The sequence below is a fragment of the Paenibacillus eucommiae genome (assembly GCF_017874215.1).
Lineage (GTDB): Bacteria > Bacillota > Bacilli > Paenibacillales > NBRC-103111 > Paenibacillus_AI > Paenibacillus_AI eucommiae.
Genome location: NZ_JAGGLB010000004.1, coordinates 173014 through 230684 on the forward strand (window position 1 = coordinate 173014; position 57671 = coordinate 230684).

The 57671-nt window shown below is 46.8% G+C and carries 57 protein-coding genes, 4 tRNA genes, 3 pseudogenes and 1 other annotated feature (1 of these 65 running past the window's edge); of the genes and pseudogenes, 18 read left to right on the top strand and 46 right to left on the bottom strand.

What is annotated here, in order from left to right; translation table 11 throughout:
* The 19 genes from J2Z66_RS08635 to J2Z66_RS08725 all read right to left on the bottom strand — a co-directional run.
* Window positions 1-423, bottom strand: the beginning of a protein-coding gene (locus J2Z66_RS08635) for a LamG domain-containing protein (RefSeq protein ID WP_209970989.1). It extends 1995 nt beyond the left edge of the window; 423 of the gene's 2418 nt are visible here — the first part of the coding sequence; the start codon lies at window positions 421-423; its stop codon lies off the left edge, out of view.
* Complete coding sequence (locus tag J2Z66_RS08640; protein ID WP_209970990.1) at window positions 398-643, bottom strand: hypothetical protein; 246 nt, start codon at window positions 641-643, stop codon at window positions 398-400. Before J2Z66_RS08640 ends, J2Z66_RS08635 begins: the two co-directional genes overlap by 26 nt.
* Window positions 640-1104, bottom strand: coding sequence for a hypothetical protein (locus J2Z66_RS08645; RefSeq protein ID WP_209970991.1), 465 nt, complete (start codon window positions 1102-1104; stop codon window positions 640-642). The genes J2Z66_RS08640 and J2Z66_RS08645 overlap by 4 nt, the downstream gene beginning before the upstream one ends.
* Window positions 1105-1108: 4 nt before the next feature.
* The gene (locus J2Z66_RS42505) at window positions 1109-2065 is read right to left on the bottom strand and encodes a putative phage tail protein (RefSeq protein WP_312894455.1); all 957 of its coding nucleotides are present in this window, start codon (window positions 2063-2065) and stop codon (window positions 1109-1111) included.
* 3 nt (window positions 2066-2068) lie between these two features.
* A complete protein-coding gene (locus J2Z66_RS08655; protein ID WP_209970992.1) occupies window positions 2069-3106 on the bottom strand; it encodes a baseplate J/gp47 family protein in 1038 nt (345 codons plus the stop codon).
* Window positions 3107-3508, bottom strand: a complete 402-nt coding sequence (locus J2Z66_RS08660; RefSeq protein ID WP_209970993.1) for a DUF2634 domain-containing protein — start codon at window positions 3506-3508, stop codon at window positions 3107-3109.
* Window positions 3505-3807, bottom strand: a complete 303-nt coding sequence (locus tag J2Z66_RS08665) for a DUF2577 domain-containing protein (protein WP_209970994.1) — start codon at window positions 3805-3807, stop codon at window positions 3505-3507. Before J2Z66_RS08665 ends, J2Z66_RS08660 begins: the two co-directional genes overlap by 4 nt.
* Window positions 3804-4790, bottom strand: a complete 987-nt coding sequence (locus J2Z66_RS08670; RefSeq protein WP_209970995.1) for an XkdQ/YqbQ family protein — start codon at window positions 4788-4790, stop codon at window positions 3804-3806. Before J2Z66_RS08670 ends, J2Z66_RS08665 begins: the two co-directional genes overlap by 4 nt.
* A gap of 13 nt (window positions 4791-4803) precedes the next feature.
* A complete protein-coding gene (locus J2Z66_RS08675) occupies window positions 4804-5577 on the bottom strand; it encodes a LysM peptidoglycan-binding domain-containing protein (protein ID WP_209970996.1) in 774 nt (257 codons plus the stop codon).
* A complete protein-coding gene (locus tag J2Z66_RS08680; protein ID WP_209970997.1) occupies window positions 5577-7796 on the bottom strand; it encodes a phage tail tape measure protein in 2220 nt (739 codons plus the stop codon). Before J2Z66_RS08680 ends, J2Z66_RS08675 begins: the two co-directional genes overlap by 1 nt.
* 255 nt (window positions 7797-8051) lie before the next feature.
* Complete coding sequence (locus tag J2Z66_RS08685) at window positions 8052-8474, bottom strand: phage tail assembly chaperone (protein WP_209970998.1); 423 nt, start codon at window positions 8472-8474, stop codon at window positions 8052-8054.
* A 30-nt stretch (window positions 8475-8504) separates the two neighbouring features.
* On the bottom strand, window positions 8505-8963 hold the full coding sequence (locus tag J2Z66_RS08690; RefSeq protein ID WP_209970999.1) for a phage tail tube protein: 459 nt from the start codon (window positions 8961-8963) through the stop codon (window positions 8505-8507).
* Window position 8964: 1 nt separating this feature from the next.
* Window positions 8965-10281: a phage tail sheath family protein gene (locus J2Z66_RS08695; protein WP_209971000.1), complete on the bottom strand. Its 1317-nt coding sequence runs from the start codon at window positions 10279-10281 to the stop codon at window positions 8965-8967.
* Entirely contained in the window at window positions 10282-10473 is a 192-nt protein-coding gene (locus tag J2Z66_RS08700) for a hypothetical protein (RefSeq protein ID WP_209971001.1), read from the bottom strand.
* Window positions 10466-10900: a phage tail terminator family protein gene (locus tag J2Z66_RS08705; RefSeq protein ID WP_376774371.1), complete on the bottom strand. Its 435-nt coding sequence runs from the start codon at window positions 10898-10900 to the stop codon at window positions 10466-10468. Before J2Z66_RS08705 ends, J2Z66_RS08700 begins: the two co-directional genes overlap by 8 nt.
* Before the next feature lie 13 nt (window positions 10901-10913).
* Window positions 10914-11309 (bottom strand): HK97 gp10 family phage protein, encoded by a 396-nt coding sequence (locus J2Z66_RS08710; protein WP_209971003.1) that lies wholly within the window; start codon window positions 11307-11309, stop codon window positions 10914-10916.
* Window positions 11310-11386: 77 nt separating this feature from the next.
* A complete protein-coding gene (locus tag J2Z66_RS08715) occupies window positions 11387-11863 on the bottom strand; it encodes a sigma-70 family RNA polymerase sigma factor (RefSeq protein WP_209971004.1) in 477 nt (158 codons plus the stop codon).
* Window positions 11864-11912: 49 nt separating this feature from the next.
* Window positions 11913-12071: a hypothetical protein gene (locus J2Z66_RS08720; RefSeq protein ID WP_209971005.1), complete on the bottom strand. Its 159-nt coding sequence runs from the start codon at window positions 12069-12071 to the stop codon at window positions 11913-11915.
* A gap of 163 nt (window positions 12072-12234) precedes the next feature.
* Window positions 12235-12471, bottom strand: a complete 237-nt coding sequence (locus J2Z66_RS08725; protein WP_209971006.1) for a hypothetical protein — start codon at window positions 12469-12471, stop codon at window positions 12235-12237.
* A 160-nt stretch (window positions 12472-12631) separates the two neighbouring features.
* Between J2Z66_RS08725 and J2Z66_RS42510 the strand changes: the two are divergent.
* The 3 genes and pseudogenes from J2Z66_RS42510 to J2Z66_RS08735 all read left to right on the top strand — a co-directional run.
* A pseudogene (locus J2Z66_RS42510) lies at window positions 12632-12799 on the top strand (helix-turn-helix domain-containing protein); the annotation flags it as partial.
* A 372-nt stretch (window positions 12800-13171) separates the two neighbouring features.
* Window positions 13172-13276 (top strand): annotated as a pseudogene (locus J2Z66_RS42515) (helix-turn-helix domain-containing protein); the annotation flags it as partial.
* Between the two features lies 1 nt (window position 13277).
* Window positions 13278-13745, top strand: coding sequence for an ImmA/IrrE family metallo-endopeptidase (locus tag J2Z66_RS08735; RefSeq protein WP_209971008.1), 468 nt, complete (start codon window positions 13278-13280; stop codon window positions 13743-13745).
* Window positions 13746-14532: 787 nt separating this feature from the next.
* On the opposite strand, the gene tyrS is transcribed toward J2Z66_RS08735, so the two are convergent.
* The 18 genes from tyrS to J2Z66_RS08820 all read right to left on the bottom strand — a co-directional run bounded on the left by tyrS (window position 14533) and on the right by J2Z66_RS08820 (window position 36494).
* Window positions 14533-15792, bottom strand: coding sequence for a tyrosine--tRNA ligase (gene tyrS, locus J2Z66_RS08740; RefSeq protein ID WP_209971009.1), 1260 nt, complete (start codon window positions 15790-15792; stop codon window positions 14533-14535).
* A gap of 86 nt (window positions 15793-15878) precedes the next feature.
* Window positions 15879-16109 (bottom strand) — a binding site (T-box leader).
* Window positions 16110-16322: 213 nt separating this feature from the next.
* Window positions 16323-18557, bottom strand: a complete 2235-nt coding sequence (locus J2Z66_RS08745) for a glycosyl hydrolase family 95 catalytic domain-containing protein (protein WP_209971010.1) — start codon at window positions 18555-18557, stop codon at window positions 16323-16325.
* 213 nt (window positions 18558-18770) lie between these two features.
* A complete protein-coding gene (locus J2Z66_RS08750) occupies window positions 18771-20069 on the bottom strand; it encodes a neutral/alkaline non-lysosomal ceramidase N-terminal domain-containing protein (protein ID WP_209971011.1) in 1299 nt (432 codons plus the stop codon).
* A complete protein-coding gene (locus J2Z66_RS44015; RefSeq protein WP_376774370.1) occupies window positions 20042-20254 on the bottom strand; it encodes a Gfo/Idh/MocA family oxidoreductase in 213 nt (70 codons plus the stop codon). The genes J2Z66_RS08750 and J2Z66_RS44015 overlap by 28 nt, the downstream gene beginning before the upstream one ends.
* Before the next feature lie 33 nt (window positions 20255-20287).
* Window positions 20288-20611 (bottom strand): hypothetical protein, encoded by a 324-nt coding sequence (locus J2Z66_RS08755; protein ID WP_209971012.1) that lies wholly within the window; start codon window positions 20609-20611, stop codon window positions 20288-20290.
* A complete protein-coding gene (locus J2Z66_RS08760) occupies window positions 20568-21779 on the bottom strand; it encodes a DegT/DnrJ/EryC1/StrS family aminotransferase (protein ID WP_209971013.1) in 1212 nt (403 codons plus the stop codon). The genes J2Z66_RS08755 and J2Z66_RS08760 overlap by 44 nt, the downstream gene beginning before the upstream one ends.
* Before the next feature lie 7 nt (window positions 21780-21786).
* On the bottom strand, window positions 21787-22806 hold the full coding sequence (locus J2Z66_RS08765) for a Gfo/Idh/MocA family protein (RefSeq protein ID WP_209971014.1): 1020 nt from the start codon (window positions 22804-22806) through the stop codon (window positions 21787-21789).
* A 15-nt stretch (window positions 22807-22821) separates the two neighbouring features.
* Complete coding sequence (locus tag J2Z66_RS08770; protein WP_209971015.1) at window positions 22822-23196, bottom strand: RidA family protein; 375 nt, start codon at window positions 23194-23196, stop codon at window positions 22822-22824.
* Window positions 23189-23992, bottom strand: coding sequence for a creatininase family protein (locus tag J2Z66_RS08775; RefSeq protein ID WP_209971016.1), 804 nt, complete (start codon window positions 23990-23992; stop codon window positions 23189-23191). Before J2Z66_RS08775 ends, J2Z66_RS08770 begins: the two co-directional genes overlap by 8 nt.
* A gap of 25 nt (window positions 23993-24017) precedes the next feature.
* Window positions 24018-25127, bottom strand: coding sequence for a mandelate racemase/muconate lactonizing enzyme family protein (locus tag J2Z66_RS08780; protein ID WP_209971017.1), 1110 nt, complete (start codon window positions 25125-25127; stop codon window positions 24018-24020).
* Between the two features lie 43 nt (window positions 25128-25170).
* Window positions 25171-26010 carry an amidohydrolase family protein gene (locus tag J2Z66_RS08785; RefSeq protein WP_312894457.1) on the bottom strand — a complete coding sequence of 280 codons (840 nt, stop codon included), beginning with the start codon at window positions 26008-26010 and terminating at the stop codon, window positions 25171-25173.
* Between the two features lie 95 nt (window positions 26011-26105).
* Window positions 26106-29345 carry a heparinase II/III family protein gene (locus J2Z66_RS08790; RefSeq protein WP_209971018.1) on the bottom strand — a complete coding sequence of 1080 codons (3240 nt, stop codon included), beginning with the start codon at window positions 29343-29345 and terminating at the stop codon, window positions 26106-26108.
* 218 nt (window positions 29346-29563) lie between these two features.
* Window positions 29564-29710: a hypothetical protein gene (locus J2Z66_RS08795; protein WP_209971019.1), complete on the bottom strand. Its 147-nt coding sequence runs from the start codon at window positions 29708-29710 to the stop codon at window positions 29564-29566.
* A 7-nt stretch (window positions 29711-29717) separates the two neighbouring features.
* Complete coding sequence (locus J2Z66_RS08800; protein ID WP_209971020.1) at window positions 29718-31586, bottom strand: polysaccharide deacetylase family protein; 1869 nt, start codon at window positions 31584-31586, stop codon at window positions 29718-29720.
* A gap of 62 nt (window positions 31587-31648) precedes the next feature.
* Window positions 31649-32800, bottom strand: a complete 1152-nt coding sequence (locus tag J2Z66_RS08805; protein WP_209971021.1) for a Gfo/Idh/MocA family protein — start codon at window positions 32798-32800, stop codon at window positions 31649-31651.
* Between the two features lie 37 nt (window positions 32801-32837).
* Window positions 32838-33722 (bottom strand): carbohydrate ABC transporter permease, encoded by an 885-nt coding sequence (locus J2Z66_RS08810; RefSeq protein ID WP_209971022.1) that lies wholly within the window; start codon window positions 33720-33722, stop codon window positions 32838-32840.
* A gap of 18 nt (window positions 33723-33740) precedes the next feature.
* A complete protein-coding gene (locus J2Z66_RS08815; RefSeq protein WP_209971023.1) occupies window positions 33741-34661 on the bottom strand; it encodes an ABC transporter permease in 921 nt (306 codons plus the stop codon).
* A 111-nt stretch (window positions 34662-34772) separates the two neighbouring features.
* Window positions 34773-36494, bottom strand: coding sequence for a type 2 periplasmic-binding domain-containing protein (locus tag J2Z66_RS08820; RefSeq protein WP_209971024.1), 1722 nt, complete (start codon window positions 36492-36494; stop codon window positions 34773-34775).
* A 188-nt stretch (window positions 36495-36682) separates the two neighbouring features.
* Between J2Z66_RS08820 and J2Z66_RS08825 the strand changes: the two genes are divergently transcribed.
* Window positions 36683-37648: a cache domain-containing protein gene (locus J2Z66_RS08825; RefSeq protein WP_209971025.1), complete on the top strand. Its 966-nt coding sequence runs from the start codon at window positions 36683-36685 to the stop codon at window positions 37646-37648.
* Window positions 37649-37665: 17 nt separating this feature from the next.
* Window positions 37666-38442, top strand: a complete 777-nt coding sequence (locus tag J2Z66_RS08830; protein ID WP_209971026.1) for a M55 family metallopeptidase — start codon at window positions 37666-37668, stop codon at window positions 38440-38442.
* 24 nt (window positions 38443-38466) lie between these two features.
* Here J2Z66_RS08830 and J2Z66_RS08835 read toward each other — a convergent pair whose 3' ends face one another.
* Together J2Z66_RS08835 and J2Z66_RS08840 are read right to left on the bottom strand one after the other, a co-directional pair.
* Entirely contained in the window at window positions 38467-40197 is a 1731-nt protein-coding gene (locus J2Z66_RS08835) for a sensor histidine kinase (protein WP_209971027.1), read from the bottom strand.
* A gap of 15 nt (window positions 40198-40212) precedes the next feature.
* Window positions 40213-41016, bottom strand: a complete 804-nt coding sequence (locus J2Z66_RS08840) for a response regulator transcription factor (RefSeq protein WP_209971028.1) — start codon at window positions 41014-41016, stop codon at window positions 40213-40215.
* 227 nt (window positions 41017-41243) lie between these two features.
* Between J2Z66_RS08840 and J2Z66_RS43385 the strand changes: the two genes are divergently transcribed.
* The 4 genes and pseudogenes from J2Z66_RS43385 (at window position 41244) to J2Z66_RS08850 (ending at window position 43027) form a co-directional block, all read left to right on the top strand.
* Window positions 41244-41378 (top strand): hypothetical protein, encoded by a 135-nt coding sequence (locus J2Z66_RS43385; RefSeq protein ID WP_281068814.1) that lies wholly within the window; start codon window positions 41244-41246, stop codon window positions 41376-41378.
* Window positions 41360-41512: pseudogene (locus tag J2Z66_RS44280) on the top strand (IS4 family transposase); the annotation flags it as partial. The gene J2Z66_RS43385 and the pseudogene J2Z66_RS44280, both read left to right, overlap by 19 nt.
* A gap of 208 nt (window positions 41513-41720) precedes the next feature.
* Window positions 41721-42290 carry a hypothetical protein gene (locus tag J2Z66_RS08845; protein WP_209971029.1) on the top strand — a complete coding sequence of 190 codons (570 nt, stop codon included), beginning with the start codon at window positions 41721-41723 and terminating at the stop codon, window positions 42288-42290.
* Window positions 42221-43027 (top strand): hypothetical protein, encoded by an 807-nt coding sequence (locus J2Z66_RS08850; RefSeq protein WP_512699952.1) that lies wholly within the window; start codon window positions 42221-42223, stop codon window positions 43025-43027. Before J2Z66_RS08845 ends, J2Z66_RS08850 begins: the two co-directional genes overlap by 70 nt.
* 215 nt (window positions 43028-43242) lie before the next feature.
* Here the strand turns inward: J2Z66_RS08850 and J2Z66_RS08855 are convergent, their stop codons facing one another.
* The 5 genes from J2Z66_RS08855 to J2Z66_RS08875 all read right to left on the bottom strand — a co-directional run bounded on the left by J2Z66_RS08855 (window position 43243) and on the right by J2Z66_RS08875 (window position 44452).
* Entirely contained in the window at window positions 43243-43752 is a 510-nt protein-coding gene (locus J2Z66_RS08855) for an SRPBCC family protein (protein ID WP_209971031.1), read from the bottom strand.
* A gap of 298 nt (window positions 43753-44050) precedes the next feature.
* Window positions 44051-44130: transfer RNA gene (locus J2Z66_RS08860), tRNA-Leu, on the bottom strand.
* 19 nt (window positions 44131-44149) lie between these two features.
* Window positions 44150-44225, bottom strand: a tRNA-Lys gene (locus J2Z66_RS08865).
* 41 nt (window positions 44226-44266) lie between these two features.
* Window positions 44267-44343, bottom strand: a tRNA-Asp gene (locus J2Z66_RS08870).
* Window positions 44344-44375: 32 nt separating this feature from the next.
* Window positions 44376-44452: transfer RNA gene (locus tag J2Z66_RS08875), tRNA-Met, on the bottom strand.
* A gap of 192 nt (window positions 44453-44644) precedes the next feature.
* On the opposite strand from J2Z66_RS08875, the gene J2Z66_RS08880 reads away from it, so the two are divergent.
* From J2Z66_RS08880 to J2Z66_RS08910, 7 genes are all read left to right on the top strand, one after another.
* Window positions 44645-44989 carry a hypothetical protein gene (locus J2Z66_RS08880; RefSeq protein WP_209971032.1) on the top strand — a complete coding sequence of 115 codons (345 nt, stop codon included), beginning with the start codon at window positions 44645-44647 and terminating at the stop codon, window positions 44987-44989.
* Between the two features lie 124 nt (window positions 44990-45113).
* Window positions 45114-46700 carry a response regulator gene (locus J2Z66_RS08885; RefSeq protein ID WP_209971033.1) on the top strand — a complete coding sequence of 529 codons (1587 nt, stop codon included), beginning with the start codon at window positions 45114-45116 and terminating at the stop codon, window positions 46698-46700.
* A 15-nt stretch (window positions 46701-46715) separates the two neighbouring features.
* Entirely contained in the window at window positions 46716-49532 is a 2817-nt protein-coding gene (locus J2Z66_RS08890) for a cache domain-containing sensor histidine kinase (RefSeq protein ID WP_209971034.1), read from the top strand.
* Between the two features lie 122 nt (window positions 49533-49654).
* Entirely contained in the window at window positions 49655-51151 is a 1497-nt protein-coding gene (locus tag J2Z66_RS08895; protein ID WP_209971035.1) for an ABC transporter substrate-binding protein, read from the top strand.
* A gap of 104 nt (window positions 51152-51255) precedes the next feature.
* Window positions 51256-52869, top strand: coding sequence for a LamG-like jellyroll fold domain-containing protein (locus J2Z66_RS08900; protein WP_209971036.1), 1614 nt, complete (start codon window positions 51256-51258; stop codon window positions 52867-52869).
* Window positions 52870-52899: 30 nt separating this feature from the next.
* Entirely contained in the window at window positions 52900-53802 is a 903-nt protein-coding gene (locus J2Z66_RS08905) for a carbohydrate ABC transporter permease (protein WP_209971037.1), read from the top strand.
* A 31-nt stretch (window positions 53803-53833) separates the two neighbouring features.
* On the top strand, window positions 53834-54679 hold the full coding sequence (locus J2Z66_RS08910) for a carbohydrate ABC transporter permease (protein ID WP_209971038.1): 846 nt from the start codon (window positions 53834-53836) through the stop codon (window positions 54677-54679).
* 101 nt (window positions 54680-54780) lie between these two features.
* Here the strand turns inward: J2Z66_RS08910 and J2Z66_RS08915 are convergent, their stop codons facing one another.
* Window positions 54781-55572: a YwmB family TATA-box binding protein gene (locus J2Z66_RS08915; RefSeq protein WP_209971039.1), complete on the bottom strand. Its 792-nt coding sequence runs from the start codon at window positions 55570-55572 to the stop codon at window positions 54781-54783.
* Between the two features lie 121 nt (window positions 55573-55693).
* Window positions 55694-56086 (bottom strand): VOC family protein, encoded by a 393-nt coding sequence (locus J2Z66_RS08920; protein ID WP_209971040.1) that lies wholly within the window; start codon window positions 56084-56086, stop codon window positions 55694-55696.
* Window positions 56087-56284: 198 nt separating this feature from the next.
* On the opposite strand from J2Z66_RS08920, the gene J2Z66_RS08925 reads away from it, so the two are divergent.
* On the top strand, window positions 56285-57181 hold the full coding sequence (locus J2Z66_RS08925; RefSeq protein ID WP_312894458.1) for an SDR family oxidoreductase: 897 nt from the start codon (window positions 56285-56287) through the stop codon (window positions 57179-57181).
* A 26-nt stretch (window positions 57182-57207) separates the two neighbouring features.
* A complete protein-coding gene (locus J2Z66_RS08930) occupies window positions 57208-57486 on the top strand; it encodes a hypothetical protein (protein ID WP_209971041.1) in 279 nt (92 codons plus the stop codon).
* Window positions 57487-57671: the final 185 nt, after the last annotated feature.

The window sequence follows — 57671 nt, forward strand, 5'->3', positions numbered from 1 at the left end:
ATTAGAGTTTACTGCCATAGCCTTAGTTCCTATGTTCTTAACCTTAACGCTAGCGCTGTACACTTCGCCTGCCGCTGGCGCTGAGTCTATTACTCCGCGATAAAACTTTACTATACTAGTTCCGCCCGTAACCTGTACTCTTGAGGCTCGTGTAGTACCCCATTCAGGCATCTCTATATCTGTCGTTACGGTGGAGGTAGACCCTGCGTTCCTCGACCACCCAGCAAACTCCTGCACGCTGGGTGGAATTAGGTTATTCGTACCCTCTTCAATATAAACACCATTACCAAACTTGCCCTGCTCAAAACGGGGCCTGTTTACCTTGCTGATTCGACCCTTCGAATCATAAGCCGTACTCGCGCGTTGAAAGTTGTAATCGTAGCTAACGTTACAGGAATTACTCGGCTTCAATTGGATCATCATCCGCTACCTCCCACGGAAATACTAAATCCCCAATGAGCCGCGGATAGTTACGCCGCAGGTCAGGCAAGAACACCTTCTCGGCATACTCATAAGCCTCAGTTTCTGTCTCGCAGCCTACGGATGTCTCACCTTCCAAGAGCAAGGTTTCGCCCTCCATCACTTTTACAACAGCATCAAAAAGGTACTCGTCAACTTGGGTCACTATGATAGTGTAAGTCATGCCAATTCCACCACCTTCACGGATGCGCTTGATGTTGAAATGCAAAAGATAGGCGTCGCAACTTTAACATCAAAAGCAATCGCCACACTGTCCTGTGGCATAATCGGGAATCCGTTTGCCACAGTTACACCTGCAGCTCCCCAATACACAATCACGCTGGATTCGTTGTATACTGCCATGGAATAGCGCCCGGCCTTCCTGCTCGCACCAGCGAATACTTCGGCTGCTGTCGTCGATACCGTCTTTGATCCAGTAACTGGTGCCTGCGTGACGCTGGTGCCTGTTACAACAACAGGAACCCCATTACCAGCGTTGGTTTGGTCAAAGGTAGAATCGTCCGTTCTCTTTATAACAATCTCAACGGGTACAGCCTTCATGCCGTTGGTTGCTTCATTCACAATCGCTTTAACCGCGTTAGCATCACCATTAATCGCGGAAGAAATTGTTTGTTTGATTGACATACTCTTACACTCCCCCTCCGTACGTTTCTATTTGGCCAAAGGTTATTCCGACAGTTTCAATGTCCCCGAATGTGTTAAAAATTTCACTCAACATGCCAAAGGTGACATAGCTAAATAAGTACTCAACGGCCAGATGAGCCGGCACTATATCACGTATGGCTTTTTTTATATCTGCCAGATTTTCTGGAATCCCAAGTGTGCTAACAAATCGAATACCGACAGTGTAAATCTTGCGCGGGGAAAATGGATCGACAAAAGTACCACGCCCAATCTGAGGGTTTGAAAACCGTGTTGGCCCTGTGAAGCCCGGCGCATTTTTAATGCTAATCCGGATTTTATCAACGTTCCCGGTATTGAAAGTCCCGACAGTACCATTAAAAGGAATGAACACCACATTCCCGGCAACGTTGGTCACGCTGAAAGCTATCTCGCGCAGCAGCCCTATACCCATAACCGAGTTTTGTGGCGCGATCAGGTTAAAATAGTAGTCGATGTTTTTGCCAACCGTAACATCCACATACGCAATCCGGTCGGTACCGTTTACCGCATTGATTGTTGCCGTATAAGGCTCAATAACCGTTATGCCAGAAGCCACCACCCATTGAGAAAGCGGCGGTAGCAGGTTTTTGGTATATTCGATAACTTCTACCTCACCATTAGCATACGATTCGGCCACGCTTTTTATCAGTGCCTTGTTGACAGTTCCAACCCCACGCAAGCGTGATCTGATAACGGACCGCCGCTGATCGATAGGCTTGTTAATGTCTATAGCCAGCCCTAATTCAGACTCCCATTTGGCAAGCCCCCACGTAGCAGTAGAGATACTCATCTGCTCCAATAGAGAATTAGAGTCATACCAGAGGTCTCCCAGCTCTTCCCCCTGAGTAGACAAGAGCTCTTTAAACTCAACAATCTCATGATAATAGGCTGGGAGGTATGGCATTAAATCAACTGAGCTCACACCTTACACCCCCAGTACTAATGTGCCTGTCATCGGCACGTAGTCATCTTGTATCGCCACATTCACAGTGCCGCCATTAACGGTGAGACTACTATAGTCAATAACACCGGTAGTACCCAACAGTAGAGTCCCAATGCGTGCATAACTTACGTATGTCAGCTCAAACGCCGTCGCCTTCATGTAGTCATCTACAGCCTGCTTGAAAGCCGCTTGTACATTTGGCAATGTGTAGCCTGTTGCAAGCGTTACTGTAGCGTTAATATTAATCGGGAAGCCTTCCGCAGATACAACCGTCACGTCAGCCCCTATGGGGCTTACCTCAGCGATGTAATCCACAACTTCAGCGAGAAGTGCAGGCGTTGCCGGATGCCGCTCAATATCTACAATAGTGACCTTTACTGTTCCTGGTCCATCCCAAAGTGGAATTACCTTCGCCGCTCCTACCCCTGGAACCTCCAGGGCCCATTGCCGATAATGTGCGGCATTTCCGCTGGTGGAAGGCTCACGCACTTTCGTAAGGTAACGCTCACGTAATGCTTCATCCGTCTCCGTATCGGTCCCGGGGATGCGGATATCCGCAATCTCAGCTCGACTTAAGCCAGGGATATAATCTATGGGAAGCAGCGCTCCAAAGTGCAGATTTCCTACTGTGCCCGAAGTCTCGGCTACCAAAGCGAAATTGCCCGGAGATATCCGGCTGACGGCGGCATAATTCACGCCCGATATGCCATATCGGCTCCCGATCGGCACGTCTAGCGGTGTATCATTGACTCCATAAAAGACGCCCAGCCGCTGGGCCGGAGAAGCGGCCTTGCGCGTTAGTCCCCGATCCGCTGCCCGGAGATCCAAGTATATGCCGCTTGTCGTTTCCCCAAAACTAAGGCTAAGTATAGTACTTAGCTCGAAATACATTTGCGTCAGCTCCACAGCCGCAGGGGCCAGAGCATCGAAGATAACGCTGCCTTCGCGCTTATCTACAGTGTCCGGTATGCGCTCCAGCATACGCTGTAGAATGGTATCAAACGTTTGATTTTCATACAATCAACTCACCTCTTCCGTCACTTGAAAATTTCCATATTCGGAATTAACGATGAATGAAGCTAATGCTTCATCCCCGTTAATCCTAATCTGCATATCCTGTACATCCGTTATCCGGTCATCCTGGATCAGAGCGTCACGTATTTTTCGGCCCAGTTCCATTTGAACATAGGCTGGGCTGGTGCCGGGAGCGGTGCTGAGCTGGCTGCCATAATCCGTGCTGTAGATGATATGCGCATAACGTTCTGTCTGAAGGATTTTATACACAGCCTGCTTCACCGCTTCCAGACCGTCTATCATTCCGCCAACACGCTTCGTTAGAGGATTGATTCTGTAAGTGCGGCTGGACTGCTGTGCCAATTCGAGATCCTGCGCATCACCTGAGATGCCTCCTTGCGGTATCATGTGCTCACCATCCGATCTAAAATAATATAATCAAGCCCGCCTTGCATACGCAGCAGCAGCACCTTGTCCCCTACTTCCAGGCCACGACGAATGGTGTGTTCAATACCGCCAATCACCAGCTTAAGCTCGGTCAATTGCTCGGTAACGATTAAGAAATCCTCCGGAAGTGTAAAACGCTGTTCAACGCTCACCTCCAAAGGATGGATCTTGCTCACTGTGCCAGTTTGAATCCATACGGGCTTGCCGGCCTCCACTACTCCCAGACTGGCTTGCTTAATAATATTGGCAAAACTGCTCATACTGACACATCTCCTATCCGGATATCCATGAGCTCAAGGGACATGGTATGCTCTGCTCCGTCAAATTTATGGCTGCAGCTATTCACCAAGAAATATTGAGAGATACTAAGCTCCGCAATATTAATGGAAACGTAGCGTCCGGCTCTGACCCGGACATCCCCGATCGCTTCAAGCTGAAAGCTTCTTCGCTCCCTGTTTTTCAGCTTCATCAGATTGGTTAGCGTCGAATCGATTTGAGCCTCATTCATTTTTTCGTCGACATCCTGAAAGAACTGCAGCAGCCCCCACTTGGCTATATTGGCATTGTCTTGCGAAATATAGATTTCCCGGACTCCCTTTTCCTTGTTTTTCTTGACGAGCTTTATCCTGTTAGAGGATTCTTCAATCGACCGCTTTTGACTGTAATCATACACAAGACTTCGGTCTCCAAGCGATAGATCCAATGTTAGGTTCTGGATATTCTGCAGGGAAAGCTCACCGAAATCATCGAAAAGCATGTACATTTGCGTTGTAGCAATTAACGTATGATTAATCGCTGTGCAAATGATATCCAGCAGCTTGCTGTTGTCCTCGGCCATTCTGGGTATTTTGTATTTAGTATCCTCCAACACACCGACTTTCAAGTTAAAACTTTCCGCTATCCGGCGGACAACTTCCGTTGCCGTAATATCGATGCCGATAAAATAATCATTGGCAAGCAAATACTTCAGCTGGTCGAAAGCCGTGATACTGACATCCTCATCGCGACCGCTATCAATACTGAAGATGTAACCAAAAAATAGTTTAGCACCATCTTTAGTGACACGGATGACATCGCCCGGAGCATATTTAAAAGCCTGATATTCGTAAAGACCTCCCTTGATTAAGGTAAAACTGAAGGTCGAGGGCTCACCGTTCCGGATTGTCTTATAATCCGCACTAGAAACAATACCGGATATATCCCACAACCTGCCATCGCGGTTATCGATCTCAATTTTCAGCATATGCACACACCCCCTAATTCTTTGGCAGCTTTAATACTAGGCCTGATTTCAGGCTGCTGGCCAGTGCTTCTGCTTGACTGATTCCATTAAGCTTGCGGATATCCTCTGCCCGGGAGCTGTCCTGATTATAAAACTTCATGGCAATCTGGGGCAGCGTATCCCCTGGCTGCGTGATATATTTGTCCGGCACCACTTTCTCATTCAGACGGGCAGATGGCTGTTGAACTACTACTTTTTCACCGTCTGGCTGCGTCTTAACAACAGCTTTGCGCGCCGAATAAAATACGTACTCTTTGAGCTGAAGTGTGTATTCGATATCTCCTGGGCTGCCGGCCACTTCCTTCCAGTCGAAGGATTCGATAGATGCCGGAAAATTAAGATCCCCTGTAATTGTCACATTCCGCTCCTGCTGCGATAAGGTTTGGGAGCCGATAAAAATAAAGCGTATAGGCCGTTTAGACGCCATCCAGCTTCGGATGAAACGGATATACCTCATGGGCTCAAATATTTCATGTTTTACTTCTATATAGGAATTTGATAATGAGGTGAGGGCTGGAAAAATACCGCTAAATGATACCTCTCTCAGGCTTGGATTTTTGATCACGTTAATTTCTCCGGCTCTGGTTTCTTCCGTACCTCCCCCTTGCCCGAGAATCTCGTAGGTCTTCCCGTTCCCGCTTTCTTTTACCTCAATTTCTTCAGGCAGGATCGGGATCCGAAAGCCCTCATATTCATTGTCATAGCTTAGATAGATTTCATAACCGTTATACTTCTGCTCTTCAGCCATTAGGCATACACCCCTTGTGCCGAATTGGTTATTTCTTGCGTCATAACTTCCTTGATTCTAGTAACAATCGTATCGACATCCGTTGGCGTATTGATGTTCCCTGTGGTCAGTTGGACGGTGGGCGTTAAGGTAACGAAGTTTTGAACATTCTTCATTTCGGTCAACTCCCTCATGACCTTCAAGTCCTCGCTGTTAATATCCACCGAATCGTTAATGCTGCCAACTTCACCTACTCTGTCGATGTTTGGAATATTCCCCTTAACGCCCGCCGTAGCCGCACCAATGGCGTCAGTTGCAGCCGTACCAGCGGCACCAGCAGTACTCGCAGCACCAGCTCCTGCACTCCACATATTTGAATCAGACTCTAACTCTTTACCTTTTGCTTTAGGTAGTTTTTGATTTAATCCATTTACTAAACCTGCGCCTTTTCCGAATCCGTAGTCAAACTCATTTTTCAGATTTTTAGTGTCCATACGATCGATAGAAAAAACGTCCTTGACACTAGTCGGCTTTTCCAATTGATCCATTATATCCTTGACTTTGTCACTCATTGAGTGGATATTATCTGTATTAAACATATCTACATGCCCCATATCTAGACCAATCAAATCATATATCTTTTGACTTAGCCAGTTAAAGCCTTTGAGTATGCCGTTTATTGCATCTAGTACCATTTTCATGAATCCGCCTGCAAATGCCTCTCCACTTCGCAACATATTATACACTTGACCACCAAAGGTCATGGCAAGATCATAGAACAATTTTTTGATGGCATACGTAGGATCAATAAATAGATTGATTAAAAACTCTGCAAAGCTAGCGAAAACATTCCAAATATATGCGATTTGATTCCATAGAACGCCTATCAGCACCATGAACATTCCTGCAATAAAGCCGATTACTTCAGAAAAAGTTACACCACATTCATAGAGGATGAAGACTAAAATCCCTATTGCGGCTGCAACAAGCAAGATCGGCCAGTTGATAGCAAGCCAAGCGGCTGCGGCGCTCCATAGAGGCGGCACCATTGCCCAAAGTTGCGGGATAACTATGAGAGCAATTAACGCTGCAATACCTGCAAGAATTGAACCGGCAATTGGCCAATATGTTTGCACAACATTTGAAAACCACAGAACTCCATTTACCAAACCTACAAACAGATTCGCCACCAATCTTAAACCAATACTTAAGTTGTCGAAAAACGGCTGAAACTTACCTGCTTTAAACGCAGTATTTAACATGGTAATCAGAGGTGTTAAGGCTTGTAAAGCTGCACTTCCCGCATCCGCCATAGCAGAACTAAAGTTATTCTGCAGCATATCCATTTGCTTTGCCGGTGTCGCCATCATAGTATCAAATGCAGCCTGACCCATGTTCTGCTTTTCAAGTAGTGTATCGAAGGCTTGGATAAAACCTTCCATGTCTCCAGACGTACCTAATTCTTCGATATTAAGTCCGCTAATATCGGCTTTTGAAATGCCGAAGCTATCGGCGAGCGAGCCGGCATCTCCCGACATTGCTTCCCTAAGAGCAGAGGCCGCACCTTCGATTCCATTTCCTTCTGTATCAAAGGCATTCATTCTGGACACAAAACTATTGAGTTTGGTTAACTGATCTGTATTTTGGGTCTTGGAAAAAAAAGACATGGTTGATTTCAATGTTTCATTTACATCTTGCCCGGCTGCAAGCGCATCTTGTTTAAATTTATCAAACATTGCTGTGCCTATTTGGGCATCGCCAGTACGTGCTATAAACATATCCAACATTTTTTGTTGCTCCATCGCTCCGCCGATCGTTGCGCCGAGCAGCTTTTGAGCGTTGGCGATAGTTAAATATTCAGAAGCAATCGACTTCAGATTACTCAAAAAGCTTCCCGTTTCCTCTGCCCCTGACCCTCCCCCAGGTAGAGGCTGCAGATCCAAATTCACTGTCATTGTACCAAGTTGCTCCTGTAGACTTGTGACGGCTTGCAAAGCTGGAGAAACGTTCAAATCTAATTCCACAACAGTACTGGATCTGGTCATGGTTATGATTTTATCGTGTATTTGCTGAAGGTCCTGTGAAGCAGCCGATACGTCGATACGGAAGGTCATTGTGGAGTTTAGCTCCTGTTTTAGCTTTGCGGCAGCTTGCGTTGCTTTTTCCATCGCATTATTAACATGCGTCAATGTACTTGTAAAACTATCAAAAAGCTGCAAAGTGGTACTCACTGTGGCCATAATTCTTCTCCTTTCTTGAATAAATAAAAAGCGTCCGTTCAAGGACGCTATTTCAGGAAAGCTTTATTTAATCTTAATGAAATAATTATTTCTTCCGCGCCCTTTGCGATTTCTTCTCTTCCTCGACCCGGATACTAATCATGGCAAAGATGACGGCCCTCTCGCGCTGGGACATTCGCATAAGCTCATGCGGAAGAATGTTTAATTCGTGGAGGGCATAGTAAGCATAATTGGCCTCACCATCGCCCTCCTTGATTAGTTTTTTGCCTCTTCGACCAGTTCGTTCATTTCCCGGTCAAAGCCGTTCAATTCCTGAACCTTCTGGACAAGCGTGCTGTACTCACCGGGAAGCAGCATCTTCCGCAGCAAGGACTCAGCCCCAAGAACGCCATATGACTTCTGCAGCTCGGCATCCTTCAAGTTGGGGTAGACGACGCTGGCCACAGCAAGTTTGGCCATGTATTCCTCAGCGCTGGTTTCCGGAATTTGCTGGCCGTTTTTACCTTTTATCCGTTTGGTGGCAGCTTTCCGGCATTCCTCATTTTCCGCCTCGTTCATGCTGCGCAGCTTCCAGGCAAGCGGCTTCCCCTCTTTGCCCTTGAAGCGTTCAGAAATAATAATGTCCTCGGTCATATCCAGTTCTACATTCTGTGCATAAAACGCCTGCAAATCACTCATGATTGAAGTTCCTCCTCGTATTGTAGCTGCTTATTGCAGTGCGTTGAAACTATCCTTAATTTCGACGCCCTCAAAAGTAAAGTCGATATCCTCGTCCAAAGCATCGCTTTCTGTATCCAATTTGGCAATAATTACACTGTCCAGATTCACTCCTGTCAGGATAATTCTCTGGGTTCCCGTGCTTGAGGTTGGATCTTCATTCACAATCGTAATGTCGAAATACGTGTCCTTCCCTTTGCTGATATAATCTGTCATCATTTTACGGAATTTGGACGTAGTGTAGTAGATCGTCATGCTTCCTGACCCACTCCATCCTGTAGCCTTGTGCTGGGTTCCCCGACGGCCAAGCGTTTTGATCTCGGCCTTTTCTTTTTCAATGGTGGCTTCCAGTGTCTTCACATAGAACATTTCTTCAACTACTCCATTAATGGTCGTATAAGCTCTGCCTTCCTGACCGGAAATGGTGTCTTTAGCCTGCAAATAAGCCATATTACCTCACCGTCACTTTCATATAGATTTTTTCAATGGAATCCACGGGCTGAACATAGGCCTCCACATAGATGCTATCCACGCTATTGCCTGGCAATACAGTCACATCCGTTTGAGAATTGAAATTTTGAATGGCATTGATGTCCTGGAGCGTATTCAGATATTTGACGCATTCCCCCCAGAATAAAGTCCGGCCATCCGCATTGTTATTTACTTTGCCGATATAGAAGGACTCGAAGATTCGCTTGAAGTCATTCGCGATGCCATCCAGCACCCGGACGACCCGGTTCTTGCTGAATACCTTGCTGTGGCTTGGAGAGGAAGTGACCAAGGTATTAATATCCTGCTCAATGACTACGCGGTCCTGGCTGGGTACAAAAACAAACTCGCCAGCAAGCAGTGCAGTCTCGATCTGAGAGCTAGTATATCTTGTACCTGTATCAACGGCCCCGTCATAAGCCTGATAGGTCAGCGATTCGTTCATTTGTGCTGCTGCCGTTGCGGCTGCCACCCAAGCAGTGGCTTGAGCTGCGGTTAGTACCGTACCGTCTGCCAGCTTAACGCCGTTCTTCACGCTAATTACACCTTCGTAGTCCGCTGTGAGGTAATTCTCGAGAACAGCCTGCACTTTGCGGCCCTCGTTCTCCCGAAGCCTCCGCACAAAAGCGGCATAAACTGCTTTAAGAGGCGCATCTGTCGAAGGCAAGGCCACGGTTTGAAAGTCGTTAAGCTCCAGAGCTGCAAGATAGTCCGTGTGGTCCTGGTTGGTAACCGTCCCGTCTGCCCCGCCAATAAGAGGAGCGCTGGCTGTAGCGGTTAAGCTTCCCGTACCTGACCAGACAACCCATTTGTTAGCAGTAAGCCCGGCAATATTGGATACGGTCTGGGTGTCCACAACGGCCCCGGCAAGCAGTGTTTTCACATCAAATTTGAGCGCGTCGTCGATATTCGCCTGAATCACAACCGAGAGGTTGTTCCCGCGTACACCGCCATACTGCGCTGTAACTGTCAGACCACTTGCTGTTACCGCTGCTTTCGTTCCTGTATTAAGACGGTACAGCAAGACTGTCCTTGCACGCTTCAGTGCCTCTCTAACAAGCAGCAGTTGTGAGGTTGACAGGTCGTAACCCAGCACCTCTTTAACATCCTGTCCGGCATTGATCTTGATCATTTGCTTGGACGGTCCCCAAGGCAGAGCCTGAGCAAGGGATGTAATCCCTCTTTCTCCAGCTGCCCCCAAAGGCGCTCCCTCACTCACAATATTGATATATACGCCCGGTCTTACCTTATTCTGCATTGTCCATGTACCTCCGGCCATTTACAGCACCACCTTTCCATTAAAATCGTCTACGATTTGATTGACTTGCTCGTGGGTGTACGACTCATCATCCTTAAGTAAGGCACTGATTACATCCCTATGGGACGCATACTCCTGAGCATCTTTAAACTGCTGTTTTGTAAAAGCTGGAGCAGCAGCCTTCCCATTTCCCTTTTTATCCTTATTAGACATGTTTAATTTGTCCCTCCTGTACCATCTGGTTCATTTTAGTTTCGTCCGGCCCCGCCTTGATCAAATGAATGCCGAAGCTGATGAAGAAATGAAGCACATCGTTAACAACTTCATGTCTCATGGTCAGCGCCTCGCATAACCCGGTTCCGCTGCCTGTACCTGCCTCGATATTCTCCAGTCCTTCATAAAGCCGGTCAGCCATGCTGCTGCATTCTGCCTTCTTTGCCGGGCCGGCTGGATAATACTGAACATCGAAGAGCAATGATCGCAGGTAACGTCTCTCTGCTTCTCTGGTCTGCTCACTGCTGAGCAAACTCACGAAAAATGCAGGCCCTGTAAACCCCTGTTCTGAACTCTCCTCATATACCGGTATACTTGGCTCAATCTCATCCAGCCGCTGGATCATGCCGTTTTTCACATCGTTCATTTGCAAGCTGATCCTACCTCCCTAAATAACGCTCCAGAAACCGCATCATTTTTCGCTGGATGATTCCGGCTATTTCTCCTTCAAGCTCTGCTGTCGTTAAGGTTAATATCAACGCGCCATCTTCCCCTGCGACAGAATTGAGTACCTCAACCTGATATTCATTGCCGCTGCGCCGAATGTTTCCTATCTTCCATCCCCGCCTTAGCTCCTCCGCTTCTGCAGGAGTGCGGGCAACAGCCTTGGCAAGCAATCGGGAAGCCAGCTCCATCAAGCATTGTTCGAAAAAAAGCGGCACATCCGCCTGCATCCTTTTCAACTGCTGCTCCAGCTGGTGCATTTCCTTGAACTTAAAATCGCCAAATTGACTCATGCCTGATCCGGCTGCTTCTGCATTGGTTTCACCTCCCAAGAGGATTCGTCCACCCAAAGGCTGGCTCTCAATTAAGTCCTCTTACTATATAGGCCAAAATGTACGTCAGTCGTACGTCAAAAGTTTTTGGATTTTATTTTCTCTTTGGCCCGATCCACATATTGCTGCGCACTCCGCTTGGTGATTTGCAGCTCTGCTGCCACCTCAGCAAGGCTCCATCCGTTGGCCATATGGAGGATGTAGCACTGCCTTTCGCGTGTTGAAAGCTCCAGAAGAGCATCTACGATCATTTTCTTTTGTTCATTACTTAATACAGTTTCCGGAGTGTGTAAGTCTAACGATGGGAACAGGTCCATGTCCATAAGTGCTGACTTGCGATAAGCATCTCTGCTTTCAGCGCCTCTCCGGCTGCCGGGCCTTCTCCCTTTTTTCAGCCATTCGATCGTATAGCTCATGTCAGATATCATGCCGCCCACAATCGATGATTCATCTTTTTCGTCCGGTTCGGATTGATCTAATTTTTTTCTGTATTCTTCCAATAGGCTTTTCTCAGCCCCATATTCTTGAACAAGCCGCTCAACCCAAGTAGTCATCCTGTTTTCACCTCATTTTGTTTGAATTTATTGTAAGTCCAGCAGATCCCTAATCTTTAACTGTTCCTTTAGTCAATACTTGGTTCTCCTCTTTTAATTGGTGTATTAGCTGCTGCTGCGAACCAATTAGCTTAATCAAGCCATATCTGGAAAGTGTCTCAAGTACCGCCGGATCCATAGCTTCTTTCCGAAAATGATTAGCTTGCAAAATATATCCCTCCTTCTTCACGCGCTTGAAGATTCATGGTATAATGCCAAAAAGAAAATTTTTTGAACACCCGATCAGTTGCCCCGCCAGGCAGCTGATTTTGCTTTTTCCAAGGACTCGTGATCTCGTAATCTTGCATTCACGCTTACTGGTTTAGCTGCCGTCATACATCCTCCAAGTAAAAATAATCTTCAAATAATCCCTCAAAAGCGCCCAATACGCCTGCAATAAATTGCACGCCTGGTGAGTTATGTCTCGCATCACTGCAGGGGAGCTTCACTCTCCAAACTTGTGATGGAGACACGCCAATAACTTCGGCTAACGCGGCGTCTGTGGGGATATCCCTGTCGATTTGTGCTTTTGTAAGATTTCTTACTTTTAGACGAATTACTTTTCTCAAGTGATCACCTCCTCCAGATTTGATTCGCCGACGAATATTAATTATGCGCCACCGAATAATCAAACTATACACAAAAATATGCGCCTTCGCAATATAGGAAAAATAAGTAATTGCGCAGGCGCAATTACTGGTGTATACTTGAAATGATTCTATTTGTGAGGTGGTTATTTTGTCAGGCAATAATCAAGGCTTTGGTGATTTTCTAAAATACACAAGAGTACGATATGGCTACAAAACCCAGAAGAAACTTGCTGAGATATCCGGCGTTTCGCAGACTACACTGTCGCGGATCGAAGCAGGTATTCAGAAACCCTTACCAGAAACACTGAAGCTGCTGGCCCCGCACCTGAGGCCTTATACGTACGGAGAACTCATGGACAAGGCTGGGTATTTCGAAGGCACATCATCTGGGCTTACTCGCGAGGTCGCTGCGGTTATTGATAATAACGAGGAATTAAATAAGGAATTGGACAGATATATAGACAGCATGACGATTGGTGGTATGCTTAAACCGGAAGCCATCCATTCACTTGAACTCGAATTGTCACCGATATTACATGCAGAAAACATCGAGTTTGCCTATGCGGAGTCAGAATTGAGGCATCTGCTTGTAGAATTAGACAGCATTGATCTAAAGAATTCTGTACTGCAAGCTTTTATTAGAGCTGACAAGATACTAAAAAACGGATTTATTGAACCTCAAACAATCGCCGCGCACCACGAGAGCGAAGAATGGACAGAGGAAGAATTGGAGGAGATAGAACGGTTTAAAGAGTTTGTAAGGTCCAAGCGGAAGGGGAAATGATATGGCATCCTACGAAGAGCTGCTCGATGAAGCAGACAAGCTTGCCATCCAGGTCTATGAAAAGCCTATGCAAACCAGGAACAAAGGTTTGTATATGGATGGCGTAATATGGATTAATGACACATTGTCAGGTATAGAAAAAGCCTGTATTCTTGCTGAAGAACTCGGCCACTACCATACCAGTGAAGGGGATATACTGGACCAGTCCAAGTTAACAAACCGCAAACAAGAATTGCGGGCCAGGCAATGGGGATACAGCATGCTTCTCCCACTTTCAGCCATTGTACAAGCCCACCATGCCAAGGCAAAAGGCAGGCACGAAATTGCCGAACATCTAAATGTGACAGAGGATTTTTTACAAGCAGCGATTGATAGGTACACTGAAAAATACGGACTGTTCGTCCTTGCGGATGATCAGCATTATGTTTACTTTGATCCTTTGAGAGTAGTCGAAATATTCGATATATAAACTTGCGCTTTCCTGCCGCGGGGCAGTTTATCATACCCCGAAAACGAACATACGTTTGTTTATAGGGCTAGAATGGAAAAGATGTAAAAAAGAAATGATGTTAACAGGAACAAGTGGTTTCTCGTCGGGAGATGAATGGGTGTGCTCCAGAAGTGAAGGGCATGCTTCCGCCATCATACGATATCGTCCAATGCTGTCAAATGATATCTTCGACAAGCTGGGAATAAGGCAAGGAGACAAGCCTGAAACAGGCAAAAAACCCCACGACCAGGCTCGGCCGCGGGGTTCTGCTATCAATCAATCATTTATTCAATGATACGAGAATCACGGACTCGTATCGTAGATAACGGCTTCCTTCAGCAATACCGATGGAAATGGTTCACCCAGTGAAGAGGAGATGAACCCTCCAGATGATCTCCACATCGGCGCGTTGATATAAGGGCCCTGCACGCTTCCACTGGAATTGCTCTCATTTACGGAGACGATGCGCGAAGGGAGATCAGTTCATTATCTCCCTAACTGAGGAGACTTTCTAGCGGGAGCTGGCGCTGTGGATGAAGATCTGAGAAGGGTCTGCTGCTTTAACGATGTTTTTCATCGCTAAAAGCACCAGTTCATCTCCACATCCTTACTTTACAATGAAAAACATCGTTAAATCCCGCTTATCCACCCAGAAAAAGGGCATACGGCCTCTTTTAACGATGAAAATCATCATTAACGTGGCAGATTGACCAGGAAACACTTACTTTAACAATGAAAAACATCGCTAAGTGCCATCCTACTGCCTCTAAGACAGCTTGACCAGGCTGTAATTTTTCTTCCCTTTACGGATAATAATAAATTTCCCTCCGATGGCATGGCTTGCGGATACGATAAAGTCCAAATCTGCAATCCGCTCGCCATTCATCGATATGGCGCCTTTGGATACATCCTCACGGGACTGGCGCTTGGAAGGCTCGATGCCTACCTCAACCAGCCAATCCACAATATTTTTATCCTCGATAGCCGCTTCGTAAGTCGGCATTTCTTTAAAGCCCTGCTCAATTTCTTCAACAGACAGCGACTTAATATCGCCGCTAAATAAAGCCGCCGTAATCCGTTTGGCCTGCTGCAGCATATCTTCGCCATGGACGAATCTGGTCATCTCTTCCGCTAGCGTAATTTGCGCCTCGCGCTTATGCGGTTCTGCCTGCACCTTCTCGGCAAGAGCATCAATTTGCTCTTTCGTCAGGAATGTGAAATATTTCAAATATTTCACAACATCACGGTCATCTGTATTTGCCCAGAATTGATAAAACTCATAAGGAGTAGTCTTCGCTGGATCAAGCCAGACCGCACCACCTGCCGTCTTGCCGAACTTCGTGCCATCAGCCTTCAACATAAGAGGAATCGTCAGACCAAAGGCTTGCGCTTCTGATCCTTCTTTTTTGCGAATAAGATCAAGTCCGCTAGTAATATTGCCCCACTGATCAGATCCGCCAATTTGCAGTTGGACATCCTCATTCTGATACAGATGCAGGTAATCCAGCGACTGTAAAATCTGATACGAGAACTCCGTGAAGGAAATACCACTGTCCAAGCGGCTTGATACAACGTCTTTGGCCAGCATGGAGTTGATGCTGAAGTTCTTTCCGTAATCGCGTAAAAACTCGATCACATTGATTTTGTGCGTCCAATCATAGTTGTTTACCATGCGGATCTGATTATCGCCTTCCGTTACGAACAGCTTCAGCATTTGGTTCGTCAAAGAAACCACATTATCCTGAATTTGCTCCAGTGTTTGCAAGGAGCGCTCTGTTTGACGTCCGCTTGGATCGCCAATCGTTCCAGTCGCACCCCCAATAAGAATAACAGGACGATGACCCGCCAGCTGGAATCGCTTCAGCATAATAAATGGGATCAAATGCCCGATATGCATGCTGTCTCCTGTAGGGTCAACTCCGCAATACAAAGAAATGGCTTTTTTATTCGTCAGCTCGCGCAGTCCATCCGCATCGGTTTGTTGGTTGATGGCATCGCGCCACTCCAGCTCGTCAATAATATTCAAGGTTAACACTCCTTCTTCTCTCTTAGTTATCAAGTCTCTATTGGCTGAGCCAAAACAAAAAATCGCCCCCAGGTCTCGAACAGAGACAAAGGGACGATTGAATAACCGTGTTACCACCCAAATTGTACCGGCCTGCACGTCCTAGAAGACGCCATGCCCGGTACCACTTATCGGCAAGCTATCGTTTGCCATTCCGCCCGGCATTACCCGGGATACTCCAGAGTGTAATTCACTAGCCTTGTATGTACCGAGTTGCATCACCCTCGGCTTTCTGGGACAGGGACAAAGCTGCTACTGCGCTCTTTCTTCGTATGCTGCATATTTGATTACAGACAGTATATTGAAATTACATTTGAATGTCAATAAGACACCCTCACAATAATGCACCAAAATCCCCATTACCGGTCGCCATTCCTTGTGTTGGATCGTTAGGTGGAGAGTGATACACAATGTCATATTGAGACATCCAATCATGCATATCGAAATTTCATTCATTTTTTAAAGGGTTATAGGAGCTTTTCATTATATAATCAACCGCTTATGCTTACAGTCTCCCCGCGTTGCATCTTCACCATGAATACTTGACCTACAGTGCAGTCAATACCTTGTATTTGTTGATCTTTACACACATGTAATGTTTGAACTTTAAAATTATTTTTCAAATAAAACTCACCATCTTGTTCTGCATACAGCTTGATCTGGGCCAGTTCCCCTTGAACCATAGAAGCCGATACCAAAGCACCCATCCCACCGCGAAAATCCCGAAAAGACACCTCTTGTTCACGCCAATCGTCAGGTATTGCTGGAAATACATCGATAACACCGCTATGATTTTGCATCAGCATCTCCTGCAGCGCATTGGCCGCAGCCATGTTGGACTCTAACGTGAAAGCACGTCTGTGACCATAAGACAAGCCTCTACGTTTGAAGTCCTCATTCAAATGAAAACCATTAGGGGAACAAAGATTTTCCCAGAACAGCTTTAGATGATAATAGGAAGCTTCTCCATTTCTCTGCTTCGCATAGATGGATGCCATCCAGCCATATGTAAAACCAAGCCAGAGACCTTTCCCGAGCTTTTCCAAATCCCCCACTGTTGCGTCTATAATCTTTTTGGATAGCTCGGTGCTATCATAATCGATCAGGTGTAACGGATAGAAAGCCATTAAATGTGATAAATGCCGATGACTTTCCTCTAAGGATTCATCTGGACTTAGCATTAAAATATGCTGCTCATTTACTGCAAAGTCCGGTAAGCGATCCAGGACATCTCTCCACTGCCTGACTTCATCCTCATAGCCAAGCTTCTCAGCCATTTCGGCTAGTGTTTTAAATGTATATGTTAATAAAGCCAAGTCATTGTTGCTGTTTGGAGTTAGCCATGATCTTAACGTATTATTATGTATCTCTGGTGAACTCGATAAGGGCAAAATCAGCTTGCCGTCATCACCTGGTTTTAACCAACGCATCACACAGTAAGCGCTCTCTTTAAAATAAATATAGGCCTTCTCTTTTAAAAATTGCACATCCCCTGTAGTTTTCCAATAGTGATCGAACGCTTGACACAGCCATAGCTGATTTACCAAATTAGTTGCATACATGGGCCAACCACCCAAGGATGTTCCATCAAATGCCATCACAGATGGCAGACAAATACCAGGAGCGTCGAAAAATTCTTTCGCGAATTTCCTGGCCGCAGGAATACGATCCCATAAAAAATCTATGAAGCTTTCCCCCTCCTCAAGATGGTTAGCAGTCATATAATGCCAATAGCTCATTTGTGTATTCAAATCATGGTGGTAATCCCCTTTCCAAGGCGGCAATTTCCCTTCATCAGCAGTCCATACTCCTTGTAACGGCATCGGTGGAGCCCCCTTACGAGAACAAGAACCAAATAAATAGTTGGTTATGTACCAGTTTTTTTCGAAGATTTTATCCGGTAAGTTGATTTCACTTTTATGCCAATACTGCTGCCACCAGGCCAAATGGTCCTGCATGGAGCTTTCATAGCCTTTCTCGACGGCAGCCTTAACCTTTTGCTTCGCCACTTCAAGCCAGTTTATATCATCCTTATTACTAGAAATTATATACGCGGCTTCCATCTCTGATTGAGTTTGTTTAACCGCAACGACTATACCGTATTCTAATTCTGTACAGGTCTTTTGAACATACCAATAAACAGAATCGTCTTGCCCCATTACACCCGGGGGGTATCCAAGTGAAGATAAATCAGGTTCCCATTTATTATCATTAAGCGATGTTTTCTCAATCCCTCGAAAATCCGGAGAAACAATAGCAATTTCGGGCATTGAATAACTCCCATTCACACGAATCCGGCCAATTCCATCCATAGCATGTAAATAAGTGCTAACTGTAGCCGAACTACTCCCGAAGCTAAGATTAACCTCAGCAGTTGCACTTAACAGATTTAAACGGTTTAGAACCCTGTCTGCTTGCTTCCCAAAATTTAATTCAATGCGGCCGCAGGGAATCTTGGTAGGCGTAGGACGATTGTAAAAATCATCGAATCTCAAGTTCATCGCTTCCACGTTCTTTTCATGAACAAGACGAATTAATTCTTTATATGTATAATCAATCTTCTCAACTTCGGGAGCTGCTCGTAAATCCCACAGATCTCCTCTGTCTAAACTAAACCGGAGCGGACTCCCATTCCCCCACAGCAAACAACCGGATAATCCATTTCCAAGGGGCAGAGCTTCATCCCAAACGCCTATTGCTTTGCTTGATGTAATCTCATACTTCATTCCAGTTCACCTCATTCTTTTATTCACAATTCAAATATACTATGTAATATATCAAAAAATATACAGCAAGACAATAGCTTTTAACGATCCCTCATGCCTATGAGATAGTCAAAAACTCGGTGTAAGCCAATGATAGATTCAACAGTACAAAGAAGCCTCCCGACAGAGGCTCCTCATACTTGTTAGATGATGCGGCCAGCCTGTAATCACTGGTTAAGTGATCCCCCCCTGCTCTTTGACCGGATTGTTCCACCGGTTTTCAAGTTGTTGAAATTCCTCTCGAAGCATCTGTTCGATTGAAGGATCGAATGGAGCCGGCAAGCCAAAGTAATAAGTTGAGCCGATCGGTTCGTATCCGCCTTCGGCCAATTGTCTGGCTGTTGGAATATAGCCAATCATTCCATTGCTGTAGCCTAGCGGAAGAGCCTGATGTCCAGAAATCGACTTGAGATACAGGCCGTATTCAACAACGACTTCAGCATTCATCGCATACAATCTAATGCCTTTCGCCAACGTTAATGTCGTCACTTCAAAAGGGATGCTCGCCTTCACCTCACTCAGCGGATCAAGCAGCTTCCGACTCCATTCGCCAATCACATCCGGCTCCTCCTGCAAGGTTTCCAGATCCTCGCGATCCGGCGGCGCTTGCATCGAAAGCTCGATGATTACTCGTTCGGACCCAAGGCTGACGGGGGATACACTACGCATGGGAGCAGCCAATACTCTACGGATGTCATGCGCCAGTTGTAGGCCAAACTTGACGACTTGCGTTTCATCACCGCCCCCCCCGCCCACGTAAGGATTAATATCTCCGCAAGTTCCTTGCAAATAGACGCATACTGCACCATCCCCAATCGATTGCTCCAGCTTCTCCATGGCTACACCGGTGAATTCAGAGGAAACCATATTCGCCGCAGTAATGACCGGGTGACACGCATAATGGACCAAGATCCCCTTGACTCGGCCATGTAAGCCCGTGTATCGAATCACGCTCAACTCTCGATCAACCGGACCTTCAGGATAGGTATGAATTTGGTTGACCTCATATCGACGCCGATTCATCGCAATCCCGCATTCTCCCGATCCGCGCTCTATAAGCACCGGCTCCATCTGAGTAATTGCCGCATCAATGCCTTCCAATATTCGGGATTCCAGTTCCTCAAGATAAACAGGATCATGCTTTCCTAAGAATAAGGAGAAGCTATCCGAGGTTTGCGGACCTGAATGCGTGTGGGTAGCATGCAAAATAATGGTGTCCGCAGGCCAATGCTCGCGAATCTTTTGATGCAGTCGATCAATCATCTGGTTGCCCCACCACAGCAGGTCCGCGCTGATCACAACAGCCGATGTCGCCTCTTGTTCGCTCTCCATGTGTTGAAAACAGAAAATTCTGGCAAATAAAGAATGAGAAACCCCCGTGTGGGCTCCCTGACCCTGTCTCAACTCAAATCCCGCAAGCGGGACAGGGTGACTAGGTGTAATATTCACTTTGGCCGTTCCGAGCAGCAGCATATTAGCTCATTCACTCCAACTATAGGCATTTTTTGTTTCGAGGACTCATAAGCCGCAATCGCAACAGCTGCGGCTTTCATACCGTCCTCACCGGACATGGGTGATGCCCTGCCGGACCTTAATGTCTGGACAAATTCAACTATTATCCCTTCGACCACGTGATCTCCCCAATAGCTCCATTTCATTCGCGAGCTTTTGTTGCGGATCAGCTTGTTCTTTTACGCGAAGACATCAATGCTGATCATGCCGTTATTTCCGATAATTTCGATCGTTAAATCGTCCCCAGCCGGAAAGGCTCCTCCTCTTGACCAACTGGTGTCAAGAACCGCGGTCTGTCCGCCACGATACGCCACGTGAACTATCCCTGCGTCTTCAACCGCCATCTTCGACGGTCGCGCAAAAAAACCGGCCAGTTCGACATGGTTCATTTTCGCGATGCATTCCGCATGCAGCCTCCCCATCGTGCCACAGCCAAGAACAGCAGCTTTCATAGGTCGGTTAGCTGCCATAATAACGGATGACCTTATCGAGCGACTCTGCAATATCAACCATCGCCTGTTTCTCTGACAGCAGTACATTGTGACTGAGCCAGAGCACTTCCTCTGCGCATAACTGTTCACAGACAGGACATTCGTAGACCCGTTCCTCGCCCAACCATTGTTTCGTTGCTTTCAGTACGGTATTGGTACGATTTAATGGAACATAGCCGTAGGATACCGGAATTCCCTCTGCCACCACACTGCGAATAAATTGCTCTTTATCTATCTTTTTGGCTAGATCGGGAGCTAACTTGAACATATACAAATGATTAGCGTGTCGCGTGATCCGTGGATCGCGCGTTAACAGTCTGATGCCTTCGATTCCGCCCAGCAATCGGTCAAGCTCCAGCACACTGGCTTCGCGCTGTTGCATCTGTGCTTCAAGCCGCGTCATCTGCGCGAGCAGAATGGCCGCCTGCAAGTCCGTCATGCGGTAATTTTGGCCCAATACCTCATGCTGGTACCATGCCCCCTCCGGGACGCGCCCCACATTGCAGATTGACCAAGTGTTGACCCATAATGAATGGTTGTTCGTAATTACAATGCCGCCTTCGCCTGCATTCAAATTTTTGCTCGACTGGAAGCTGAACGTACCCAAGTCTCCAATAGCGCCTACGCCTACACCTTCCCACTTGGCGCCAACTGCTTGCGCCGCATCTTCAATCAAGACAAGACCGTGCTTTCTGCTGATTTCCAACAATTGTGTCAGGTTGGCCGGAGCTCCGGCTATATGCACCGCAATGATTGCTTTCGTTTTCGGCGTAATCGAAAGCTCTACCTGGTCAGGATCGATCAGAAGCGTATCTGATTCAATATCCGCAAATACGGGAATCGCGCCGAAGGCAAGCACAGCCGTCGCCGTCGCAACAAACGTGTAAGGCGGAATGATGACCTCGTCTCCGTACTGTACTCCCGCCGCTTGGAGCGCGGCTGTGAGAGCCACGGTACCATTGACACAGCTTACCCCATACTTCGCATCCTGCAGCTGAGCAAACTCGCGTTCGAACTGCGGTATAAAGGGCTCCTCCCCTGTCCAAGTTTTACCCACGCCTCCCCATTTTCCCGATTGAAGCGCGCGCAACACGATTTGTTGCTCCAGCTCATCGAAGACTGGCCAACGTGCGAATTCCCTCGTTCGTACCGGACTTCCCCCATTGATCGCTAATTCCATTTGTCGATTATTCCTTCCCCTTGTGAATATTTAAATGTATAGACGTTTCAATTACCTTGGTCAGACGCAAACTGGAAATCCCCTCATCCGAACCGGGAACAAAGGGCTGCCCCAGACGGATGCTGGCAATAAACTTGTTGAATTGCTCCCTGAAGCAGGACATCGCCCAATCTTCTTCCAACGTAACGGTTTCAGTTATGGCGTCGGTCCTAAGCTGCACATATTGTTCGAAGCGGTCGAAGATCGCGATTCCCTTAGGCCCTATCACTTCAAATTCTCCCTTGGGAAACTTGGGTAGGAACCAGCCGATCTCCACTTTGGCCATATCCCCATTCTCAAACTCGATGATGGACGTATCATAATTGCTCGAAGGGAATTCATGCCTCGTCTTCAATCCGAATGACTCAACTCGCTGAACAGGAGATTCCGACAGGAAACTCAAGAAATCCGCTACGTGTGCGCCGTCATGAATGGATGGAGATCCACGCTGCATCGTGCGATAAATACGTTCATAATGTTCGGGATTGCCGGCTGGATCCCATACTTCATCAAAAATGCCCAAACGGTAAACGAGCGGCGAACCCAGCCTGCCCTCACGAATCCAGCTTCTTAAAGTCTCGAGCAGCAGTCCGTGCCGATAGGTGAAACCGACCTGTACCCGATATCCGGTTTCCAATTCTGTCTCCTTGACCTGCATAGCCGTCGCTACATCCATCGCCATCGGTTTTTCACAGAGCACGTGCTTTCCTGCTCGAAGGCAATCCATCGCAATGTACGGCGTATGCCAAGGAGGTGTAGCGACCACAATAGCATCAAGCTCTGTACGCTGAAGCATCTGTTTGTAGTCCGACAATACATGCGGCACCTGATACGCTTTCGCCAACCGTTCAGCCCTATCGATATCCGAATCGCATAGGGCGACCAAATCAACGCCCGAAAAAGCATGAATTGTCGGAATATGCCGTTGCTCTGCAATGTCGCCGCAGCCAATAACACCCACCTGAATCGCAGCATGATTATCATTCATACGCTCTTGTCTACCTCATTCCTTTACAGCTGTACATTCAATCTCAACCAGAAACTGATTCAGTTGACAGCCCACAACAGTTCTAGCCGGGAATGTCCCTTCGAAATACTGCCCGTAAACCTCATTAAATGGCTTCCAATGGCCGATATCACTTAAAAATACCGTACATCGAACTAGGTCAGCCATTTTAAAATCGTTATCTTCCAGAAAATTACGAATATTCTGCATCGTTTGATGAGTCTGATCAACGATATTATCGCCCACCAGCTGTTGGTGAATATCAAACGGGCCAAATCCCGACATGAAAAGCATATTTCCTTTAAGCACGGCAATTGAATAATTACCGAAAGTGGGATGAACCCGAGAACCATTCATCTGTTGGTTACGCATTGTTAGCTTCCCCCTTATTGTTCAACAGAGCTTCAGAGAATTGTACGAGTCTGGCTGTAATCGCTCGAAAAAAAAGCTCACCCTTCGCTTTACTTGCGAGAGACGGCTTCCCGAATACACCGGACTCCGTCAATTCCTCGAAATTAAAAAAGCGGGATATCGTGTTTCCACTCAACATATCGAGATGAACCATCGTTCCTTCCGGCTGTTGTCCATCGTCCTGAATCAACGAAGCACGGACGCGGGATTCATTCAAATAGAAGTAAAGCGAAGTTTCCAACTCACAGGCATGACCTAGCCCCCCGAATCCCGATTCCCGAATGGCTCCAATCTCTTCCTGCGCCATATGCCAGTAGTCCGTTGAATACACATTGGCATAGCAATGCTCGTTCTTAAGCTCTTGAAGCACGATGGACAACGGCGCACGATTCCCGCCATGGCCATTCAGAATCCACAGATTTCGCGCTCCATTACCGATATAGGAATTGCAAATCGACCGGATCATGGCAATGTATACTTGATGATACGCCGATAACGTTCCACCAAAGGAAAGATGGTGGGGAGAATGGCCCAGCCACATTGCAGGTGTGAGCATCATCCGCAGCGGATTCGCCTTCTCCACTTCTTCAGCCAATCGATTGACAATGAAGGTGTCCGTATCGACGGGGAGATGGGGCCCATGCTGTTCCGTCGCACCGACAGGAATCAACACAATCGTTCGGCTCCAATCTACTTTCGCAATTTCCTGCCAAGTCAGATTTTGAAGGATCATCGTCTCTGCACCTTCTTCTGTCAAATTAGTCCCTAATCCTATATGCCTTCTATTGATCTACCCTCATCCGAGCTAATTGAGCGAAATCGATTGTGACCCCAAGCCCGGGTCGATCCGGTACAATCAAGCTTCCAGCCGAAATGACCAACTCCTCGTTAACAACATCCTCCCGATATACCGTAAATCCCCTGATGTCAGACGCATGTGAGGACAGATTCAGCATCGCAGCCCCGACATGCGCAGACGCAGCAGCGCCTATTTTGCCTTCAGGCATTGAACCAATCGTACAATCCATCTCATACAAGGAAGCCAGCTCAAATATTTTTTTGGAAGCGGCTATCCCGCCTGCTTCTGAGATATAAACATGCAGCATATCCGCTGCCTGCATTTCAAGATGCTTCCTCGCGTCCCTAACATCCCAAATGCCTTCGTCGATCAATAGTATCGCATCTATGTTCGTTCTAAGCCAAGCCAGATCGGAGAGCCGTTCGCTGTGCAAAGGCTGCTCGACGATGCTGACGCCAAGCGTCGTCATTCGATCGATAATCCGCTTGGCTTTCTTCACATCCTGCCAGGCCATGTTGACATCTACCCGGATACGAACTGAATCCGGTATCGCTCTTCTGATGCTGTGAAGGGCAGCCCAATCTTTGTCCTCATCCAATCCGATCTTCAACTTCAACTCCTGAAATCCTTCGGACACCTTCCCGACCGCAGATGCGGTCATATGTTCGACCGTGCCCATAGAGATCCCGCCGGTTAAAGCGATTTGCCCACGCACTTTACCGCCCAGCAGCTCATAGACCGGAACGCCCAGCGATTTCCCCAACAGGTCCCATAAAGCCATTTCGACACCGGCTTTAGCCAGCAAATGGCGTTTGGAAAAACTGCAGAACGAGTCTAGCAGTGAAGTGACCAGCGAGAGATCCGACACGCGCATGCCCACCAGCTTCTCCGCCCATAGGTCATTGACTTCCTTGCACAAGGCGTGCGCCCCGCCGAACCAGGCCAAGGCAATTTCACCTACACCATATTCTCCCGAGTCGCCGCGTATGACCACAATGCCATGGTTGGAGGATGCATACACCCCCCATGCATCGCTCACCGGTTCGTGAAAGGGGAGATTAACTGGAATGGCTTCAACAGAGACAATTTTCATTCTAAAACCCACTTTCGGATAACTCTAATTATGGCCGCATTCCTCACACAAGTCCGAGAAGCTCAGGTGTGTTCTTATGCAGGATCTTGTCGATCACTTGGTCCGATATTCTTGGCAGATTCGTCCCTTCTACGAGTCGATTCAGATTGCGTAAGGAATCGGCCGTTTGCCGAGCGTCGAAAAACGGAAAATCCGATCCGAACAACAGCTTGTCTTCGATCCCATACTCGACGGCTTCCACCAGGGCATTGTACATCTGCCAAGGGCGGGTGCCCAACGCCGAAATATCGGTGTACAAGTTCGGATGCTTGCGTACTGTGCTGATCGCTTCTCCAACCCATGGATGTCCCATATGGGCAATAATCATCTTCAGATCCGGAAAGGAACGGGCCACCGGGTCCAGATCGGCAGGTCTGGATTTCTCTAATGGCCCTTCCCTTACGAACGAAGTACCCTGATGCCACATAATGGGCAACTTCAATTCCTGGGCTTTCGCATATAGCGGATAGCACATACGATCAAGAGGGTGAAAATTCTGATAAATCGGCGCCAGCTTCAATCCTTTGAGCTGAAGCCCTTTGATTGCTGCTTCCAATAGACGGTCGGAACCGGGACGGTTCGGATCCACACTGGCAAAGCCGAACAAGCGCGTCCTGTCCTCCGCAACGTATTGGGCTACAAATTCATTAGGCACGTTAAACCCGATATAAGGGGCATCCAACGCTAAAACAACCGCTCCCGAACATTGTTTCATCGCCTGACGGTGATCGTCCGGCGTGCTTTTTAATACAAATCCGGCACCCCAAGCCTTTTGGGCATCTGCCAGAAACGAGCCTGAAAGGTGATGCGGTTCAGCCAAATGTGTATGACAATCGAATACCACAACTATCATCTCCATTATTATTTGATATCACTGTTCTCACCTGCTTATAGAACACCATACTTTGCAAATACATCTTTCAATAGTTTCCCAGTCTATCATTCCCTTCCCTCTGCCATCGTTTCATTAATCATTCGAATGATGGATTTTCCACTTTCATGCGGTTCCACTCGATACTGGTATGTGCCATCGATTAGCTCCCGATCTGCCATCCGCCAACCCTTCTGTCCCCGAACCTCTACGATCTCATCCCCCTCGGGTGACACAATCACAGCAATAGGTGAGCTTAGTTCATATTCACCGTAAGCATTCTCGTACAGATGAACTGATACTGGAATCCTGAATTGATCGCCCGCCTTCACATCGAAGATGGTTAGGGCATCACCGCATTCAAATCCACTTATTCGATCTACTTCCAATGCTGCGTAATTATCCCTGACGGCAGTAATAACTGCCGAGACTCCTTCTTGGTTCATCACTCTCTTACCGGTGAAATATTGATTAGGGCCCTGTCGGAGCACATTTCGGGAATACGGAAGATTTACCCCATTAGGCAGTATGTTCTCAAAGGGTTCTGCAATGATTTTGCCGCAGGCAAGTGTGATATCCCCTGGATCTAAATCAATCATCATGTACTCACCCTCCAAGCTGGCCTTCTCAATTCGATAGGATGAATGATGAGAGTAGTCCTCGTGATCGATCAAACCATAACATTCGTTGATTACTGCTTCCGAGATCCATGGGCCTCCTTCTACCTTTAATTGGGCTCGCTTCTCATCAACAGCAACTACCCGGCCTGTAAGTTCAGCATAAGTTGTCCGCAATTCAAATCGTTTATATTTCAACAGCTTGCCTTTAACCATATGTGCAACCTGCATTCTCCCAATCGGGTCCAGTCGCATAAAGGCAAATTCAGCATCAGATGAGATTTGGCTTCCCTCTTGCAGGCCGAAAGCGGTAATAACTTCTCCTGTCAGCGTACTCAACAAGTAATCGCTAGAAATTCCATTTAATGAATGCTTTGACATCACTGCAAAAGCTGCAGATTCTGAATCAACGCTCTCCATGTCATCCCGCTTCAGAGGAATAACCTGTGCGAATTGTCGATTTTCTCCTGTTTCGATAACTGCAACGAATGGACTCGACGTTGATCCTGTATCTCTGGCCAGAACATATTTCACACCCATTACGCTTGGGCCCTCCGCAACGATTACTTTCCTCCGCTCAGCAGGCAGCATGGTCAGCTTCAAACTCCCAGGACTGGACCACCTAGCACTCCATACCCCTTCAGGTTCAGCCGAGCATGGCGTGCTCAGAAATCCATATCCCGCACCCGGGGCGACAAACTCGAAGGACTGATTTGTAAAATCACTGACTCTACCATCACCCAAAATATGATTTCCCCATTCATGCAATTGGCTTAGGACCGAGCCCGGTGCTGGCTCTGACAATTGCAGCCCCTCCGTATCGAATGACTTACCTCTGGCATGAAAGGAATAATCCCTCGTTTGTCCCCCATTCACACGAAACAGATCCACCATGTAGGGATCACAATCGGCTCCCTCTATCCATGCTATCAATCGACGGTATTCCTTCACTCCTTCCTTGCTGTACGCTGAAGCATCCGAGGCATCCACGACACTCAGTATGGGAGATGCCGCATAGAAATGAAGACTGCCGCCTGCAGAATCAACAGATAACTGACTGGATTCATTCACGGCTACCGTTAAGTGAGAGACCGTCTGAAACTGCCATCCACCTCGATAATGCGCCATATTGTAGCCCGGATCAAAGGAAAGCTCCCGTCCATCGTCATAGATATGAATACCGAGCTCATCCAGTTGGCCGTGATTTAGTGTTGCCCCGAAACGCATAACAGCGCCGCGCTTGTTATTGTCAGAACGTAGAATGGCCAGCCCTTTCCCCCCAAGCAGTTCAGAATGGATATGACGGGAGGGGGAGTGTGCAGACTGTTCCAGGAATGGCTCCCTCCAATTAAATAAGGTCCATGCAGTATGATCCAGCTGCGGGCTTGCTGCGACTTCTACCATTTTGTCATATAGAAGTTGTGTCCATTCCTTCCGTTTGCTACCATCCCGTGTACGCACTATAAAGTGCTGAATCCATTCCAGCTCCACCGGATCCAAGCTGACAGAAACGTCCTGCTTCTCGTCAGTAAGGCTGTCACCATAGGAGGGAATTCGGCCAGCTATGCAATTTTTGTCGCTTATTTCAATATAAAAGCGGGCGAAACGCGGATGATCGTATAGATTAACCCCTTCAGGCCATTTCGGTGTTCTCATCAGAAACAGCAGTTCGGCTAAGTTCACATATAGCCCCCGGGTCCAACGACTATACAAAGCAGAGGTTTCAAAATAATTGCCATCCCGGTCAATATTGTTTGCGATCATATGCTCAAGTGAGGTTAATCCTTCAACTGTCCTTGCCGCATAACGTTCTATTCCGAGAAGTGAACCTACAGCCAACAATCCCAGGTTGTAATCTGCAGTACCGTTGTGCAACTGGTCCACATAGCCGGGCAGTTGCGCTTCTCTCTCGCAATAGTCGGCGCCATTGAGCAATAAATTGTATATGATGTTATGCTTTAAGGTCATAGACGGATTTGTAGGTGAACGTTCATCAAGTACATTGCACTCCCATATCAAATCTATTGCATTCACATACCAGATCAAGGTTCGAGCCACTTGATAGAAGGGCCGCTCCAATCGGCCCCCTTCCACCCCCCTTTTACTGCCTGGGTAATCCAAAGGACCTTCTATAGCCAACGGATATATTGTAGCAAGGGAATCCAGAATAACGGCCGCTTTGTGAGCGTAACGAGCATCACCGCTTAGAGCATAGGCGTATGCAAGCGGCTCCAAAGCTTGGCTCAGTGCATCCACAACAAAGCCATTCCAGCGAGCGACAAAATAATAACAATTCCCATGACCATCTTCCCAGCCTGTGCCATCATCCGGATATTGGGCATTCGGATAGATTTGCCCCCCCTCGGATCTGACCAATCCCGGCGCTTCCCAACCGATCGGATGAATCCGAGTGCCGTCCGGTCCAACCGGGTCTGTCACCCCATACATGTAATACGAATGGGGTTTCGGTACAAGGCTGCGAAGATCCTCATCATCCATGGCCATCCATTGCAAAGCATCCGCTTCGTCAATCAATCGCTTGGCGCTGAGTTTCTTCCAGTCTTGTCTATTTGAATCGATGTCCAATCGAGTCTGCGCTATACAATCCTTAGAGTAAAAAACTCGAGGATGTTCGAGTGTCCAATCCACTTTAATCGATTCAGGGGGATGCCATGCATGGGTTTCTGACATCGTGCTATTCACCTCCACGAATTCCTTCATTGCACATCCCGTTCGAGATTACTCGGGCTTCCTTTCATAATATTGTGCAACCTTACGAATCCCGCAGATCTTTATTATAGGTAACTCCGGTTATATCGAAGGGGAAATTGCTGTTCAAGTAGGCATTCCTCTGCTGGAATAAAGACTGCATATACCAGCGTAACCAGGAGCTACATTCTGGTCGCTGGTCACTGGTCACTGGTAGATGCAGATAATACATCCTTCGGATTAATCAAACCCGCTTTAGGAACAACTCTCCCCAATCTTCGATACACCCAGGGATTTGCCATGAGATAACGCAGCTTTACTAATATCGCTAACTTTGCCATTCTCATAAACGATTCACTCCGCCTTCTGGTAATCCAGTTCTGATGTAAGGATGACGATTTGATGCAGGCCATGAGGAACAATAAAATAAAGCCAATTTCGGCCAAACTCCCATTTGATGCGAAAGGTGGTTTCTTGGTCACTGCATAACACATTGGAAACTTCCAGCTCTGGTATTGCGATTTTGATGATCATCCCCGACTCGTTCTGGCAATCTGTCGTCAATCGAATATCAGATGCGGGTTTCTGATCCTCTCCGATCGACGTATTCTCACCTTCCTCCTCCAATTCCACATGGACGCTGGAGGCTGTTCGTACGTTCCACCATTGGCACAACTGATCATTCCCCATATGCATAATGGAGGCCTGCATATAATCGATATACCGGACGATTTCTTCTATTGCTTTACGGCAATGCGGAAATTTCACAATATAGACAGGATGATAGAAAAAATTCATTGTCATGTGGTATTTGACAGCCATATTGATCGGCAGATGAACATCTTCCGGAGCAGCTGTTGTTTTATCCTGAGGGCTCTGGGCAATACTGCCTCGATGACCTAGCTCATAACAAATAATCGGCTGCTCAATGAAATCAAGCTTCTTGTTTCCGTGCTCATAATCCTCATAGAAATAATACGGGAAGGAGGTTCCATATCCGAATGTAAAATGGGGGTTATTAAACCCTGGATGATCTCCGGGCAGCCCCGCACCAAAGAATGAATTATCAGCCTTGCTTCCTTGCTGAGTCAACCATCGGGCAGGCTCCGTCCATCCTTGCCAGTTCGTTGCATGCATCAAGGTGCTTATCGGACGATAACCGAAACTTTGCTCAAACAAATCCAATTGCGTCTTGATTTTTTCCTCCGTAATTGAGAATTCATCTTTTTCATCCCGCATATAGAACCAAAGGGAAACCTCATGCCCATTGCGCTGAATATGATTCAGCTCTTCGAGTGACAGGGGATGCCCCTTGCCGGTCGCAGGATGATAGCTGGCTATATTGATATGATAAGGCAGCCCCTTTTCCTTCATGAAATCCGATGCTTGCAGCGATAATTGTGCTGGGCCATAATATTCGTCTCCCGTCCAATAGAGCAAAGCATCCGGGATCTGATCGAGATTCGGAGGAATCTGATAAATGAAAGGTTGAGGGTATACTGACATCATATTTTGCAGTAAATATGCAAGAATATCCGCAAAGGGTACCTTGCGCGAATTGTTGCCTACAACTGACATAAGCGAGGTCTTGGAAGCTGCGTTTCCACTGCCTTGCTCGATCGGCCTGCCTTGGTGAAGCAACCACACTGTCTTGGCCAAATCGAATGCAAAGTACCCGGCATACCCGCTTCCATAAGAGTGCCAGGTTACAGCAGACTCGGACATTTCTCCACCCGCAGGATCATATAATCGCCCCAACTCAACAGCTGTATCCAGCTGAGTTAGACGAATATCCGATAGTATAAGCAGCTTTTGTTCACTAAATAGAATGGGGTGAATGTCTTGCGTAATGGGGTGCTCACGTAATTCGAAATATCCGGAAATCGCATAATGATCTGGCTTCTGCGTAATTTGACCTGATGACTTGATCCCGAAAATATGATCCAACCCCTGGAAATTAAACCCGATAAGCACCCCGCCATTTCGAACCCATAAATCCAACTGTGACGCAATCTTATCGCTAATCCTCGCCCCCGACTGTGTGCCAATGATCAAGGTTCGTATTCCTGCTAATGCTCGTGGTTTCTCCAGATCATCCAGCGACAGCACATTAGCCCTCGCCCCTAACATTTCACAAATTTCAGCAAGGTAAACTTCCCAACAATTTTGTTTCTGTTGATTTAACTCCGTCCTCACCTGATTATCCATCACATACGCAAGCATTCTAAACGACACTCCTTAATAACGCAACTTGGCTTATCATTCGTAACTCGGAAATGATGGAATCATTTCCGAAAGTTTGGAACAGTCTTTAAAGTTCCGCCTTCATCGGACGATTCAGCAGCCAGGATTGCAGGGGCAGCTGTTTCAACCGCATCATAAACATCCATCGTCACAGCAGAATCCTCAAGGATCGCACGTACAAAGGTTTCGACTGGCCAACCGTCCACACCGCCATGTCCGCTGGTCTTAATGAACTCGCTGGCCTCTTCCGGTCGCAAGCTCCATCTCATCTCCGTCCAATCCTCATCACCCTTGTTCCACAATCTAGGAAGATCTGTCTTGGAACGGCTCCATTCCACCGACCGTTCTGTTCCTTTCACCTGATACCAATGACAAGCTGTATCTTTCCGAGGGCCATGCGGGGTACTGAAGCCTACCCCCACACGGATAATTGAATCCTGACTTGTACGCATCTGTGCCAACTCGATATCCCGCACCGGCCAATTCGGATGGGTGTATCCTTGAGGTCGCGTACCGAAGCAAGATACGTGTGTTACTCGATCATTCATAATTTTTAATAATGGACTAAGTGTATGAGGCAAATAGAAGATGGGATGACTGAATGTAATGTCGCGCCATGTGCTTTCAATCTGGGCATCGACTCCCGCTTGATCAGGCTGCGAATACATTTTGCCGGTTCGCAGATCTGTGTATCGACGCCAATTCTCCTCATAATGATAATATTCACCTTCAGCGAGCAATATTTTCCCGAACTCTCCTGCTCGCGCCATTCTTTCCCATTCCTGTACGAATGAAGCATACCGAAGCTGCTCGCATAATTGATACTTGACCCCTGTCTTCTCAACCGTACGTACCAGCTTCCAACATTGTTCAATCGTATAAGCTGCCGGTACCTCGGTAGTGACATGAATGCCCTGCTCCATGGCATAACAAGCGATATCCACTTGTAATGTTGGCGGTGCCGCAATCAGTACGGCATCAACCAGTCCGGAGTCAATTAACAGCTCGAATGAAGTAAAGCGAGCAACACCCGGGATCCCAAGCTGCCCGGCAACCTCTTCCGCAACGTGTTCAAACCTATCGCACAGGGCGGTAACCTCACATTTCGGATACGAATGGTAAAGGCTTGCCAAATATGCTCCTCTTCGACCCGTTCCGATAATTCCAAGCCTTACTTTTCTTTGGGATTCCAACTTCTTTCCTCCTCTATTGAGCCTCTATTTGCCATTGTTAACCCTTAATAGATCCAATCAGTAAGCCTTTTATGAAATACTTTTGCAAGAGTGGATAGACGAATAGAATGGGTATAATCGTAATCATAGTCATTGCCATCTTCAGTGTCTGAGGTGTGATCATCGCCATCGCGGCATCTGTCTGGATATCCGGCAAACTGGAGGACGAGACCGACTGCAATGCGTTGTACAGCACATACTGCAAAGGAAATAATTCCGGATTCATCGAATTAAACAGCTGTGTATCGAAGAAAGCATTCCACTGGCTTACACTGGCAAATAAGGTTACCGCAGCAATAACGGGTAAGCTGAGCGGAAACATAATTTTCACGAAAAGCTGGAAATCATTGGCCCCATCTATAACCGCTGATTCTTCCAATTCTCTAGGCAAAGCCTCCATAAATGTTTTAATTAGAATCATATTAAACACAGCTGCTGCGGATGGAATAATATAAACGAGAAACGTTCCAGTCAAATGCAATTCCTTAATCAAGACATATCCGGGAATAATACCGCCTGAGAAATACATCGTAAACACAAAATATTTGCGAATAAATTTGCCCCACATTAAATCTTGCCTGGAGATGACGTAACCAGCCGTGGTCGTGACTGCTATCATCAATGCAGGACCTAATACTGTACGGGCAATTGAGATCACAAGCCCTCTCAAGATGTCCGGGTCACCGAATGCTACCTTGTAAGCTTCAAAGTTAACGCCTCTAGGCCACAAAAGCGGGTTCCCGCTTACATAAGCAATATTGCTGATGGAGTAATTGAATATATAAAGAAACGGGTAGATCATAGCACACAAGATGATGATCATTAATATATTGTTAATCGCATCAAAAGCCCAATCTCCAAATGTGCGTTTATACCGTTGCATAATCAGCCCCACTCCCCCTTAAAATATGCTGCTCCCTGTTGCCCTCTTGGAGATTTGGTTAACCGACAGGAGAATGACCAAGCTCACAAAGGTTTTAATAATACTTACAGCTGTCGAGTACGGAAAGTCCAATAGTTTCATGCCAAATTTGTATATATACATATCGAGAACTTCCATTTTTTCCCAATTACTACCATTGGTAAATAGAAAGAACTGTTCGATATTTGAATTTATGATCCAACCGCTATTGAGAATAAGCAGCACAATTAATGTAGGAACCAGATGCGGTACAGTCACATACCAAATCTTGGCTATCCGCTTTGCCCCATCTATTTCGGCGGCTTCATATAATTCCGGCGGAATCCCGGCTATTGCCGCAATAAACAAAATACTGTTGTACCCTAACGACTTCCAGACATCCATAACTACAATCAAGGTCCATGAGTAAGCTTTGTCTCCAAGTAAATTAATGCCTTCCTGTATGAAACCCCAGCTGAGCAGCAGTTCATTCACAACTCCCGTAGTTACACCGAACAAGGAATTAACAATAGAATAAATGATGACCCACGATATGAAAAAAGGGAAAAACGTAATGGTTTGAATAATTCTCATAAAAAATCTGCTGCGAATCTCATTAATCAAAATGGCAAAGCAACACCCTGAGAACAAACAGAGGGTTAGACTCATGATATTCATGACTAAGGTATTTCGAATTAAATAAATATAATCATTGCTTTCGAGAAAAAAGCGTTTAAAATGCATCAATCCTATCCAATCCGCTTTCCATAAGCTTTGTCCAACTTGGTAGTCACGGAATGCGATCATCCAGCCTGCCAATGGTAAATAGGAAAATATTAAAACTAATATAAATGCCGGTGCCAGCATCAGGAATAAATAACGTTGAGTGTAAAACTTATTCCAAAATAATCGACTTCTCATTCAGACGCCTCCTGTCCCTGCCAATATTGCTCGTATTGCTAGCAGCAGCCGGGAGGAAAGCCATTCCCTCCTGACTGCTTAACTGATCTATTCGGAATGAAAACATTGGCTTTATTTGGCGAGACCTGCTTTTGCTTCCTGGTAGCTCTTATTGTATTTGTCAACAACGGTTTGCGGATTCAGCTTCTCATACTCTTTGTTGAGATTAGTCCAAATCTTTTCGAATTCTTCTTCACTATCAGCCATTATAAGATTTACAGTTGTCTTAGAGCGCAGCTCAGTCATTTTCTGCTCGGTTAAGCCCTCCGCGCTTTTTGGATCATTAGTAATCGATGGAACGATCCCCGTGTTAACTCCTTTACCATTCTTTAGCCAATATTCAGCAGAGTTGGACCAACCAAGTTTCTTATAGGCTTCTTTCTGCCGATCAGTCAATGTGAATTCATCTGTAATACGCGGGATAGAACCAAGAGCATACAATTCCCCATCCGCGGCACGTACGTCCCTTTTACCAAGGAAGTTCAGATACCCTGAAATCTTAGCATTTTTCTCATCTTTGATCGCATCTATGAACAATTGTGTCGGTTCGCGCTTGCCGTCTTTAATCGTATAATGAATGTCTTTTAACCCGCTTTGAATGATGAGTTGACCTTCTTCAGAAGCTGCCCAATTGATCAATTCAAATATTCGTTTAGGATCCTTGGCTTTCTTGGTAATCGCAACCGAATTAAACGGATTGGTAAGCTGCTCCATGAATAACCGTGGCGCTTTCGCTGCAGCCTGTTCATTCGTACGAATCGGTAAACGGATATACTGCATCTCCGGATGTGCCGCTTTCTGTAAGGCCGCATTCGCTGTCGGAAAGTTCAGATAATACCATTGTGCGAGCGCACGACCGCTGGACAGCTTTTCCAGATTTTGAACAGGTGTATCTGTAAAGGATTCTTTGTCGAGAATACCTTCCCTGTACAATCTATTAAAGAATTTAAAGCTCTTCTTCACATCCGGCACCTTTAAATAGTCTTCATACTTGTCTGTCGTATGATTGAAGATTACACCTGCATTTCCTGCTATCCCCGTGTAATCAGGGCCCTTCTCATACAAAATTCCAGCTACACCAGAGATCCCCCAAGGCGCTCCAAACGGAGCTACTAGACCAATTGTTTTGAGACCATTCGTAGTCGGGAATTGCTCCATTGCAGTTTTCAAGAAATTAACCCAATCATCTTCGGACTCCAGATTAGGCCATCCTTGTTTCTCCAAGGCATCCGTGCGCACGGCCATGTCGGGAGCATTAGGCGCTGCGAAGTCGAACACAGTTGGCGTTTGTGTTTCCCATTTATATAACTTCTTATCCTCCGATATTCTCCACAGTGGAATTTGTTCCTTATAGACCTCAGTAAATTCGCGGGAATCAGGCAAGTAATCATCCAAAGCAACCAACGCATTCGCATCGATATATTTCTTGACGATTTCATTGCCCGATAATTCAATAATTTCCGGATAATCTGCTGTTGCCAGCATCAGATTGTTTTTCTCATTGTAATCGCCAACATAAGGGACATAATCAAACACAATATTGAATTTATCTTTTATGAATTTACCAACATCTGTTTCGTCACTGCTTTTGACGTTAAGCTGTGTTTTCGTATACACTTTGATCGTATAAAGCGGCGGGGGGGTTGAAGTTGAAGTCGAAGTTGAGCCAGGAGTTGCAGAATGATCCTTGTTATTGCCATTGTTACTACCGCTATTGCTGCATGCAGCAACCAGAGCAGTAATAGTAAGTAAAGAGATAAGCATCAACCACTTCTGTGAAAACTGTTTTAACATGAACAGAACGCCTCCTTTTATTATTGGAAATCCAATCTGTCTTTCTAATATTTAAGATAACATCTTTGTCCTTGCAAAATAATGCCGTAAACCTACGAAAACGTTTGCAAAACTGTTGGATATCGCTATAATAATTATCAATCATGCGCATCTGGGCTGTCAGCCACAATCGAAAGGTGTGATTGTCTATGTTTAATCGACTCTCCAAGCGGATCGTACTTATCTTTCTGATTGTTGTATGGGTCTGTACGATTTTGATGGGTTTGTTTGCTTACCGTTGGTCCAAACAAACCTATGTATCGCAATATTCCGGGATGTCATTCAACTATTTCCAGAGCTCTAACAACCGCCTCACTCAATTTCTTCATTACACCGAAGAAACATTCAAACTGATTGCGAGTCATCCATCAATCGTCGAAGCCATGTCAGAACCGTATTTTTCCCTCGATGCTTCTCAATTGCTGAGCAGCCTTGTATTTGATTCCAATCTTAATGTGACAGAAGTCAAGCTGTATTCAGCCAGCGGTTTTGTTTACTCCTTCGCCAAAAATTTAAACACCCAACCTTTTGAGCTGTTTAAAGCCGCTGAAAACGTACAGGCTTTTCTGGAAGATAATGATCGCAAGTACATATGGACATCCAGGCATCAGGTATCATTCAATGACAGTACGGAACATAATGTTTTTTCTTATATGCTTAAGCTTGAGGAAAACAATGATTTACTCGGCTTGTTGGTCGTTGATTTCGAATTTCAGGAACTCTATCGTTTCTTTGTTACTGCCAACCCCCTATTCAACGAGAACAAGCTGTTGTTCGTTCCCAGCAACAGCAGCTTTCTTAACGTCGAAAACAATCTATTATCTTTGCTTACCGATGATGAAATCAATCGCATTCTGCACACATCCGAAGTTCAGACGATTACCACCACCAATGAAAAAATTCTACTGCAAAGTGAGATCGCTGATTCTGGCGCCAAGATTGTCATCTTAATTCCTCTCCGTGAAGCCATCAAGCTTTCTTCTCCGAAATGGATTCTGATCTCATTTATTATGATCTATTGTATTTGTACTTTTTACATTGCAATTCTATTAAGAAACAGTATAATCCAGCCTTTAAACCGCTTATATGGTAGAATCAATGCGTGGAAAAAATAGAGGACAGGAGTGTTGAAATGAGGTTTTTTATCATCACTGACTTGGAGGGAGTTTCACAAACGGATTCTTTCTCCCAAACGAGAACTTCAGATAATCGATTCAAAGGTCCATCCATGAAACAACTGGCCAAGGAAGTTAATGCAGCTATGGAAGGTATTCTCTCCGTTTATCCGGACGCAGCAATTGATGTATTTGATGGACATGGGAGCGGAGGATTATTCGCTGAGGACCTGGCATACGGAAATTACCTGCCTCCTTCTTCTGGAAAGCGGTGCCACAACCTGCAAGGTTATGCTGCGCTGCTCTTTGTTGGACAGCATGCAATGGCGGGGACCATCAACGCTCCGCTTTGTCACACTTTTTCTTCCAGAGATGTTATGTATTATCGGTTGAATGATGTCTTTATTGGTGAATTCGGCACACACGCTTTGCAAGCAGGCATTTATTCAGTGCCCACCATCTTCTTAGCTGGTGACGATAAGGCAGTATTGGAAGCCAGGATGCATGTGCCTGAGATCGAGACTGCTGTGACCAAAGTGGGGAAAGGATTAGAAAGCGCAGTACATGCGGACCCAATAGAAGTCCTTACTGTTATTAAGGAGAGAGTTAAACGAGCCGCGCAACGAATTCACGAAATCCCTCCCTTCACAGCCATTCAAGCACCTTATCATTTCGAGGCAAGGTTCTATGAACCCATCAACAAAGAATGGTTAAGTCAGCATCCGGAAATCACACTCGTGGATGAACGGACTTATCGAATCGTAACAGTAGATTTGTTCCAATTGCCCTTTTAATAAATCTTTCAGCTTGTTCTATTCTTATTCGATCACTCTCACCTTGACAGATGAGGTCGTTTTTATTCCGAATTCACTCTTAATCTCCACGCCATATCCCACGCCGTACTCTAGACGAATTCTTTCATTCACATTGCGTAAGCCATACCCTCCTCCGTGATAGGAGGGAGGTATGGCAAGGTCCTCTTCGGATCGCGGTTTAAAGCCTGCTCCATCATCATTGATTTCGAAGATCAAATCTGACCCTTCTCGATATCCATTGATCCATATGTGACCTTTACCCCGCTTCTGACTTATTCCATGTTTGATCGCATTTTCTACTAAGGGCTGCAGAATTATTTTCAATACTTTGAGCTCTAGAATCTCGCTGTCTATCTCATAATTAATTTCGAACTTACCTTGGAAACGCATGGCTTCAATCGACACATAACTTTTGATTATGGAAATCTCATCCTTGACTGATACATACTTCTCGCCACTATGCAGGCTGTTGCGAAAAAATGTGGCTAGTGCAATAATCATCAACTCAATATCTTTCTGTTTATTAACTTTAGCCATCCAACCGATCGCATCCAGTGTATTATACAAGAAATGGGGATTGATCTGGGCTTGCAGCGCAGTCAGTTCCAATGCTCTCTGCAAATCCTTTTCTTCGTTATTCCTTGCAATCAATTCGTTAATACGAATGACCATATCATTAAAGCTTTTTTCCAACAACCAAAGTTCATCACTTTCATTATTTAAGAATTGGTATAGGTTTTTGGAGTTACCGAATTTCATAATCTTTTGTTTTATTCTTTTTATTGGCTTGATTATTCCTTTTGAAACATAGAAAGCGATGAGTATGGTCAACAAGATGGTCAGAGACTGCTGAATGATCGAATAGACTTTTATTCGATTAATACTTTGCAGAAGTTCCACATTAGAGATGACACTAATGATTTTCCAATCCATCCCATACTGCTGCAAGTTCCCCTGAAGCTTGTAGCTGGAAAGAACGACAGACTTCCCCCCAAGGGTTGTTTCACCGATATCCCGCCCTTCGTCAGGGATAAAGCTTTCTGTATCGAATATAGTCGTTCCCACTTTGGCTTGATCCGGATAGGAGATAATATTGGCATCATCAGCCACTAGAAAAGCATATCCCCAGTCTGTCAGGACCACATTCTTAAATAAATCATACAGCGTTCTCTCCTTGATATAGATTAGGAGGTAGCCCATATCCTTTCCTGTGTTGAAATCTAAATATTTACGCCCCATTAAGATATATGTATATCCATTCATATCACGTTTGATATTTCCCCATACAGGATCTTTCTGCTGATTGACTTTCTTTAAGAACGAGGGGTCCAGGTTGCGGTCGACTTGAAGGTCCATGGCATAATTATAGGAATCTCCTTCATTCGTTAGGATAACAATGTCACCCACAACATTTTTATTTATCATCATGTTGTTTAATATTCCACTCAACCTATCTTGCTTATCTGCCTTTAGCAGACTTGAGTTGTCCAACACTTCATGAATCGAATTGTTCATTAAGACACGAGCGGATAGTACATTCATTTCTCCCACTAGGAATGTGATACTGGATTCAATGTTCTCCTGGTTCAATCTAACATAATTGTACATATAATCTTCCACCGTACGCTGGACTGTAATCCGTGTAAATTGAAAGATAAAAACAGATGAAAACAAAAGGCTGATTAACATCAACCAGAAGATCCGCGATCGAATCTTTAATTTATTTAAAAACATCAGGATCAACTCTCCTTAGGATTCGAGTGATAGACTCCTGATATACTCGCTAGGCGTGAGTCTCACGTGTTTTTTAAACAATTGGCCGAAATAACGCTGATCCTGGAATCCCACTCTAATCGAAACTTCATATATTTTGTATTCATGTGTCTTCAGTAACGACTTCGCTCTTTCAATCCGGTATCCCGTAATAAAATCATTAACTGTCATGCCTGTGTTTTCTTTAAATAAATGCATCAAGTAAGATGAACTAATGAAAAGCTTATCCGCAATACCTCCAACGGAAAGCTCTTCAGAATAATGTTGCTTGATATATTTAATTGCATCCTCGACAAATCGGTTGGTGGGGATTGTCTTCTGAATACAAATTTTTTTCAAGATGGCAAGTAGATCCGTAAACAGTTTTTCTTTCATAATTTGTTTAGTTATTCGTTCGTTGTGAATGACAACAGCTAACTTCTTAATCGTCTCAATCAGCTTATTATTCTCGACAGGCTTTAAGATATAGTCTGATGCTCCATACATGAGCGCCCCTCTCGCATAGTTGAAATCACCATACCCAGTCAGCACGATGATCTTTACTTCGGTCTCATGTTGACGAAGCTGTTCCATGAAACCAATTCCGTCCAGGAAGGGCATGCTAATATCGGTAATAATCAAATCCGGGCGTATTGTCAAAGCTAATTCCAAAGCTTCTTGGCCGTCCGAAGCTTCGCCCGCAATTTCATAGCCGTATTGTTCCCAATCAATTGTCGTCCGCAACCCGAATCTGACAAGGTATTCATCATCAACTATTAGTACTTTAATGGTTGATCCCACCTTTGTATTTGATTTACAATTAGTAAACACTATGGTGATACAAGATGTCAAGACAACTTTATTACCAAATTACCAACTTTCGCAGAGCAAAACTAGCCTAACAACTGATGCAGTATGGAGTTCAAGGCAATTGGATAGGATGCTTGACGAAAATAGAAAAACACCCCTTCGTTTGGTAAAGTGAGAGTATAGAGCTACCACTACCACACAGAAGAGGTGTTTTCTCTATGATAGACCAAAAGCAGTCTCTCGATCAACTGCCAAACGAAATCAAACCAGCTTTTCAAGAGTTGAATGTACTGAAGCACTTGAATGCGCGGGTTTCAAGAAGAGATTCGGCTTTAACAAGCGCTATCTCGTGAACGGAAAGCCGCTCAGCCTCAAGGAACTGTACGACGCTGCACCGCGTGTGGAGGGGAAGAACCGCAACATCCAGCGCCTGATTCTGACCGAGCTCGCCCCGGGCATCCCGGTAGTGATCGTAGGTGTGAAATATTACACAATGTTTCGTGATCTTGCCCCGGAGGGGACGGGCTGTGGATAGAACCAAGATGGAAGTATTGGTAGAAGCTACCACCCCGCGAATGCCCGCTGGTGGAGGACACCGCCAAGCAAAGGCTCGGGATATGATGCTCATTTTAAAATAAAAGACAGCTTTACAAACTTTATTCGCAGGTTTGCCGTATATAATTAAGCATCCACAGGTGATATGTTATTTACTGAATTATGCGCGCAATGTAAGCGCTCTATTCTTCGATAAACTTAAGCTGCATTTAAAACTCAATACGGAAAGGATGGAATTGTTGATGCGAAATGTGACACTGATCTGTACCTGCCTGTTGTTTGGCGCGTTGCTATGGCTTGCCAGCCACGGCGCGGCTTCGGCTGAACCGGGAAAGACACTGTTGGACGAAGATTTCAACGCGATGACGCCAGGGTTGGCACCGACCGGGTGGAATCTGGACAATCTGACCGGAGGCGCCGCAGTTGTTGAGGCATTCCCGGTTGGATCGGATCGAAGCTTCAAACTGACTGATACCTCGGCGACAAATCCGGTCATCGTGAGCAAATCGATCAATGGCGGCACTGGTCTTATTACGGTAGAATTCGATATCTATCCGGCCCAGACCGGTGCCTATCTGGTTTGCTCGACTCCATTGGCAATCGATCGGTTCGCGTTTACTTCAACCACACGACAAATGAGATTCAAGTGTTCAACGGATCATCCGTCGAGGTCGTCCAATCGTATACCTCCAATACGTGGTACCATATGAAATATGTCGTTGATACGGACCTCTCCAGATTCGATGTGTATGTTGACAGCGTGCTGAAAAAATCGGATATGGGCTTTAGCGAAGCGGTCCTGTCCGTATCGAAAATCCAGTTTTTTTCCGGTGCCCCGGCCGGTTCGGTGTACTTCGACAACGTGATCGTCCGTACGGGCGGCATCGTCAAACAGGCGAACAATCGGGTGTTTGAAACCTATGACAGCCAAACGACCGGCTTGGCACCCGCAAGCTGGACCTTGGATGATACGTCCGGCGGAACGGTTAAGATTGCCGAGCAGCCGAGCGCAACCGATAAGAGCGTGCTATTAAACGACACCTCGGCTACGAACGCCGTTATCGCCAGCCGCACCTTTACGGCCACAAGCGGTTACGTCACTGTGGAGTTCGACGTCAAACCGGGACAAACCGGCGCTTTCCTTGATGCCGGCTCCGTATTCGATTCTTCGGGCAACCGACCGGTGCGGGCTTATTTCGACCATCTGTCTGACACGTTCAAAGGAACAGTTGCTAAAATATGGATTGAAGCCGATAACCTTAATGATATTATAGATTGTGCGTACTTAATTTGTTCCGAAGCGATCGAGAAAACAGGGTATAAAATTGATTTTGAAAAATTTTATTTGTGTGATGTCTACACATACGATAGATATTGCACACCGCTTGAAAAGGGACAGAAAATTGTTCTTGATTATTTGTTGCCTGTAATCAAAGATGTATTGTAAAGATGATTGAACTAACGGGTGACGATAGTTAAATAAAATAGCGGCAGTCTAAGACTTTCTCGTCCAAGACTGCCGCTATTTTATTGGGGTGTGTCTAGTACCTATTTTACGAAGTCTGACGATTTTGTAATGCGAAAAGCCACGTGGGATCAATACATCCAAAAGATCGTCTCATTCATAATTTCAACTTACTCAAAAGATAGGATGTACACAGGTCAGCTCTGCATTTCAGCCAATAATTCAGGCAGATTGTTGTCCAATATCATTGACAGCCCTTCAATCATCCCCATCTGAATTGATGCCTGAAGCGCCTCAGCAGATTCGAACCGGTAGGAAATGCAAAGCTTGGTGCTGCCTTCAACTTCACTGAATACCACATTAGCATGCTGCTCAGGAACAAAATTAGTCGGGTTTCCTAGTTCATCTGCGAATGTGCTTGTATAAGCCAGGCTGTCCGGACTGTTAATTTCCTCATAAATGGCTAAAGCCCAATGTCGCTCACCTTCAGGTGATTGCATGCAATAATGCCATTTGCCACCTACACGAAGATCAATGTTACAGACCGGAATGATATAAGGCTTAGGCGCCCACCATTTGGCTAAATGTTCGGGTTGGGTGAAAGCTTTAAATACAAGCGTTTGCGGTGCTTTGAATACTCTTTCCAGTACAAATTCACGTTCATTGATAACCGGTGCCTTACTGTTGGATGATTGTTGTGTTGTCATTTCAACTCCTCCTGAAACGATATTTTATTTGTTGACATAGCCTTAATCGAACCAATACAAATTAATAATTTTCGCAATATCTTATCAATGACCTACTTACAATGAAAAAACTCTTCACAAAATGAAGAGTTTAGTTTATAACTATGGTGTGGTCGAGAGGGCTCGAATCTCAACGACGGCTCCCCCACTAGAATGTGAATCTAGCGCGTTTCTCGATTTCACACGTCCGCATGCTACAACTTGAAATTAATAAGCTTTAGGATCATATGATCCTAAAGCTTATCCATGATGTGTTTAATGCGCGTAGAGGGACTTGAACCCCCACGGTCGCCCGCTAGATCCTAAGTCTAGTGCGTCTGCCAATTCCGCCATACGCGCGCATGAAAAGTGGTAAAAATGGTGAGGCATGTAGGATTCGAACCTACGACACCCTGATTAAAAGTCAGGTGCTCTACCAGCTGAGCTAATGCCTCAGGTTTATGAGCAGGCATTTAACTCAAAAGCAAGAAAATAATGGCGGAGCCGACGGGATTCGAACCCGCGATCTCCTGCGTGACAGGCAGGCATGTTAGGCCACTACACCACGGCTCCACACTAGGTATCATTGCAGTCATGATAAGAATTGGTTGCGGGGGCAGGATTTGAACCTGCGGCCTTCGGGTTATGAGCCCGACGAGCTACCGGGCTGCTCCACCCCGCGTCAGTGTCTTGCTAATTTTCAATTCCACGACCAGAATTTGATAATACCACACTTACCAATTGAAAAGCAAGGACATTTCAAAAAATTTCTTAAGCAGCAGGTAAACGACCGACTCGCTCCGGCTCGTGAGGTAAGCGATACATGCAAAATGGTTATTAAACCACACTTAATATTAGGATTACTGCATATGCATTGCCTACTTTTATTACTATACTCAAAGGTGAGGGAAAGATATTAACCAAGAAAGGGTTTGGCGACCATTGTTCAGGTATATCAAAAAAAACGAATACGGTGACCTTCTACGGCAAGACTAACGGCTCGGCAGCCCAGGCAAAGGGTCGGGTCCGCAATGAAACGGCGTCCAGTAATTTGGCAACAAGCTCTTTGGTAGATACCACGTCATGGACTGCCTATACAACCAGCTTCACAGCGCCAAGCACCTATACCGACGTAGTCCACATATACATGGAGCATGATAATCCTTCCATAGCAGGAGGCATTGCTTATTTCAACGAAGTAGATGTAACATTGAATTAAAAGAAATCCTCATCATACAGCTGGATGTTCGCGCTTACATTCGCGGATATCCGGCTTGATCGTGAGATTCAAGATGACCCAACAGCTGAGGGAAACCGTGCCAGATGAGCAAGGAGGATGCCTAATGTACAAAGTCATCATTGTCGATGATGAGGATATGATTCGCGAGGGGCTTCGCAGATACGTAGATTGGGAGAATTTCGGCTTCGTTGTGGCTGGCGAAGCCTCCGATGGCAATCAGGCCTATGAGCTGATCGCTCAGCTTCAGCCCCATGTCGTCCTGACCGACATCAGAATGCCGTTCTGTACCGGTATTCAATTGATGCACCGTATCCGCGATGAGCATATAAAGACCAAGGTTGTCGTGCTGAGCGGCTACGATGAATTCGAGTATGCCCGCTCTGCGATCGAGACAGGTGCATCCGGCTACTTGCTGAAGCCGATCAAAAAAGATAAGCTGCGAGAAATTTTCAATCGCATCAGACAAGAATATGATGCGGACATTCAGACCGCGATCCGCAATAAAGAGGCAGGCAGGTTGCTTCGCGAGGAATACCTCCGAAGGCTGGTGAATGGAAAGTCGGATACTCCGGAAGTCTTGATCGGCAGAGGCATGCAGATCGGCGTCGAACTGCAGACAGAGCAGTTCTGCGTGCTCCTGATTGCCTTCGACCATCACTCCCGACTGCTGCTAAAGTATACCGACCGTGATCTGGAGCTGCTTCGCTTCGCCCTGCGCAACGTAGCAGAGGAAATGTTCACCCGCTGGGGCGGGTCGTACTGCTACGACATGGACCGCTATACGGTAGGGATTTTGATTGCTGGCCGTGATTTCGGCAGCAGCGAGCTCGGAATGACGGCGGAGGAGCTGCGGAGAACGATAGCGCGAATATTGCAGTGCGATATCACCATTAGCGTCGGAGACATAGTTCCGGCCGTGGATGACATCCCGGCTTCCCACCGCTCCGCTGCCCGACTGATGGAAATGAAATTCTGGGTTGGAACATCGCGATTGATCACTGCGGAGGACTCCGTCCTCCCTCCCTCCTGTAACGCGCAGTCCCCTGTTGAATGGAACGCTGAGAAAATGGCTTTGCTGCTGCAAAAAAAAGACAAGCGTTGCGTAGACGAGCAGCTCGACGCCTGCTTTACCGGGCTCGCAACCAAGGAGGCTGTATACGATGCAGCTTATCGGCTGCTGAAATATGCACTAAAGCATGCCGAGAAGCACACACTGCTCATCCCAGAGCTGGCAGAGCTGAAAATGAAGGAAATGTCCCTACTTCAGCGCAAGGAAACAAAGGATGAAATCATAGCGACGATCAAGCATATTTATGCTGGCTTGGTGGAGCATGCAGACAGGAGCGGCCGTAACCGTCTGGTCGACGAGGTCAAGAAATATATCGAGGCTGACTATGCGAACGATATCACGCTGGAGTCCTCCGCAGAGCGGATCTATGTACATCCACTGCATCTCAGCCGAATTTTCAAGAAGGAAACTGGCATTACCTTTAGTGACTACTTGACCGGTGTCCGGATCGCAAGGTCAAAGCAATTGCTGGATGATTTGAGCTACAAAATATACGAAATCAGCGGCCAGGTCGGTTATCGCGACGCCAGGCATTTCAGCAAGGTGTTCAAGAACGAGGTGGGCATTACGCCAACGCAGTACAGGCAGCTCGTGCTGGGATTCATAGATGAAGGTGAATGAACGGGGGTACATGTTTTGAAGCTTCTGGATGACGTCTGGCCTCGCAAGCCTAGCAGTCTCAAAAACAGGATCATCGTCTATTCGGTGATCCTTCTCTCGTTGAACCTCTTCCTGATCGGCGCAATATCTTACCGCATATCTTCCTCCACCATTTATGAGAACGTGTTGAAGACGAATGAGAGTATTGTTAACCAGACGATGGACAATATAGATTTCACGCTGAGAAGCATTGAGCGGGAAGCAATCTACACGTTTGACGGGATGGACCTATTCACTTACTTGCAGCAAGTGGAGCGCGATGATCCATCGAGCAGCAACAGTGAGCTATCTCAACTGCTGAACCGATTCATTAGCATGATTGGCCACGTAGAGGACATACTCTTGGTCGGTCACAATGGGACGGTGCTGTCCAGTAGGAGCAGCTCAATCGGCTACGTCTTCGATCTGGCCGGGCTGAGCGACTTGACGAGCCAATCGGGAGGCCGCTTCGTCTGGACCTATACCGTGCTGGAGAGTGAATCTGTCAGCAGAAAATTGATCGGGCTGACACGTGCGGTTTACGATCACGAAGGGCAATATGCCGGATTTCTGATCGTACTGCTGCGAGAAAACACACTCAAGAACTTCTATCCTGATTTCGCTGTCAAGCAGGTCATGCTGTCAGATGAGGATGGGACCGTTATTTCCTCGAACAGCAACGCTGCCGTAGGCAAACAGCTGGACGAGCAGATGAGAACGATCTCAGACAGCAGTGCGGTCAGGATCATCCATGAATCCAGATTTCTGGTCACTTCAATGACATCCAGCTACTCACATTGGAGATTGGATGTGGCGACCCCTTATTCGAACGTGTGGCGAGAATTAGTTTCCGGAAAGAAATGGCTGGTTGCCCTCACGATCGTATGCTTTGTGATATTCGTCACGCTTATCTTCGTGTTTGCTTACAGAATCACACTACCGCTGAGGCACTTAAATGCTGTGATGGATACGCTTCATCGTTCCGAAGGAGATCTGGAACGAGCAAAGCGCCGCCTCTCGTTTCGAAGATCTATGATTCCTTTCGGACGAAGAAGACCAAGCTTTCGCATGCAGCTCGCAGCCGGGCTCCTTACCTGCATACTGATGCCTATCGTTTTTCTGATTGTCGTCTCTTACAGCTTTACCCGGGATGTCATCGAGGAGAAGACGCTGGAAGTGAATCAGCTCAATGCCGTACAGATCAAGAAGCGGATCGAATCGTATATGAGCAGCCTCGAAAAGTCGATCTATTATTTCTACTACGATACGGAGCTGCTGCAGATCATGGAGCAGTACCGCAGCAAATCCATTTTGGAGGACGAAAGCCTGGAGAACGTAAAGCTGTTTCTGGACGATGTCATCGGCCAGAAGCGGGATATCGTCTATATTGATGTATACAATGCCGATATGAAGCTTCTTTATGAATCAAAAACCCGCAATCGTGCCTACAGCTACCCGCTTCCAGAGAAGAACGATCACGATACGAGCCCACTCAACGATACGTATCGCGACTATGACAATGTAAATATGATTACGTTTGAACGGCGGATCGCAAATCCGCATGCTGACGCCTTGCTCGGCTATGCCTTCTTCACATTCAGGGAATCCGATCTAAGCGCGACATATGGGGATGCGTTTCAAGGAGGCAATGTAACCATGCTGATCAATGCGGATGGCAGGATCATGTCGGCAGCGAGCAAGCACCGGATAGGCCAAATGCTGGAGCCTGCGTACAGGTCATTAATTAACGAAAACTATTACGAGGGCAGTTCGGCAGGGGACACTCCTCAGGGCCCGGTATTGCTAAGCTATTTCAAATTGGGGAATACAGGATGGACCATCGTGCATATCGCTTCGCTGGATAATATCGGAGACAGCATGTTCCGCATTTTGTTCTATGACTTCCTCACACTGCTGGCCAGCTTCGCAGCAATCGCCGTCTTCATCCTCCGCTATTCGGCCCGCGTCAGCGTTCCGATTAATGAATTGACCCGCGACGTAGTCGATTTCGCTGACAGCCTGTTCGGAAACAGCTATATTGTCTCCTCCCGCGGAGACGAGGTGGACCAATTGACGGTCAATTTCCGCCGCATCATTGCAAGGATCGATACCTTGATCAAAGAGGTATACGAAATTCGCATCAAAAACAACGAGGCTGAGCTTAAGAAACAAGAAGCGGAATTTGCCACCTTACAGGCTCAAATCAATCCTCATTTTCTTTATAACACCCTGGAAATCATTCGCTGGAAATCGGAGATTCTGGCTGATGGCGACAATGAAGTGTCCGAAATCGTCACAACACTCTCCGAGTATTTCCGTATCAGCCTTAGCAAAGGCAGGCAGACGACCACTCTGGACAAGGAGCTGGAGCATGTAGACAGCTATCTGAAAATTATGGGCTATCGCTACAAGGACAAAATTGACTGCCAAGTGGAGACTACTGCGGAAGTCCTCTCCTGCACGCTCCCGAAAATTACGCTGCAGCCGATTGTGGAGAATGCTCTGTATCACGGAATCAGGTGGAAGCACGGCAAAGGCCGCATCCGTATCTCTGCCCGTCTTGACGCAGGCATGCTGCAGTTGACTGTGCGTGACGACGGAATCGGCATGGATTCGGATCAGCTTGAAGCCTTAAGAAAACGCTTGGTGGAAGAGTCTATAGAAGATACAGACGAAGTTCGAGGCGGCTATGGCCTGCGCAATACGAGACAACGGCTCATGATGCATTTTGGCGACAGCTGCAGCTTCGACATGGATAGCGTATCCGGCGAATATACGGAGGTCACAATCAGCTTCCCTGCATTAAAAGGTTAGTAAACGACACCAAATATCAGCTCTCCCTTATTTAGATGCCTGAGTACCGCCACTTATAATAAAAGAGAAGGTTGTCGGCAGCAATGCCGGGCAAGCGAAACAAAAATAGGGAGGTTGAAAACATGAGCAAGAGAGTCAAGTGGTCTGGCAGCTTGCTGGTCGTATGGATGGTTGCTTTTATTTTCCTTACAGGCTGCAGCGGCAGCAATAGCGGAAACAAGCCAGCCGATTCCGCCCAGTCAGAGAAGCCTGCACAGCAGGAGATAAGTACGAGTAATCCCCCGGAGACCGAAAAGCTGGGCATCCAGCTAGATCCGAACAAAAAGGTAAAGCTAAGGTATTACACCCCTTCCGCCTACGATCAGGTAGAGTTTGAAGCAGCCTATCCGGAATGGCAGAAGCTGTATCCGAATATCGAAGTCGAACTTGTCCTTGTGTCAAGCGGAGACTTCAATACAAGCGTGAAGATGGCGACCATTGCCGGCGAGCAGGTAGATGTGATCTACACGGGTACCACCAATCTGGAACGATCAAACCCGGGCAGCCTGTACGTCCCGCTGGATGATTTCATCAAGAAAGACGGTTGGGATCTGAATGCGGAGTTTGGCGACTATAAGGACCAGTTGATGATCGATGGCAAGCTGTACGGCATCCCGCGGGCTATCGCGCCGGACGGTGTATGGTACAACAAGAAATTGTTCCAGGAACAAGGCATTCCCGATCCATCCTCCGGAGACTGGACTTGGAAGGAGTTTTTCCAAATCGCGAAAAAGCTGACCAAGCTGGACGAAAAAGGCAATTCGATGCGTTATGGCATCCAGGACTGGACCTTCCAGACCGGTAATTTGGCCACCTCGACCTTGAATCTTGCTCTGTATGCCGGATGGGAGATGATTAAGGGAGACGGCTCGTTCAATACGGATTGGGAACCCTACAAAGAAGCCGTTCAGCTCATGTACAATGCGGTCTATGTAGATAAATCAATGGCCAGTCCCGCCGATATTGCGGCCAAAGGCCTGCATTGGCAGAACGATTACTACAGCGGTGTCAACGCAATGGGTATCGGTGGGCGCAATGGCGCGCTGTTCCAGGATCTCGCAGTGGAATATGGACAATTGACCCATGAGGACGATGATGCCGGCATTCATACCCTGGCACCCATGCCAAGGTGGGACGGCAGCTCGCCCAAAAAGCAAGCCTTGTCGACTATCGTTTCCGATTCCATATCGAAGCTAAGCAAAAATCCGGATGAAGCCTATATGTTTATCAAGTGGCATGCAACCAAGTCTATTGAAATCGCATCCAAAGTCGCACACCGCATACCTGCCTCGAGCAAGCTCGACAAAGCCGCTCTCATGAACAACTGGCGGTATTACAACAACAAGGACGGCAAGCTGGTGCAGGGCAAGCAGCGCGATGAGCTATACAACCGCATGCTGGATCCGGAAATCAAGACGATCTACTTCCAGAACTCAGTTAAATACTCGTATTCCGCCAAGATGAAAGCCGAGCTTGAGAAGCATCTATCCAAATTATTCGCCAACGAAATCAAGGTAGATGAAATGATCGACAGTGCAAAAATCGCCACGTTCAACATTTATGAGGAAGAAAGCAAGTGACTTTAATCAATCCACGAAATGCAGGATAAAATTGATAAAACTTGGTAAAACCTGATCAGACTTGGTCTGATAAGAAAAGGTCGCCAGCAGAAAGGATGAACGAAATGAACGTGAATCACTCAGACATGACAGTTTCCGGCAATCGGGTAGGCTATTGGCCGCTTCGGTCGGACAGCCGCGATATGACGGCAAGAGCCAGGCATGGGGAGGCGCACAATATCAAGTTCGAGGATGGAGCCTCCTTCGACGGAGCTACCTCCGTTATTGGGTTGCCGGGGCTGGAAGAAACGGACGGCTCGAAGCCGTTCAGCCTCTCGCTCGAATTCGAAGTAAACGATGAGCGGGGGTTTCTGCCAGGCGGATTATGCAGCCGTTACTCGCAGGAACGGATGGAGGGTTGGCACCTGTCCGTGCTATCTCAGCCAGGCGTGACAACGACACAGGCGAACTGGCGCAACCTTCAATTTGGCTGGAGCACTGGGAAAGCCGAAGACGTATGGCGGGATTGGGGCAGCCCTGGAAATAGCCGGCTGATCTGTTCGCTATGCGTGCATGACGGCGGGCTGTACGCCGGAGTGTTCGACGACGAGAAGGATGGACGCGGACATGTATACCGGCTCGACGAGGACAAGGGCTGGATCGATTGCGGCAGTCCGGACGACAGCAATTCGGCATGGTCGATGGCCGAATTCAATGGAAGGCTATATGTCGGCACGATGCGTTATAAAGCATCCGGATCTGCGCTTCCGGATTCACCGAACGTATCGCCTGGGGGGCGAATATTCCGCTATGAAGGCGGACAGCGCTGGACACTGTTCGGCGAATTGCCGATCGAAGGATCTGACAGTATCGGAGCGCTTACTGTCTATGACGGCCGCTTGATCGCCATGTCATTCTATCCATATGGAATGTTCGCTTTTGATGCGGATGGCCGATGTGAGCCGCTCGGCGCTCCAGGTCCCGAAGAGACGACGCGAACGATGACACTTACACCTTACCGCGGACGGTTGTACGTTGGAGCCAACCAATCTGCAGGAGTGTGGAGCCGTTCTTTGCACGAGCCCTGGATCAACAGCAGCGAGCTGGCGAATTGCGATCAGGTCTACTGCTTCACCGTTTATCACAATGAATTACTGATTGGCATTTGGCCAGAAGCGCGGATGCTGCAGTACGAGGGCGGTACGGATTGGAGTGATTACGGGCTGATGGGCGAAGAAAAGGAAGTGATGGGTGTCTCTGTCTATAACGGCAAGCTGTACGGAGGAACGCTGCCTGGCGGCCATGTATACCGGTATTCGGGAGACCGTTCATGGGAGCGTATCGGCGTACTGGAGCCGCCCAATCCAGACATGATGTATCGGCGGGTATGGTCGATGGCCGTCTACAACGGCATGCTGTTCGCAGGAACACTCCCAAGCGGCAAAGTATGGAGTCTGAAGAACGATCCGCTGGCCACCTATGACCATGGGCTTTCACCCGGCTGGCATCGTGCGGCCATCACGTATGACCAGAACGTATTAGCACTGTACCTGGACGGACGGCTTGTCGCTGAATCAGCCTTCGCCCAGGGGGACGGAGCCCTGACTCCGGATCAGACGCTGCTTGAGCTGGGCAATGGACCGCAGTGCCGTTTTTCCGGACGGATCCGCGAGGTAGAAATTTATGATGGCGCATTGACCTCCGGCGATATCGTTCGCTTGCATAGCAGTGAAGTGTGAAGCCATGAACGATATGCAGGAGGTAAAGAGATGAGCAAGCTCTCCATTTCCAAAAAAAGGGGATTCCGGCAAGCGATTGAGGGATACATGTTTATTCTGCCGAACTTGATCGGCTTTCTCGTCTTTACGTTATTTTCTGTCATCTTTTCTCTCACCGTCAGCTTCACCAACTGGGATTTGATGACCGGTCTTAACCATTTGAAGTTTATCGGGCTGGATAATTTCGTGAAAATGATGAAGGATCCGTGGTTCATAGATTCCATGAAAAATATTTTTTATTTTGCCGCGGCTGTTCCTTTTCAAATTATTCTGGCCCTGATTATAGCAGTCCTGATTAACGAAAGCGTCTATTTCACTAAAACGTTCCGTACGATTTTGTTCCTTCCTTATGTAACCAACGCCGTCATTATTGCGATTGTGTGGGGCATGCTGCTCCACCCGGGCGACGGCATTATCAACAACCTGCTGCGCTTGGCCGGAATTTCCGATCCGCCCGGCTGGCTTGGGAGCAGCACCTGGGTGAAGCCGGCCATCATTCTTATGTCAACCTGGTCGGGGCTGGGGCTGAATGTCATTCTGTTTTTGTCCGGCCTTGTGGGCATCTCGAAGGAAGTCTACGAGTCCGCCGAAATCGATGGCGCGAAGACTTTTTCCAAATTTTTCTATATTACATTCCCAATGATCTCTCCTTCTACTTTTTTTATTATCATTACATCCGTCATCGGTGTGTTCCAGGCCTGGTCCCATATCCAGATTCTGACCGGAGGCGGACCCGGAAGCTCCAGTACGGTCATCGGCTACTATATTTACAAGTCGGCATTCGAATTCGGCCAAATGGGTTATGCCTCGGCGATGGCTTGGGTGCTGTTCGTTTCGGTATTTATTTTTACAATCATTCAATGGCGTCTGCAAAAAAGATGGGTGCATTACTAGGCAGGACGCCCAGATTTGGAAGGTGAGGATCTTGCTATTTAGGAAACACATATGGAAATCTGTACGCACGCTAGTCATGCTAGTGCTATCGATCGCTATGATCTATCCGTTCATCTGGATGCTTGTCGCATCCTTTACGTCCGAGAAAGAAATATTCAAATTTCCGTTCTCCCTGATTCCGGATCCGATCAATTGGGACGGGTACAAAGCTGTCTGGACGAATCCCGTTCTCGGACTCTCCATGTGGCTCTACTTCTGGAACAGTGTCAAGACGACCTTGATTGCTATGGCCGGAGCTCTGATCACCTGCACCCTGGCTGGGTATGCCTATGCGAGAATCAAGTTTCCCGGCAGGGATTTTATTTTCCTGTTGATGCTGGCAACGATGATGATTCCCACTCAGGTGGTCATGCTGCCGAATTTCATGATTTTCAAGGAGCTTGGCCTTGTGAACACCCATGCAGCAATATGGCTTGGCGCTTGCTTCGGGAGTCCGTTCGGCACGTTCCTGTGCAAGCAGTATTTCTCGACCCTTCCATATGAATTGAATGAATCGGCCGAAATCGATGGCGCGTCTAATTTCCGCATCTTTATGAGCATCATGATCCCTCTTGCCAAACCGATTCTCGCCACATTGGTTATTTTCAACTTTTTGGGATATTGGAACAACTATGAGGGACCGCTCATTTACTTGCGTTCTCCCGAGTTGTATACGCTGCCTCTCGCCCTGAAAGTCATGAGCGAGGATAAGTATTTCGTCCAGTATGCGGGGGTGATGGCAGGCTCGGTGAGCGCCGCCTTGCCGCTCCTAATTGTATTCATCGCCGCGCAGAAGTTTTTCATTCAAGGCGTCACGATCGGCAGTGTGAAAGGGTAATTCATGAGAGGCTAATTACTTAGGAGAGCACGCTAACTTACTATAATACAAAAGGGAATCTACAACTTGGTAGATTCCCTTTTGTTTCATTTAACAAATATCTAATATTCCATCGTAATCAAAGGCGTTCCCACCGTAAGCCTCCAAGCTCCATTCAACGAGCTTTCATGTATGGCTGCTTGAAGATTGATCTTGTGGTTCCCGCTCTGCACAAATCCGGAGAAATCCGTAGCTGAGGCCGACCAGCTTGTAGTGCCTTCATCTGTGTATGTCTCTTTGACTTGACCGTTAACAGAATCAATCAAGTCCTTAAGCACACCTTCCCCAGTTTTCCCCATGGCCGATTGCTCGCTAACGATACCTTGCACCATGACAACCCACTGTCCCTGCTTGGCTTGCTTTGGCTTAGCCTGCTCAAGAATATGCTGGACTTTGGCCTGCCACTCCATAGCGGCTTCGGTCCCCTCTGCTGCCGGCGTTGTCAGACGGAGCACCATATAACAAGCGGCTGTCCCCTGCTGTCCTGCTACTCTGACGGAGGCTAGCCCTGCGGTTCCTACAGCTTTTTCCGAGACATACACCGGGTGTCCGTTAGACGCTTCCAGCTCTGCAGCTTGAGGGAACTCCAGCAGCCCGCTTAGGCCTTGCCCTGCAAGCAGCAGGCGGTCCTGATTATTGCATGCCGCGCTCCCATCCGGTAATATGCCTGTATATGTAAGGGTCAGCATACGATCCTGCTGGAGAAGAGCTCCGGTTGCAGCCAGCAGTCTACCGGCATCTTCCCCGACACTGCTGGACACTCTGGCACCGACTGAGCCTGCAAGTCTTGTCCAACCCAGGACTATGCTTATAATGACCATACACGTTATTGAAACCAGCCATGCTTTCTTCATTAAGGCACCTCGTTACTATATATGAATTGAACCTAATAATTCTTAAGTTAACTCTAGTAAAAGGATGCCCGAATCTAGCATTTTTATACATCTATATGATTCTCATCCTGCCGCAGTTATTTTACGAGCGCGTCGATTGAAAAAATTCAATCCGCTCCCCGTCAAGCCCATTGAAAAAGAAATACCTCGAGCCATTCGGCAACGTAGTTATGTCTTCATCCAGCTGCTCCACATTAAGGCCTCTGATCCTCGTCAGCTCCAACTCCACATCATCCACCGCAAAAGCTATGTGGTGCACCTTGCCCTCCTGCGGCAGCTCTGCATTGTAGCCTTCGATCAGTTCTAATTCTGTTTCGCCTTGTTCATTGAATCCAAGAAAAGCAAGCTGGACAACGCCATTTGTGTGCAGCAGTTTGCCCTTAAGCTTTAATCCGATAACCTCTTCATAAAAGCGGATAGATGCCTCCATATTGGCTACCATAACACCGACGTGCTCGATTCTTTTTACAGCCATGAGCAGTTCCTCCCTAATCTTCAATTACTTCTTCCTCATTATTATAATGGACGAATGCCTTATGTACAGAAATTTGTATAGAAATATGTGCAGAAATAGTTCCAAAACCAGACGAAATTTATAAGTTATATGGAAAGCCACACACACAGCTATTGGAAAATGTCGGGAAAAAGGCGATAATAGAAATAGGATTTAGAAATGAAAGCGAGAACAAGAAAAATGACTTTGAAACCATCTCATTCTACACACTCACATATCCAAACGGCGATTATTACCGGAACTTCCAGCGGCTTTGGGCTGCTCACCGCCATTTCCATGGCGCGAAGCGGTTACAGGGTTATAGCGACCATGCGCGATTTATCCAAGCAGGGCAGGCTTGTCAAGGAAGCCGAAGAAGCTGGCGTATGGGCACAGATGGAGTGTTTGGAGCTTGATGTAACAGATACGGCCGGCATCAATCGGACTGTTGCTGATGTGATCGCCAGGTTCGGCACCATTGATGTGCTGGTCAATAACGCCGGGTTTGCTGTAGGTGGCTATACGGAGGAAGTGTCTCTGGAGGATTGGCGCATCCAAATGGAAACGAACTTCTTCGGGGTCGTGTCTCTGTCCAAAGCGGTGCTGCCTTACATGCGTGAACAAGGTTATGGGAAGATTATTACAGTGAGCAGCGTTAGCGGGCGCATTGCCCTTCCCGGTTATGGTCCCTATGCGGCATCCAAGTTCGCCATCGAGGGTTTCAGTGAAGCGCTTCGCTTAGAAATGCTGCCTTTCGGGGTACATGTTGTGCTTGTAGAGCCTGGCTCTTACCGCACGGATATATGGGATAAGGGCTTTAAAACGATCAAATCACCACCAGATTCACCCTATCGCTCCAGTATGGAAGCTATGCTGAGCTTAGCGCGCAAGTCCGCGGCAAACGCACCACATCCAAGAGCAGTAGCAAGCCTGATCGCCAAAATAGCCAAGCGGCAGAATCCAAGACTGCGTTACCCCATCGGCCAGGGCTCAACGTTCGCCATGCTGGCTAAAGCTGTGTTGCCGTGGAAGCTTTTTGAGAGCATCATTACAAGGATTTTGAAAAGAAAAGGCTAGTATCTTATTATCAGGAGGGCATGGATATGAGATTATTGAAGCTGCTGCAAATTTATGAGGTAGACGGCATTACACCTAAGCACCAATCGGAAAAATTCGATTTCGACAACATTTTGGGACGTACGTTTCGCGAATTGAAGCCAACCGAGGTTGGCGCGCCCATGGTATTAGCCTCACTGGATAGAGAGATGCCTTTCAAAACCACCAAGGTACAGGCCATTGATCAATACGAGACGGATTTTCGCGTGCTTACCCGCAATACAATTTACCATTTTGAGCTCAGCCAGGAACGAAGAACCACTTAAGTATTTTACAAAAAAACATTCACTAACAAATTTACTAACAACATTTACTAACAAATTTCCTTACAAAAATTACCGCCAACACTATCAACACTATACAAACAAACTTGGTTTCAACGGGGCCGTGTTCTATAATGAAAGCAACAGTACTGCTCAAAATTACTCAAAAAATGAAAGGTTGGTTGATG

Excerpts from the sequence above, each read along its gene's own strand:
- J2Z66_RS08685 (WP_209970998.1), bottom strand. The coding sequence starts at position 8,474 with ATGAGTGATTTGCAGGCGTTTTATGCACAGAATGTAGAACTGGATATG.
- J2Z66_RS08815 (WP_209971023.1), bottom strand. The coding sequence starts at position 34,661 with ATGAGAAGTCGATTATTTTGGAATAAGTTTTACACTCAACGTTATTTA.
- J2Z66_RS08760 (WP_209971013.1), bottom strand. The coding sequence starts at position 21,779 with ATGGAATTAGCGATCAATGGGGGAAGTCCGGTACGAACGAGGGAATTC.
- J2Z66_RS08680 (WP_209970997.1), bottom strand. The coding sequence starts at position 7,796 with ATGGCCACAGTGAGTACCACTTTGCAGCTTTTTGATAGTTTTACAAGT.
- J2Z66_RS08665 (WP_209970994.1), bottom strand. The coding sequence starts at position 3,807 with ATGAGCAGTTTTGCCAATATTATTAAGCAAGCCAGTCTGGGAGTAGTG.
- J2Z66_RS08900 (WP_209971036.1), top strand. The coding sequence starts at position 51,256 with ATGAACGTGAATCACTCAGACATGACAGTTTCCGGCAATCGGGTAGGC.
- J2Z66_RS08705 (WP_376774371.1), bottom strand. The coding sequence starts at position 10,900 with ATGAACGATGTGAAAAACGGCATGATCCAGCGGCTGGATGAGATTGAG.
- J2Z66_RS08820 (WP_209971024.1), bottom strand. The coding sequence starts at position 36,494 with ATGTTAAAACAGTTTTCACAGAAGTGGTTGATGCTTATCTCTTTACTT.
- J2Z66_RS08895 (WP_209971035.1), top strand. The coding sequence starts at position 49,655 with ATGAGCAAGAGAGTCAAGTGGTCTGGCAGCTTGCTGGTCGTATGGATG.
- J2Z66_RS08675 (WP_209970996.1), bottom strand. The coding sequence starts at position 5,577 with ATGGCTGAAGAGCAGAAGTATAACGGTTATGAAATCTATCTAAGCTAT.
- J2Z66_RS08640 (WP_209970990.1), bottom strand. The coding sequence starts at position 643 with ATGACTTACACTATCATAGTGACCCAAGTTGACGAGTACCTTTTTGAT.
- J2Z66_RS08790 (WP_209971018.1), bottom strand. The coding sequence starts at position 29,345 with ATGTCAGAAACCCATGCATGGCATCCCCCTGAATCGATTAAAGTGGAT.
- J2Z66_RS08780 (WP_209971017.1), bottom strand. The coding sequence starts at position 25,127 with ATGAAAATTGTCTCTGTTGAAGCCATTCCAGTTAATCTCCCCTTTCAC.
- J2Z66_RS08700 (WP_209971001.1), bottom strand. The coding sequence starts at position 10,473 with ATGTCTAATAAGGATAAAAAGGGAAATGGGAAGGCTGCTGCTCCAGCT.
- J2Z66_RS08830 (WP_209971026.1), top strand. The coding sequence starts at position 37,666 with ATGAGGTTTTTTATCATCACTGACTTGGAGGGAGTTTCACAAACGGAT.
- J2Z66_RS08920 (WP_209971040.1), bottom strand. The coding sequence starts at position 56,086 with ATGGCTGTAAAAAGAATCGAGCACGTCGGTGTTATGGTAGCCAATATG.
- J2Z66_RS08670 (WP_209970995.1), bottom strand. The coding sequence starts at position 4,790 with ATGCTGAAAATTGAGATCGATAACCGCGATGGCAGGTTGTGGGATATA.
- J2Z66_RS08770 (WP_209971015.1), bottom strand. The coding sequence starts at position 23,196 with ATGCGTAACCAACAGATGAATGGTTCTCGGGTTCATCCCACTTTCGGT.
- J2Z66_RS08905 (WP_209971037.1), top strand. The coding sequence starts at position 52,900 with ATGAGCAAGCTCTCCATTTCCAAAAAAAGGGGATTCCGGCAAGCGATT.
- J2Z66_RS08645 (WP_209970991.1), bottom strand. The coding sequence starts at position 1,104 with ATGTCAATCAAACAAACAATTTCTTCCGCGATTAATGGTGATGCTAAC.
- J2Z66_RS08915 (WP_209971039.1), bottom strand. The coding sequence starts at position 55,572 with ATGAAGAAAGCATGGCTGGTTTCAATAACGTGTATGGTCATTATAAGC.
- J2Z66_RS08795 (WP_209971019.1), bottom strand. The coding sequence starts at position 29,710 with ATGAGAATGGCAAAGTTAGCGATATTAGTAAAGCTGCGTTATCTCATG.
- J2Z66_RS08690 (WP_209970999.1), bottom strand. The coding sequence starts at position 8,963 with ATGGCTTATTTGCAGGCTAAAGACACCATTTCCGGTCAGGAAGGCAGA.
- J2Z66_RS08925 (WP_312894458.1), top strand. The coding sequence starts at position 56,285 with ATGAAAGCGAGAACAAGAAAAATGACTTTGAAACCATCTCATTCTACA.
- J2Z66_RS44015 (WP_376774370.1), bottom strand. The coding sequence starts at position 20,254 with ATGAAATGGAGCTATTGGGGAGATCACGTGGTCGAAGGGATAATAGTT.
- J2Z66_RS08835 (WP_209971027.1), bottom strand. The coding sequence starts at position 40,197 with ATGTTTTTAAATAAATTAAAGATTCGATCGCGGATCTTCTGGTTGATG.
- J2Z66_RS08885 (WP_209971033.1), top strand. The coding sequence starts at position 45,114 with ATGTACAAAGTCATCATTGTCGATGATGAGGATATGATTCGCGAGGGG.
- J2Z66_RS08735 (WP_209971008.1), top strand. The coding sequence starts at position 13,278 with ATGGCATCCTACGAAGAGCTGCTCGATGAAGCAGACAAGCTTGCCATC.
- J2Z66_RS08750 (WP_209971011.1), bottom strand. The coding sequence starts at position 20,069 with ATGCTGCTGCTCGGAACGGCCAAAGTGAATATTACACCTAGTCACCCT.
- J2Z66_RS08765 (WP_209971014.1), bottom strand. The coding sequence starts at position 22,806 with ATGAATGATAATCATGCTGCGATTCAGGTGGGTGTTATTGGCTGCGGC.
- J2Z66_RS08800 (WP_209971020.1), bottom strand. The coding sequence starts at position 31,586 with ATGCTTGCGTATGTGATGGATAATCAGGTGAGGACGGAGTTAAATCAA.
- J2Z66_RS08855 (WP_209971031.1), bottom strand. The coding sequence starts at position 43,752 with ATGACAACACAACAATCATCCAACAGTAAGGCACCGGTTATCAATGAA.
- J2Z66_RS08930 (WP_209971041.1), top strand. The coding sequence starts at position 57,208 with ATGAGATTATTGAAGCTGCTGCAAATTTATGAGGTAGACGGCATTACA.
- J2Z66_RS43385 (WP_281068814.1), top strand. The coding sequence starts at position 41,244 with ATGATAGACCAAAAGCAGTCTCTCGATCAACTGCCAAACGAAATCAAA.
- J2Z66_RS08810 (WP_209971022.1), bottom strand. The coding sequence starts at position 33,722 with ATGCAACGGTATAAACGCACATTTGGAGATTGGGCTTTTGATGCGATT.
- J2Z66_RS08745 (WP_209971010.1), bottom strand. The coding sequence starts at position 18,557 with ATGAAGTATGAGATTACATCAAGCAAAGCAATAGGCGTTTGGGATGAA.
- J2Z66_RS08695 (WP_209971000.1), bottom strand. The coding sequence starts at position 10,281 with ATGGCCGGAGGTACATGGACAATGCAGAATAAGGTAAGACCGGGCGTA.
- J2Z66_RS08715 (WP_209971004.1), bottom strand. The coding sequence starts at position 11,863 with ATGACTACTTGGGTTGAGCGGCTTGTTCAAGAATATGGGGCTGAGAAA.
- J2Z66_RS08660 (WP_209970993.1), bottom strand. The coding sequence starts at position 3,508 with ATGATACCGCAAGGAGGCATCTCAGGTGATGCGCAGGATCTCGAATTG.
- J2Z66_RS08825 (WP_209971025.1), top strand. The coding sequence starts at position 36,683 with ATGTTTAATCGACTCTCCAAGCGGATCGTACTTATCTTTCTGATTGTT.